Source organism: Mycolicibacterium frederiksbergense (genome assembly GCF_012223425.1).
In the GTDB taxonomy this organism is placed as follows: Bacteria; Actinomycetota; Actinomycetes; order Mycobacteriales; family Mycobacteriaceae; genus Mycobacterium; species Mycobacterium frederiksbergense.
The window spans coordinates 1,658,909-1,714,977 of record NZ_CP038799.1; the positions used below are offsets into that span (position 1 = coordinate 1,658,909).

Sequence of the window (56,069 nt, forward strand, 5' to 3'; positions counted from 1 at the left end):
ACCGCTCACGCCCCCGTGGAGCGAGGAGGACACCGCCGGCATCACCAGCTGGGGCCATCCCGACCGCACCTACGAACCGTTGCTGCTGGTGCGGGTGCTGCAGCGCCATCCGACGCTGGCGGCCAGGCTGCGCACGCTCGGAGAGGCGCTGTACGTCGACGCGTTGCTGCCGCCACGGGTGCGCACCATTGCGATCCTGCGGATCTGCGCGCTGGTCGGTTGCGGGTACGAGTGGGGCGGCCAGGCGGCGTTCTGGGGCCCGATTGCCGGGGTGTCCGACGCCGAGTGCGACGCATTGGTCACCGGGGCGGCCGTCGAATGGTCGTCGGATGAGCGGGTGCTGATCGCCGCCGTCGACGAGCTCGAAGGGTCCGGTTCGTGGTCGACGGCAACCTGGAACGCGTTGGGCGACAGCCTCTCCGACGAACAACGCCTCGAGCTGCTGATCGCGGTGGGCTGGTACCGGACCATCTGCACCCTGTGCAACGGGCTGGATCTACCCGTCGAGGGCTGGATGCGGCCCTGGCCGTCAGCCGGCTGAGGACGCCCGCTTCAGCGCGGGATGCTGCTTGGCCAGCACCGGCAGCAGCAGCCGCTTCGGGATCAGCTGGAAGAGCCGGGTGGACAGCTGGCTGGCCACTCCCGGGATGACGCTGCCACGGTCGCCGGCCAGGGCGTCGATGCCGGTCCTGGCGACGTCGCGCGCGGGCATCCACATGAATTTCGGGAAGGCGTCCGCGAATTCACGTTCGTCCATTCCGGCGGCCGCGATGAACTCGGTGCGCACCGGGCCGGGGTTCAGTGTCGCCACGGTGACACCAGTGCCGGCCAACTCGGCGCGCAGCCCGTCGGTGTAGGACCGGACGAACGCCTTGGTCGCCGCGTAGCCGGCCTGCCCGGGGAAGGGGTGGAAACCGGCGGTCGAGCCGACGTTGAGGATGGCACCGCGACCGCGCGGGACCATCCGCTGCACCGCACGCGTCGTCAGGTCGATGACGGCCTCCACGTTGACCCGGATCTGGGCGATCTCGTCGGCCACGTCCGCGTCCTTGACCGCGCCCATGGTGCCGATGCCGGCATTGTTGACCAGGATGTCGGCCTGCAGTCCGCGTCGCTCGACCTCGTCGAGCAGTCCGGCGCGAGCCCCGGGATCGGAGACGTCGCAGGCGATGACCTCCGCCCGGGCCGATCCGGACAGTTCGGCGGCCAGCTCGCGCAGCTTGTCCTCGCGCCGCGCGACCAGGGTGACCCCGTATCCGCGGGAAACGAGCTCACGGGCGATATCGGCCCCGATACCCGCCGACGCCCCTGTGATGACGGCTGTGGTGGTCGGAGACGGTGCGGGCAACGGCATGTCTCACGCTAACCGATCGTCAGGGGGCGCGACGGCGGCCGGAGCCCGGTATCCGGTCGACGAACTTGCCGAGGCGGACCACCGTGTTGTCGAGCGGATCGACGATCTCGGTGAGCCGGCGCAGCGTGGGCAGGATCGCCATGAGTTCGTCGATCCCGGTCGCCAGCTTCTCGGCGTGGGTGTCGATGCCCTGCGCCGCGGTACTGAGCCCAGCGATCTCGTCGGCGATCTTGCTCGCATTGCGGTCGATGCCCGCAGCACTGTCGCCGAGCTCGGACAAGCTACCGGCAATGATCTGCGCCGCGCGGCGGAGCTCGGCGATATCGTCGAGCGTCGAACCCGCCCGGTCGATCAGCGATGCCAACGCCGCGGCGCGGCGGGCGGTTCGCCGGGCGGTGACCTCGGTCCAGCGCAAGGCCTCCCCCAGCCCGGGCACCGACGCGACATCGATCTGCGGCGTTCCATAGCCGATCAGCTGCATGGACTTGATTGTGCACTGCACCGCCGCCCGCGACTCGCATAGTGTCGTTTCATGAGCGTGAAGGTGGATCTGGACAAGCTCGGGCAGACCCTGGCCGATTTCCCCCTGGGGTATCTGATCACCGTCGGCGACGATTTCCGGGCCCACACGGTGGCGGTGACTCCGATCTTCGAGGGTGGTGCGTTCACCATCGGCCCGGTCGGCAAGACCACCGCGCGCAACGCCGCCGCACACGATGCCGTCACGGTGCTGTGGCCGCCGCGGGAGCCGACCGGCTACTCGCTGATCGTCGACGGCACCGCCGAGCTCACCGATGGCGGCGTACGCCTGACCCCGAGTCGCGCGGTGCTGCACCGCAGCGCCATCGAACCGGGTGCGGGCACCGACCCCGCCGGCCTGCACGACTGCCTCCCGCTGAAGGGCTGACCGGACCTCGCGGAGTTATCCACAGGTTGGCGATCTGGTCTGTCGTCGGCCACTTCTCGTGGACTGCAATTGAGGGGTGTCCGGAATTGCGCACATGCTCGCGGCGAATGGCGGGGTGGTGTCCACCGCTCAGCTTCGTGCCGCCGGGATGTCGGCGCGGGGTTGGCTGCAGGTGCGGCGCGGCTGGTATGCCGCGCAATCGGCCGACCCACTGGTGGTCCGCGCGGTCTCAGCCGGCGGTGTGCTGAGTTGCGTCTCAGCGCTGCGCCTGCGCCGAGTCTGGGTTCCCGACTCCGCGCTGCACGTCCGGTACTCGTCGCGGGCACGCCGGTCGCGTGCGGGAATTCGATCCTGCCATCCGTATCGTCTGGATCCACCCATCGTCGGCGCCGTCGACCCGGTGGACATCGCGGTCGCGGCAGCGGCGAACTGCCTCGGCACCGAGGGCATCGTCATTGTTCTGGACTCGATGCTGAACAAGCAGATGATCGAGATGGCGGATGCGCGAGCGATTGTGGCCGCGTCCCGCTATGCGCACCTGAACCTCGCCGAGCGGTGCGACGCCAAGAGCGAGTCCGGTACCGAGACGATCATCCGGTTACGACTGCACGCCCAGGGAATCCGCTTGCGGTCCCAGGTGGACATTCAGGGAGTCGGGCGGGTCGACTTCCTCGTGGGCGATCGGCTCATCATCGAAGCCGACAGCCGCGAGCACCACCTCCCCAGGTACCAATCCGACCGGACGCGGGACAGAGTGGCTACCGGCCTGGGGTTCTTGGTGATTCGACTGACTTATGAGGACGTTGTCTATCGCTGGGACGTGGTCTGCGCCGACATTCTGGCGGTCATCCGCCGGCGCGCACATCGCGGGCCAATCGCAATGTCACTCTGACAGCCACGCCATGGATATATAGGCGCGGCGACGCTGTCAGGGTGACATTGCGTGGACACTGAACACGAAAAAGCCCGGCCTGCCGAAGCTGACCGGGCTCTTCCCGACAAACAGGACTTAGAAGTCCATACCGCCCATGCCACCGGTCGGGTCGCCCGCGGGTGCGGACGCCTTCTCCGGCTTGTCGGCGACGACGGCCTCGGTGGTGAGGAACAGCGCCGCGATGGACGCCGCATTCTGCAGCGCCGAGCGGGTGACCTTGACCGGGTCGGCAACGCCGGCGGCCAGCAGGTCTTCGTACACGTTGGTCGCGGCGTTCAGGCCGTGACCGTCGGGCAGGTTCGACACCTTCTCGGCGACGACACCGGGCTCCAGACCACCGTTGAAGGCGATCTGCTTGAGCGGAGCCGACAGCGCGACGCGCACGATGTTGGCACCGGTGGCCTCGTCACCCTCGAGCTTCAGCTCGTCGAGCGCCGGAGCCGACTGCAGCAGAGCCACGCCACCACCGGCGACGATGCCCTCTTCGACGGCAGCCTTCGCGTTGCGGACGGCGTCCTCGATGCGGTGCTTGCGCTCCTTGAGCTCCACCTCGGTGGCAGCTCCGGCCTTGATGACTGCAACGCCGCCGGCCAGCTTGGCCAGGCGCTCCTGCAGCTTCTCGCGGTCGTAGTCGGAGTCGCTGTTCTCGATCTCGGCGCGGATCTGGGCCACCCGACCGGCGATGGCGTCGGAGTCGCCCGCGCCCTCGACGATGGTGGTCTCATCCTTGGTGATGACGACCTTGCGGGCGGTACCCAGCAGGGCGATGTCCGCGGTCTCCAGCGAGAGGCCGACCTCTTCGCTGACAACCTGGCCACCGGTCAGGATCGCGATGTCCTGCAGCATGGCCTTGCGGCGGTCACCGAAGCCCGGTGCCTTGACGGCGACGGACTTGAAGGTGCCACGGATCTTGTTGACCACCAGGGTCGACAGGGCTTCGCCCTCGACGTCCTCGGCGATGATCAGCAACGGCTTGCCGGACTGGATGACCTTCTCCAGCAGGGGCAGCAGGTCCTTGACGGTCGAGACCTTGGAGCTGACCAGCAGGATGTAGGGATCCTCCAGGACGGCTTCCTGGCGCTCGGCGTCGGTCACGAAGTAACCCGAGATGTAGCCCTTGTCGAAGCGCATGCCCTCGGTGAGCTCGAGCTGCAGGCCGAAGGTGTTGGACTCCTCGACGGTGATGACACCCTCGTTGCCGACCTTGTCCAGCGCCTCGGCGATCAGGTCACCGATGGACTGGTCACCGGCGGAGATGCCGGCGGTGGCAGCGATCTGCTCCTTGGTCTCGACCTCTTTGGCGGTCGAGAGCAGGCGCTCGGTGACGGCCGCGACGGCCTTTTCGATGCCGCGCTTCAGGCCGAGTGGGTTGGCGCCGGCCGCGACGTTACGCAGACCTTCGCGAACCAGTGCCTGGGCCAGCACGGTGGCGGTGGTGGTGCCGTCGCCTGCGACGTCATCGGTCTTCTTGGCGACCTCTTTGACCAGCTCAGCGCCGATCTTCTCGTACGGGTCCTCCAGCTCGATCTCCTTGGCGATGGACACACCATCGTTGGTGATCGTGGGGGCGCCCCACTTCTTCTCCAGGACGACGTTGCGGCCCTTGGGGCCGAGCGTCACCTTTACGGCGTCAGCGAGGGCATTGAGGCCCCGCTCGAGGCCGCGGCGGGCCTCTTCGTCATACGCAATTGTCTTGGCCATTGCGAAGTGTTCCTCCGGATTGGGGATAGCACGTGTCTTTGTGGTCGGGTTCAGTGCCCGCGACGGACGGCGTGGGTGTGCTCCCTGCCTCACCGGCCCGACCTAGCACTCACAGATCGAGAGTGCCAACGTCATTTTTAGCACTCGCCCTTGGCGAGTGCAAGGTTGGTCAGCGCCTGTTCACTTGGCGCGTAGCCCGTCGAACACCACGGCCAATCCCGTTTCGGCGACCGTGGAGTTGTAGGCCTGCATCGCTTGCAACCCCACGACGAGCCCTTTGACCGCCGGCACCGTGACATCGGCACGCACGGTTCCGGCGGCCTGGCCGGCGGCCAGCAGGTCTGCGACCATGCCGAGAAACTCGGCCTCGGCGTCGGGCACCGCACGGTTGATGTCGACGCCGGCACCGGCGAATGCCTCGACCAGTCCGCGGTCGGTGGCGCCCCACTCAAGCACCATCGCCCTCATCAAGGTGAAGATCCCACCGGCCGGATCCGCATCGAGCAGCGCGCGTCCCTCGTCGACGATGTTGCGCATCCGGTCCTCGATCACCGCCCGGAACAGATCTTCCTTTGCCGGAAAGTGCCGGTAGACGGTGCCCGCGCCGACGCCGGCACGCCGGGCGATCTCGTCGATGGGCACGCCGAGGCCGTCGGTGGCGAAGGTGTCGTAGGCCACCTCGAGGACCCGTGCGCGGTTCCGTGCCGCATCGGCGCGCATCTTTTTCGGCCTCCCGGGAACTAAACGAAGCGGGGCGCGCGTTCCGCATATACGGAACGACTCCTCCACTTCTGACAGGATATCTCTCATGACCGCATGGACCACCGCCGACATTCCGGACCAGACCGGCCGTACGGCCGTCATCACCGGCGCCAACACCGGACTGGGCTTCGAGACCGCCAGGGCGCTGGCCGCCGCCGGCGCCCACGTCGTCATCGCGGTGCGTGACACCGCCAAGGGCAAGCAGGCCGCCGCGCAGCTGCCCGGCACGGTGACCGTCCAGGAACTCGACCTGACCTCACTGGCGTCGGTCCGCGAGGCCGCCGAGGCCCTGAAGGGAGGTCACGACAAGATCGACCTGTTGATCAACAACGCCGGTGTCATGACCACGCCCAAGGGCACCACCAAGGACGGCTTCGAGCTGCAGTTCGGCACCAACCACCTCGGCCACTTCGCGCTGACCGGTTTATTGCTCGACGCCATCCTCGATGTTGAAGGCGCCCGCATCGTGACGGTCAGCAGCAACGGCCACAAGATGGGTGGCGCCATCCACTTCGACGATCTGCAGTGGGAGCGCTCGTACAGCCGGATGGGCGCCTACACGCAGTCCAAGCTGGCCAACCTGCTGTTCACCTACGAGCTCCAGCGCCGGCTGGCACCGCGGGGCAAGACCATCGCCCTGGCCGCGCACCCGGGTACGTCCACCACCGAGCTGGCCCGCAACGTGCCGACTGCCCTGCAGCGGGCCTTCCAGGCGGTCAGCCCGTTGATCGCGCAGAGCCCGGCGGGCGGGGCGCTCCCGTCGCTGCGGGCGGCCACCGACCCCGGTGCCCTGGGCGGCCAGTACTACGGCCCTGACGGCATAGCCCAACAGAAGGGCAACCCGGTCGTGGTGGCCAGCAGCGCGCAGTCCTACGATCTGGGCCTGCAGCGCCGGCTGTGGGCGGTCTCCGAGGAGCTCACCGGCGTCAATTTCGCCGTCTGACCACCCGGATGAGCGACACGTCTCCTGCGGATATGCGAACACGGAACCCCTTGCCCTAGACTGCCCTTCGACCAGATAGGAGTCCGGGTGCGGGCATTCGAAGCGCCCAGCACCCAGGCATTGCGGGGCTGGCAACGCCGGGCGTTGGTGAAGTATCTCGCCGCCAGGCCGAAGGACTTCCTGGCTGTCGCGACGCCAGGTGCCGGCAAGACCACCTTTGCGCTGCGCATCGCCGCGGAGCTACTGGGTGACGGCACGGTGGCGCAGGTTGTGGTGGTGGTGCCCACCGAGCATCTCAAGACCCAGTGGGCGCAGGCGGCCGCCCGGTTCGGGATGGCACTGGATCCCAAGTTCAGCAACTCGGCGGCGCAGACCTCCAGTGACTATCACGGGATCGTCGTCACCTACGCCCAGGTGGCCAGCCACCCGACCCGGCACCGGGTGCGCACCGAGAACTACAAGACGCTGGTCATCTTCGACGAGATCCACCACGGCGGCGACGCCAAGACGTGGGGTGACGCCATCCGGGAGGCCTACGACGATGCGACGCGGCGCCTCGCGCTGACCGGGACGCCGTTCCGCTCCGATGACAGCCCCATCCCGTTCGTCACCTACGAGACCGACGGCGCGGGTTTCCAGCGCTCCAAGGCCGATCACGTCTACGGCTACGCCGACGCACTGGCCGACAGCGTGGTGCGCCCCGTGGTGTTCATGGCCTACTCCGGTGAGGCGCGCTGGCGCGACAGTGCCGGCGAGGAACACGCCGCACGTCTCGGTGAACCGCTGAATGCCGAACAGACCGCACGGGCCTGGCGCACGGCGCTCAACCCCGAGGGCCAGTGGATGCCCGCGGTCATCGCCGCCGCCCACAAGCGGCTGATGCAGAAGCGTGAGCATGTGCCCGACGCGGGCGGCATGATCATCGCCACCGACCAGACCACTGCACGTGCCTACGCGAAGTTGCTGACCACCATCACCGGCACCACCCCGACCGTGGTGCTCTCCGACGATCCGACGGCGTCGAGGCGCATCTCGGAGTTCTCCGAGTCCTCGGAGCCCTGGATGGTCGCGGTGCGCATGGTGTCCGAGGGTGTGGACGTGCCCCGGCTGGCGGTCGGTGTCTACGCCACCAGCGCGTCGACCCCGCTGTTCTTCGCCCAGGCCATCGGGCGCTTCGTGCGCAGCAGGCAGCCCGGCGAGACCGCCAGCATCTTCCTGCCCTCGGTGCCCAACCTGCTGCAGCTGGCCAGCGAGCTGGAAGCCCAACGCAACCACGTACTCGGCAAGCCGCACCGCGAATCCGACGGCCTCGACGATGAGCTGATCGAGGACGCCAACAAGACCAAGGACGAGAACACCGACCAGGACCGGGGTTACGAATCTCTGGGCGCAGACGCCGAACTCGACCAGGTCATCTTCGACGGATCATCGTTCGGCACCGCGGCCGCGGCCGGCAGTGACGAGGAGGCCGACTATCTCGGTATCCCCGGGCTGCTCGACGCCGGTCAGATGCGCGATCTGCTGAGCCGCCGCCAGGACGAGCAGTTGCAGAAGCGGACCGCCGCGGCCGGCGCGGCCGGGCTGCCTGCGCCGCGGACCACGCACGGCCAGCTCCAGGAGCTCCGACGCGAGCTGAATACCCTGGTGTCGATAGCTCATCACCGCACCGGCAAGACGCACGGGCAGATCCACAACGAGCTGCGCCAGATCTGCGGTGGCCCACCGCTGGCGGCGGCCAGCGGTGAGCAGATCAAGGCCCGTATCGATGCGGTGCGCAGCCTGAGCGCCTCGCAGCGTTAAAGCCCCAACAACTCCGGCAGATCGGCCACCGACTCGATGACATGACTGGGTTGCATGGCGAATTCGTCTGCGGCCCAACGGTCCAACGTGTCCTGCCGGAACTTTCCGGTGCGCACCAGCACACCCGTCATGCCGACCACCTGCCCGGCCAGCACATCGTTGTTCAGGTCGTCACCGACCATGTACATCTCGTCGGCATCCACCCCGAGCCGTCCGGCGGCGGACAGGAATCCCTCGGGTGCGGGCTTGCCGACGGCGGTCGCCTTGCGCCCCGAGCACTCCTCCATGCCGTGCAGGTACATCCCGGTATCGATGCGCAGCCCGTCGGTGGTGGTCCACGACATGCTGCGGTGCATGGCGACCACTGGCACGCCCTGGGCCATCCAGTCGTACACCCACGACAGGGTGAGGTGACTGTATTCGGGGCCGGCGCCACCGAGGAGCACCACGTCGGGCGTCTCCGGCGCGCCCGGCCCGCTGCACTCGCTGGAGTACACGATGTCGATGCCCGGCATGTCTTCGGCGATCTGCCCGCTGTTGACCAGGAAACATCGCGCCCCCGGGTACCGGTCACGGACGTAGTCGGCCGTCAGGGCGGCGGCGGTGATCACCTCGTCGGGGTTCACCGACATCCCCGCCTTGGTCAGCAGATCGGCGATCTGGGTGCGGGTGCGGGTGGTGGTGTTCGTCAGATAGGACCGGGCAATCTGGTTGTCCGCCAGCACCTGCAGCGTTCGGGCAGCACCGTCGATCGGCTGCCACGAGGTCACCAGCACCCCGTCGATATCGAAAAGCACTCCACCGATTGCCATGCAGCGAGACTAGGCGCACCACACGCTGTCTGCGACCCACGGGGAGGCCGTCGCCGCCACCGTCCACGCCAGCTCGGCGGGCACATCGATCAGGACATAGCGCTTGGTGCCCGCGGCGGTGGCCGCCACCAGGGTCGCCACCCCGGCGCGACGCTGAAACCAGGTCTGGCGCACGGTCCACCCGATGATGCCCGCCGTCTGCACACAATCGCGCCGGCGTTCGACGCTGCCGGCGCGGGTCACCAGCCACCGTCCGTCCACCCGGTGCCCCAGCGCACGCACCCGATCGAGAGCCAGCAGCACACAGCACACGACCAGGACGACCCAGAACCCCCACGCCCAACCCGGAACCGGCGCAAGCACAAGCATCGCGGCCATCACCACCGGGAACACCAACGCCCGCACCCACCGCCGCCGCGCCGCGACCGGCCCGTGGGCCACCAGCGCTGCGTCCACGACACCGGGTTCCCCCACCAGCTCGGTCAGTACCCGCCGCGCGGTACCGGCAGGGCAGGCCGGCAACAGCAGCGAGGACTCCCCCGCGCCCGCCACCCCGGTCATCACGGCGTCCAGGCGGGCCCCGCCCAGGGCGCGCACCAGCAGCGGCTCGCGCAGGGTGCCCCCACGTAACCGGCGCAGGTCATAGGTGTGCTCCCGAATCTTCAGCAGGCCGTGCACCAGGTTGAGCGTGTCGGCACGGCGGGTGAGGACCAGATTCCCGTAGGTGAGCAGCGACCGCCCGACCGCCAACACCACCCCGGCAGTCACCGCGGCGAGGATCAGCCAGGCACCGCCGAACATCAGCACCCACTGTTGCAGCAGATCACCGAAGCCGGCCTGGTAGGCCACGCCCAGGGCGGCACCGATCATCAGCAGACCCGACCAGCTCAACGCGCTGTACCGCAACCAGGACGGTTCCCAGGACGCCAACGGCTCGGCCTCGGGGGCATCATCACGGTGCTCACCGAGCAATATCGCACGCAACCCGACGACCTGATCGGAGCGCACGGCGTCGAGCTCGAAGGCATTGTCGCCCTTGGCCTCCTGCCCGGTACTGACCCGCAGCACGGTCAGTCCGAGCAACCGGTGCAGCAGCCGCGCCTCGGTCTGCACCGAACGGATCCGGTTGCGCGGCACCGACAGTTCGTTGCGCTGCAGCAGGCCGGTGCGCAGTGCGACGTCCCGGTCATCGATGCGGTAGCTGGTGGTGAACCACCTGGCCAGGCCCAGCACCACGATCACGCCCACGCCGACCAGCGACCACACCGGATTCTGGGTGGCCGAACCCAGCACGATCGCGCCGATCAGCAGTGGCAACTGGTTGAGCACCTCGTGAACCGGGTGAACCAGCAACATACGGGGTGAAAGACGCTGCCAATCCTGCATATTGGGGAGCGAGGCAGTATCACTCATGTCGCATCGTGGCCGCCGAGGGCGGCGATGTCGGTCAGCTGGGCGACCACCTGATCGGCGACCGCGGTGTCGAGGGCGACGATGCGCACCGCACCCGCCGAGGACGCCGTCGTCACCGTCACGTTGGCCAGACCGAACAACCGGTCCAGCGGCCCCCGGTAGGTGTCGACGGTCTGCACCCGCGATATCGGGGCGATACGGCGTTCCTGCACCAGCCATCCGCTGCGGGTGAACACCGCCTGCGGGCTGATCTCCCATCGGTGCACCCGGTACCGCCAGATCGGCGCGACCACCACCGACACCAGCGCACCCACCACGGTGGCGCCCGCCGCGCCCGCATGCAGCCACGGCATCCGGCCGTCCAGGACGAACCATACGACCTGGCCGAACGCAATGGCCAGCCACGGAATCGCCGCCCCCAGCGCCCACACCAACGGTGCGCTGCGACTGGGTGGATAGGCGGGTTCGGCCATCAGCACAGGTGCACCCATCACTCGAGCATGGCGGTCCGGGACCGTATGTTCTAGGCATGAGCCAGAAATGGACCGAAGCACATGTCCCTGACCAGTCCGGACGGGTCGCGATCGTCACGGGCTCCAATACCGGCCTCGGCTACGAAACGGCCCGGGTGCTCGCCGAACGCGGCGCCCACGTCGTCATCGCGGTACGCGACACCGCCAAGGGCGACCAGGCGGCGGCCAAGATCCGCGCCGCCGTGCCCGATGCCGATCTCAAGGTGGCGGCCCTCGACCTGGGCTCGCTGCAGTCGGTCCGCACCGCGGCCGCCCAGCTCACGACCGACTACCCGCGTATCGATCTGCTGATCAACAACGCCGGCGTCATGTACCCGCCCAAGCAGACCACCGCCGACGGTTTCGAACTGCAGTTCGGCACCAACCATCTCGGACACTTCGCCCTGACCGGCCTGCTGCTGGAAAACATTCTGCCCGTAGAGAATTCGCGGGTGGTCACGGTCGCCAGCATCGCCCACCGCAATCAGGCCAAGATCGACTTCGACGATCTGCAGTGGGAACGCAAGAAGTACAACCGGGTCGCCGCCTACGGGCAGGCCAAGCTGGCCAACCTGATGTTCAGCTACGACCTCAACCGCCGCCTCGCCGGCAAGAACACCCTGTCGGTGGCCGCCCACCCCGGTGTCTCCAACACCGAACTGATGCGGCACACCCCCGGAAACACCCTGCCCGGGTTCGACACCCTGGCCGGCCTGGTCACCAACTCGCCGTTGGTCGGCGCGCTGGCGACCCTGCGCGCCGCCACCGCCAAGGATGTCCGCGGCGGGCAGTACTACGGGCCGGCCTTCCCGGTCGCCGCCATGGGATTGGTCGGCCATCCGCAGCTGGTGACCTCCAGCGCGCAGTCCCACGACACCGCCATCCAGCAGCGGCTGTGGACGGTGTCCGAGGAACTGACCGGCGTCACGTTCCCGCTCTGATGCGTTCGGTCGAGGAACACCAGCAGGTCGTCGCCGGCCTGGTGCGGGCCCGGGCGGCCGTGACGATGGCTCCGGGCGACGCTCTCGGGCTGGTGCTGGCCGGCGATGTCGTCGCCGGACTGTCGCTGCCCGGTTTCGACAATTCGGCGATGGACGGTTTCGCGGTGCTGGCCACCGATATCGCCGCGGCCAGCGCCGAGAACCCGGTCACCCTGCCGGTCACCGATGACATCCCGGCCGGGCGCACCGATACCCAGCCGCTGAAACCCGGCACCGCACAACGCATCATGACCGGGGCGCCGCTGCCGCCCGGGGCCACCACCGTGGTCCCCGTCGAGTCCACGGACGCGGACTTCTCCGCCAGTGCCGCGCAGGTGCAGATCCGCGCCGCCACCAAGGACGGCCAGCACATCCGGCGGGCCGGTGAGGACGTCGCCGCCGGGACCACGGTGCTGCGGGCCGGTCAGCGGCTCACCCCGGCCGCACTGGGCCTGGTCGCCGCGCTGGGCCTGGCCGAGGTGAGCGTGCTGCCGCGGCCCCGGGTGCTGGTGATGTCGACGGGAACGGAGCTGGTCGCGCCCGGCACACCGCTGTTGCCCGGCCAGATCTACGAGTCCAATGCGGTGATGCTGGCCGCCGCCGTGCGTGATGTGGGCGCCGAGGTGATCGCCTCGACGATGGTCGGTGACGACGTCGATACCTTCCTGGCCGCGCTGGCGGCCCACGCCGGGCAGGCCGACCTGATCATCACGACCGGCGGGGTGAGCGCGGGCGCCTACGAAGTGGTCAAGGATGCCCTCGGTGGACAGGTCGAATTCGTGAAGGTGGCCATGCAGCCGGGGATGCCGCAGGGTTGCGGGCGGGTGGCCGGCGTCCCCATCGTCACCCTGCCCGGCAACCCGGTCAGCGCCCTGGTGTCCTTCGAGGTGTTCCTGCGTCCGCCGCTGCGCGCCGCGATGGGCCTGCCCGCCGATCGCCCCCGCATCACCGCCACACTCGCCGAGGACCTGACCTCCCCGGCCGGCAAACGGCAGTTCCGCCGCGGTGTACTCGGCTTCGAGAAGGGGCAGGCCGTCGTCACCAGCTACGGTCCGCCCGCCTCGCATCACCTGCGCTGGCTGGCATCGTCGAACTGCCTGCTGGACATCCCCCGCGGTGTCGACAAGGTGGCCGCCGGGTCACAGGTCGATGTGTGGGACCTGTCGACTTCCTGACCCCACGTAGAATCGGGAGCCAATATGGCCAGACCTGCGCGTTCACCCGATGACGACCGCTCAGAAGCGCAACGCTTCATCGAACTCGTCCGCTCCACCGTCCCTCCCGTCCACCCTGCCGGCCTGCCGTTCATCGCGGGTGGGCTGGGTCTGGCGGCGGCCGGCCGCAACCGCCGCTGGCTGCGCAACGCCGGTCTCGGCGCCGCGAGCTTCAGCGCACTGTTCTTCCGGCATCCGCCCCGAGTGCCACCGAGCAGGCCCGGGGTCGTGGTGGCACCCGCCGACGGACTCGTCACCCTGCTGGACACCGCCGTCCCGCCTGCCGAACTCGGCCTCGGCGACACCCCGATGAAGCGGATCAGCATCTTCCTGTCCGTGTTCGACGCCCATGTGCAGCGCGCGCCGGTGGCCGGTGAGGTCATCGCGGTGCAACACCGGCCGGGCAAGTTCCTGTCCGCCGACAAGGACACCGCCAGCGCGGACAACGAGCGCAACAGCCTGTGGCTGCGCACCCCCGAGGGTGTCGACATCGTCGCCGTACAGATCGCCGGGCTCGTCGCGCGGCGCATCGTGTGCAGCGCGCACACCGGCGACAAGCTCGCCCTCGGCGAGACCTACGGTCTGATCCGGTTCGGCTCCCGGCTGGACACCTATTTCCCGGCCGGTGCCCGCGTGCTCGTGGAGGGCGGTCAACGTGCCATCGGTGGGGAAACCGTGCTAGCCGAGCTGCCCTGATGCAGCGGACAAAGCCTCGTCCGGCGGCGATGCGCATCCTGCCCAGCGCCACCACAGTGCTGGCGATCTGCGCGGGGCTGACGTCGATCAAGTTCGCGCTCGACAGCCGGCCGGACATCGCGCTCGCGCTGATCGGTGCCGCCGCGATCCTGGACGGTATCGACGGCGGTATCGCGCGGGCGCTGGATGCCCAGTCGCGGATGGGCGCCGAGATCGACTCACTCGCCGACGCGGTGAACTTCGGGGTGGCACCCGCGTTGGTGGTCTACGTGACGTTGTTGCCGACGTCCCCGGTGGGCTGGATCTTCGCGCTGCTGTACTGCGTGTGCATCGTGCTGCGGTTGGCGCGCTTCAACGCGCTGCTCGATGACGACACCAAACCCGCCTACACCCGGCAGTATTTCACCGGGATGCCCGCGCCGTGCGGTGCCGTCGGCGTCATCGGCCCGCTCGCCGCGATGCTGCAGTTCGGGCAGGGTTGGTGGACCGCACCGTGGTTCGTCTGCCTGTGGTTCGCCGCGAACGCCTCCCTGCTGGTCAGCCGGGTCCCCACGCTGGCGCTGAAATCGGTCTCGATGCCGCCCAACGCGGCGCCGTTCCTGCTGATCGCCATCGCCGCCGCGGCCGCCGCGCTGTTGCTGTTCCCCTACGTCCTGGTGCTGCTCATCATCGTCGGCTACGTCTGCATCATCCCGTTCACCGTGCGCAGCGAACGCTGGGCGAAGGCCCGGCCCGAGACGTGGAACGACAAACCCGGCCAACGCCGCCAGGCCCGCCGCGCGATCCGCCGTGCGCAGCCGCACCGCCGCTCGGTGTCACGTCTGGGCCTGCGCAAGCCGCAGGGCCGCAAATGACCCAGACCGAGCACACCGAAGAGACACCGCTGAACCACCTGCGGCTGACGGCCCGGCTCAACACCTCCGCGCTGGACAGCCGCCGCGGCGTGGTGCGCCTGCATCCGGAGGCCATTGCCGCACTCGGTCTCCGCGAATGGGATGCGGTGTCGCTGCTGGGAGCGCGCACCACCGCCGCAGTCGTCGGGATTGCGCCCGCGGGCACCCCCGCCGGGGTGGCGCTGCTCGACGACGTCACGCTGTCCAACGCCGGCCTGCGGGAGAACACCGCCGTGGTGGTGGCCCCGGTAACCGTCAATGGCGCCCGCTCGGTCACCCTGACCGGTTCCCGGCTGGCCACCCAGTCGGTATCGCCATCGACCCTGCGCATGGCGCTGCTCGGCAAGGTGCTGTCCGTCGGTGACACCGTCTCGTTGCTGCCCCGCGATCTCGGTCCGGGCACCTCGACATCGGCGGCGACCACCGCCCTGACCACGTCGGTGGGTATCACCTGGACCTCGGAGCTGCTGACGGTGACCGACGTTGACCCGGCCGGAACCGTGAGCGTGCAACCCAATTCGAATGTCTGCTGGGGTGACGGCACCACGGCCGCGACCCCGGCCGCCCCCAGTCAGGCGCCGGCCGCACCGGCGATCCCGCTCGACGATCTGAAGGGCGCCCACGTCCAGGCCGGCAAATTGGCGGAGTGGCTCAAGCTGGCGCTCGACGAGCCGCAACTGCTGGAGAGCCTGGGCGCCACAGCACATCTCGGCGTCCTGGTCAGCGGTCCCGCCGGTGTCGGCAAGTCCACACTGGTGCGGGCCGTGTGCGCCGAACGCCGCCTGATCGAGCTGGACGGCCCCGAGGTCGGATCGTTGCGCGCCGAGGACCGGCTGTCCAGCGTGGCGTCCGCGGTCGCCTCGGTCCGCGACGGTGGCGTGCTGCTCATCACCGATATCGACGCGCTGCTGCCCTCGACCGCCGAACCGGTGGCCACGTTGATCCTCGCCGAACTGCGTGATGCGGTGTCCACCAAGGGTTCCGCGTTCATCGCCACCTCGGCGCTGCCCGACAACGTCGATGCCCGGTTGCGGGCACCGGACCTGTGTGACCGCGAACTCGGACTGAGCCTGCCCGACGGGGCCACCCGCGAGGCCCTGCTGGAGGTACTGCTGCGCGGGGTACCCGCACACGACCTCAACCTCGACGAGATCGGGGAACGCACACCGGGTTTCGTGGTCGCCGACCTGGCCGCCCTGGTCCGGGAGGCCGCCCTGCGGGCGGCGGCACGCGCCAGCGCCGACGGACAGCCGCCGGCGCTGACCCAGGAGGACTTCAGCGGGGCGCTGTCGGTCATCCGCCCGCTGTCCCGCTCGGCCACCGAGGAGGTGGCCGTCGGTTCGGTCACCCTCGAGGACGTCGGCGATATGGTGCAGACCAAGCAGGCACTGACCGAAGCGGTGCTGTGGCCGCTGCAGCACCCGGACACCTTCGCCCGCCTCGGCGTGCAACCCCCGCGTGGTGTGCTGCTCTACGGACCCCCGGGTTGCGGCAAGACGTTCGTGGTGCGCGCACTGGCGAGTTCGGGGCGCCTGTCCGTGCACGCCGTCAAGGGCGCCGAACTGATGGACAAGTGGGTCGGTTCCTCGGAGAAGGCAGTGCGCGAATTGTTCCGCCGCGCACGCGATTCGGCGCCGTCGCTGGTGTTCCTCGACGAGATCGACGCACTCGCACCCCGTCGCGGGCAGAGTCACGATTCCGGGGTGACCGACCGGGTGGTGGCCGCGCTGCTGACCGAACTGGACGGCATCGACCCGCTGCGCGATGTGGTGGTGCTGGGTGCCACCAACCGCCCCGACCTGATAGATCCGGCCCTGCTGCGGCCGGGCCGGCTGGAGAAGCTGGTGTTCGTCGAACCACCGGATGCGCAGGCGCGCAAGGACATTCTGCGCACCGCGGGTAAGTCCATCCCACTCGCCGGGGATGTCGATCTCGATGCGCTCGCCGAGGATCTGGACGGGTACAGCGCCGCTGATTGCGTGGCGCTGCTGCGCGAGGCCGCGCTCACGGCGATGCGGCGCTCCATCGACGCCGCCGATGTCACCGCAGAGGACGTCGCCAAGGCCCGCGAGAATGTGCGCCCGTCACTGGACCCCGCACAGGTCGAGTCGCTACGCGCCTTCGCCGAGGGTCGCTAACCGCTCGATCGAGGCGGCCAGGTTTTCCGCGGTGGTGCACATCGCCCACCGCCCGCACGCGCTGCCCGGGGCGACCTCGGTGAGGTTGCCATTGCCGTCCCAGCGCGGCTGCTGGGCGGGGTCGGCGATCAGTTCGAAGATGACGTCGGGGGCTGCGGCGATCTCGCGCCTGGCGCTCACAATCCGGCTCACCACAGCAGGCTACCGATCTTGACGATGACTAGATCACCGGGGATAGTTGAACTAGTCACTGACAAGATTTGGGAGGCCGCCATGTCCGATATCCGCGCCGGGGACCGCGAGCGAAACCGGACCGCCACCGATCTGGGCCAGGCCCTGGCCCAGGGCTACCTGCCCATGGCGGAGTACGAGGACCGGTTGGGCCGGGCGTTCGCCGCGCACAGCGCAGGCGAACTGGACGCCCTGGTCACCGATCTCCCGGTCGCGCGATTGCGCCACAACGACCCCCGCCGGCGCGCCGCACAGCTGCGGGCGGCCCGACTCGGCGTGCGCATCCACGTCGCCGCCTACCTCGCCGGCGCGCTGCTCATGCTCGGCATCTGGCTGGCCGTCGGCCTCGGTGGAGGGGGCTGGTACTTCTGGCCGGTATGGCCGATCTTGGGCTGGGGGATCGGCGTCGTTTCGCACGTCGTTCCGATCATGGCTCACGTCAGGTCATAAAACGGCCCAGGTAGAATGGCATTAGCCCCAGCGGCTGACACCCCGACCCCAATCCGATCGGAGTGCCATGCTCACCGTTCTCCTCGCCCATGCGGTCGCCACCGCGTTGGCGCCCCTTCTGGTAGCCAGATGGGGCCGACTGGCGTTCTACCCCTTGGCCCTGGTGCCGCTGGGATCGCTGATCTGGGTGGGGACGAACTGGCCCAGCGGGGGTCACAGCCCGACGGTTCACATCCCCTGGGTGCCGGAACTGTCCATGGACATCACGCTGCGCTTCGATTCGCTGGCCGCGATCATGAGCGTGCTGGTGCTGGCCATCGGCGCACTCGTCCTCTTCTATTGCGCCGAGTACTTCCACCACCACGAGGGGCGCATCGAAAAGCGGCTGCCCAGCTTCGCCGCCGAGCTCGTCGCCTTCTCCGGCGCGATGTTCGGCCTGGTGGTCAGCGACAACATGCTGTTGCTCTACATCTTCTGGGAAACCACCACGGTGCTGTCGTTCCTGCTGGTGGGTCACTACGCCGAACGCGCCACCAGCCGCCGCGCCGCCACCCAGGCGCTGCTGGTGACGACCTTCGGCGGGCTCGCCATGCTGGTCGGCATCATCGTCCTCGGCAACCTGTCGGGCACCTATCTGCTCTCCGAGCTCATCGCCGCACCACCGACCGGGACGGCCGCCACCATCGGTATCGCGCTCATCCTGGTCGGCGCGCTGTCCAAATCCGCCATCGTGCCCCTGCATTTCTGGCTGCCCGGCGCGATGGCCGCACCCACCCCCGTCAGCGCCTACCTGCACGCCGCCGCGATGGTGAAGGCCGGCGTCTACCTGGTCGCCCGCATGACCCCAGGGTTCGCCGACACCCCGCTGTGGAGACCCATGGTGGTGGGGCTGGGCCTACTCACCATGCTGATGGCGGGCTGGCGTGCGGTCCGCGAGTACGACCTCAAACTCATCCTGGCGTTCGGCACGGTCAGCCAGCTCGGTCTGATCACCATCATGGTCGGCGCCGGCGGGCCCGACATGATGCTGGCCGGCCTGGCCATGCTCTGCGCGCACGCCATGTTCAAGGCCGCACTGTTCATGGTGGTCGGGGTGATCGACCACGCCACCGGCACCCGCGACATCCGCAAACTCGCCGGGCTCGGCAGGCAGCACCGGCCGCTGCTGATCATCGCCGTCGGCGCCACGGCAAGCATGGCCGCGCTGCCGCCCTTCTTCGGATTCGTCGCCAAGGAAGCCGATCTGGAAACCGTGCTGCACAGCCCGGCCCTGGCCGCCGCGGCCCCGTTCGTGCTCGCCGGCATCGTCATCGGGTCGGTCTTCACCACCATCTACAGCCTGCGGTTCCTGTGGGGCGCCTTCGCCGACAAGGGACTCGACGCACCCAGCGTCCGCGTCACCCAGATGCACCGCCCGCCGGTGACCTTCCTGCTGCCGCCGGCCGTCCTCGCCGCCGCCGGTCTGGCGTTCGGGCTGTGGCCGGCCGGGCTGGACTCGGTGCTCGACGACTACGCCCGGACCATCCCCGGCCCGTCGGACTATCACCTCGCGCTGTGGCACGGGTTCGGCGTGCCACTGCTGCTGTCGGTGTTGATCCTCGCGGTCGGCACACTGGTGTTCTTCGGCCGTAACCGGTTGCCCCGGGGCAAGTCCGGATTCACCCCGCTGGGCAACGCCGACCGGATCTATGACGAGGTGATGCGGGGCCTGGACGTGCTGGCGGTGCGGTTGACGGCGCAGACCCAACGCGGTTCGCTGCCGGCCACCCAGTCGGTGATCCTCTGCACGCTGGTGCTGCTGCCGGTCGCCGCACTCCTGCTGGGTGCCCGCAACCGGCCGGAACTGGCCCTGTGGGATTCACCGCTGCAGGTGATCGTCGGTCTGGTGATCCTGGCCGCCGCCGTGGGCGCCACGGTGATGCGCAACCGGCTGGCCGCCGTCCTGCTGGTCGGCGTCACCGGCTACGGCTGCGGCGCCATCTTCGCCTTCCACGGTGCCCCCGACCTCGCGCTCACCCAGTTCCTGGTCGAGACCCTGCTACTGGTGATTTTCGTGCTGGTGCTGCGCACCCTGCCCGCCGAGGCCGATCGCTCCAACATCAACCGCAGCCGGCTCCCCCGAGCCGTGTTGTCGCTGGCGGTCGGCGCGGCCGTCACCACCCTGGCGGTCTTCGCGATGGCCGCCCGCAACACCCGCCCGATCGCCGAGTTGCTGCCCGAGGCCGCCTACTACCGCGGGCACGGCGCCAACACCGTCAACGTCCTGTTGGTCGATATCCGCGCCTGGGACACCATGGGCGAGATCTCGGTACTGGTGGTCGCCGCGACGGGTGTGGCCTCGATGGTGTTCCGTAACAGGCGTTTCGGCTCGGCTCCCCGAGTGCCCGAGGCCAAACGGAGTGCGATCGGCCAGCCCGACATCGGCCTCGCGGGCGCCTACAGCCCGGCGGCCGGCGATGTCACCTGGCTGCGCGGCAGTGAACTGCGCGACCCGCGGCACCGCTCGCTGGTGCTCGAGGTGGCCACCCGCATCATCTTCCCGCTCATCATGGTGCTCTCGGCGTACCTGTTCTTCACCGGCCACAACACGCCCGGTGGCGGTTTCGCCGGCGGGCTGACCGCCGGGCTCGCACTGGTGCTGAGGTATCTCGCCGGTGGCCGCTACGAACTCGGCGAGACGCTGCCGCTGGACGCCGGAAAGGTGCTGGGCGCCGGTCTGGCGCTCGCCGCAGGAACCGCGGTGACCTCGCTGCTGCTCGGTGCTCCGGTGCTGTCCTCGGCGGTACTGCACATCGACATACCGGTGCTCGGCCCGATCAAGCTCGTCACCGCACTGTTCTTCGACCTCGGCGTGTATCTGATCGTGGTCGGTCTTGTTCTCGACATCCTGCGCAGCCTGGGTGCCCGCGTCGATGTGGAGATGGCTCGATGATCACGTACATCGTTCCCCTCGTCCTGATCGGTGGCCTCACCAGCGCCGGGGTCTACCTGTTGCTGGAACGCACCCTGACCCGGATGTTGTTGGGGCTGTTGCTCATCGGCAACGCCGTCAACCTGCTGCTGCTCAATGTCGGTGGCCCGGCCGGCAACCCGCCGGTATACGGCCGCACCAGCAACGGCGCGCAGACCGATGCCGACCCGTTGGCCCAGGGCATGATCCTGACCGCCATCGTGATCGCGATGGGCATCGCCTCCTTCGTGCTGGCGCTGGCCTACCGGTCCTATCAGCTGACCACTCTCGAAGAGGTCGGCAACGATCCCGAGGACACCAGGGTGGCCGAGCGCGCCGACGACGATGTCGTCGACCGCGACATCCCGGATGTGGTGCCCTCACGCGATACCGACGCACCCGACGAACTCGACGCGCTGCCGGGTGCGGAGGGCTCACGCTGATGACCCTCGCCTCGATCCTCACTCCCCTGCCCGTGCTCATCCCGACCATCGCGGCGGCCATCACCATGGTCGCCGGCCGCAGTCCACGTTTGCAGCAACTGATCTCGCTGACCGCGCTGACCGCCGTGGTGGCGGTATGCGCGGCGCTGCTCTACCTGGTGGACCGCGACGGCACGGTCGCCGTCCAGGTCGGTGGTTGGGGCCAGAGTGAACCCGGGATGGGCCCGCTCGGCATCACGCTGGTGGCCGACCGGCTGTCGGTGATGATGCTGGTCGTCTCCTCGATCGTGCTGTTGGCCGTGGTCTTCTACGCCATCGGCCAGGGCATCAGCGATGGCGATGAGCGCCAACCGGTCTCGATCTTCCAACCCACCTACCTCATCCTGTCCGCGGGTGTGTGCACCGCGTTCCTGGCGGGCGACCTGTTCAACCTGTTCGTCGGTTTCGAGGTGCTGCTCGCCGCCAGCTTCGTCCTGCTGACCATCGGCGGCAGTGCCGAACGGGTCCGGGCCGGCATCTCCTACGTGATGGTATCGATGGTGTCGTCACTGATCTTCCTGATCGGTATCGCCATGGTGTACGCGGCGACCGGGACCCTCAACATGGCCGAGGTGGCAGTGCGCCTCGCTGACGTACCCGACGGCACCCGCACGGCGTTGTTCGCGGTGCTGCTGGTCGCGTTCGGCATCAAGGCCGCGGTATTCCCGCTGTCCGCCTGGCTGCCGGACTCCTACCCGACCGCGCCCGCGCCGGTGACGGCGGTGTTCGCCGGCCTGTTGACCAAGGTCGGTGTGTACGCGATCATCCGCACCCACTCACTGCTGTTCCCGGGGGGCCGACTCGATGACGTGCTGATGGTGGCGGCACTGCTGACCATGGTGGTCGGCATCCTGGGCGCCATCGCACAGAACGACATCAAACGGCTGCTGTCCTTCACCCTGGTCAGCCACATCGGCTACATGATCTTCGGTATCGCGCTGGGAAACAGTCTCGGCATGTCCGGCGCCGTCTACTACGTGGCGCACCACATCGTCGTGCAGACCACCCTGTTCCTGGTGGTGGGTCTGATCGAACGGCAGGCCGGGGCGTCGACGTTGCAACGCCTCGGCGGACTGGCCGCCGCCAGCCCGATACTGGCGTTCGTGTTCGTCATCCCGGCGCTGAATCTGGGCGGCATACCGCCGTTCTCAGGTTTCATCGGCAAGGTCGCGCTCCTCGAAGCCGGCTCCGAGGTCGGGTCCGCGCTCGCCTGGGTGCTGGTCGGTGGCGCCGTCGTCACCAGTCTGCTCACCCTGTACGCGGTGACCCGGGTATGGACTAAGGCGTTCTGGCGGGCCCGCGCGGACGCCCCGGAGGGCGATCTGTCCAACACCGTGCCCGCGGCACTGATCGACGATGACGACGACATCGCCTTCGCGGATCGCAACGATGTCGGCCGGATGCCGGTCGGGATGCTGCTGCCCACCGGGGCGCTCATTGCGGTGGGTCTGGCGCTGACGGTGTTCGCCGGGCCGATCTACCACTACAGCGAGCGGACGGCCGCGGAGATACTCGATCGCGGTCAGTACATCTCGGCGGTGTTGCAGCCATGAGGAAAGCCACGCTACGAATCTGGACACTGTGCTGGCTGACGCTGGTGTGGATCCTGTTGTGGGGCACGTTTTCAGCCGCCAACATCGCTTCCGGTCTGATGGTCGCGTTGGTGATCACGCTGCTGCTGCCGCTGCCCCGGGTGCCGGTCGAGGGCAGGGTCCGTCCGTTGGCGCTGGTGTGGCTGATCCTCTATGTCTCGGCCCAGCTGGTGGTGTCGTCGTTCCAGGTGGCCTGGCTGGCCATCAGGCCGGGGCCGCCGCCGGCCACCGCGGTGCTGCGCGCGCACCTTTCGGTCAAGTCCGATCTGGTGCTGGCGCTGGCGGCCGGCGTGTTGACCCTGATTCCGGGATCGGTGGTGTTGGAGATCGACCAGAAGCGCCGACTCCTCTACCTGCACGTGCTCGACGTGGGATCCGACGAGAACGTCGAGCGGTTCTACCGCCAGGTCAAAACGGTGGAACGACTGATGGTGGCCGCGTTCGAGCGCGACGCCGACTGGCGACCATCGGCCGAGAAGGAGGACGTCTGATGCATGTGGTGTGGATCACCGCGGCGGTGATGCTGTCGGCCGCCGCCGCGATCACGATGTACCGGCTGCTGGCCGGGCCCAGCACCCTCGACCGGCTGGTGGCCCTCGATGCCTTTGTGGCGGTGTCGATGTGCGGGATCGGGACCTGGGCGGCGTTCAGCCTGGACAGCACCGTCACCTATACGCTGACCGCGCTGGCGCTGATCAGTTTCGTCGGTTCGGTGAGCGTGGCCCGGTTCCGGGTGCCCGACCGTGAGAACAACGATCGGAGTGCCCGATGACCGCCGTCGACATCATCACCGCGGTACTCGTGCTGAGCGGTTCTACGTTGGCACTGACCGCGGCCATCGGGGTGGTGCGCTTCCCGGACACGTTGTCCCGCATGCACGCTGCGAGCAAGCCTCAGGTGCTGGGACTGCTGCTCGTGCTGGCCGGGGCCGCGGTCCGGCTCAGCGGTCATCCCGATGTCGGCATGATCATCCTGGCCGGGCTGTTCACCATCTTCACGGCGCCCGTGGTGGCCAACCGCGTCGGCCAGCTGGCCTATAGGGAACAAAATGTCCGCGAGAACATCGTCGCCGACGACCTGGCCAACAACCCGTTCCCCGATCCGAAGTAGTCACTCCGAGAGCTGGAACTCCACCATCGCCGCGACGGTCTCCACGGCCTCACTCAGCGCATCCAGCCGTGCGCGCGCACCCGGCGCGGCCAGCACGGCGTAGCGGTCGGCCTGGCCGATCGGGATGCGAGCGGCCAACGCGTACAGCCGATCTCCGGCCTCCTGGCCGGGTTCGGGTCCGCCCAGCAGGTACTCTCGCGGCGGCAGCGTCGCATTGCGGGACTCGGCGATCCGCTCGAACAGCTCCATCACGGTGTCCTCGATGGTGGCGATATCCGCCCCGGTCACCGACGGACCCGCCTCATCCGGCCACGGCACCGTCATCGCCCGCGGATAGGGCGCATCGTCGAGCCACTCGGTCACCCTGATCCGCTCGCCGAGCATGCAGCGCAACCGATACAGTCCGTCCCCCAGTTCGGCATGCTCGACGATCCGGGCCAGCACCCCGACGTCGCTGCGCACATCACCGCCACCGACTTCGCGGCCCGCCGCGATCATCACCACGCCGAACACCGGATCGCCGGCCAGGCAGTCGGAAATCATTGCGGTGTAGCGCGGCTCGAAGATCCGCAACGGCAGCTCCTCACCGGGAAGCATCGCCATCTCCAGCGGAAACATCGGTGTCATAGTTCCAGCTCCCCGACCAGCGCGTCGACGACGGCGCGCAGATCACCGTCGTGTTCCTCGGCCACCCGGCGCTGCCGCTGATAAGACCCACCGCCCCGGTAGATCCCGGACACCCGCGCCAATTCGTCCGCGCAACCCAGGCTCACCGCCACCGACTCGAGCCGGTTCAGCAGGTCGTCGAGATCATCGGTGACCAGACGCTCGTTGCTGTCGGCATCCAGAATGATCTCCGCGTCCAGTCCGTAACGCGCTGCGCGCCATTTGTTCTCCTGTACATGCCAGGGCGGCATGGTCGGCAGCTGCTCGCCGGCGTCGAGCCGGCGGTCCAGGTCGACGATCAGGCAATGAGTCAGCGCGACCAGAGCGCCGAGTTCGGCGATATTGGACACCCCGTCGAAGATCCGCACCTCGATGGTTCCCAGATGAGGCGAAGGCCGGATATCCCAGCGGATTTCGTTCATGTGGTCGATGATGCCGGTCTTCTTCTGGTCGTGAACGAAGCCTTCGAACTGCGACCACTCCTGGAACTGGAACGGCAGTCCGGCAGTGGGCAGCTGCTGGAACATCATCGCCCGGTTGCTGGCGTAGCCGGTGTCGCCGCCGTCCCAGTACGGCGACGACGCCGACAGCGCGAGCAGATGCGGATACTGGTTGAGCAGTGAGGTGATGATGGGCATCACCTTGTGCGCCGAGGAGATTCCGACGTGCACGTGCACGCCCCAGATCAGCATCTGACGGCCCCACCACTGGGTGCGCTTGATCAGCTCCGCGTAACGCGGTCCCTCGGTGAGCTGCTGGGTGGACCACTCCGCGAACGGGTGGGTGCCCGCGCAGAACAGCTCCATCCCGCGTTCCCGCGCAATGCGGCGCACCGGGACCAGGGTGTCGTGCAGGTCGGTCATCGCCTCCGGGACGGTCTCGCAGATCCCGGTGACGATCTCGACGGTATTGCGCAGCAATTCCTTGTGCACATGCGGGGTTTCGCCGATCTCGGCGATCACCGCGGCGGCCTCGTTGGTCAGGTCACGGGTGTGCGCATCGACCAGCGCGAACTCCCATTCGACACCGACCGTCGGCCGGGGTGACCCGGCGAAATCGATTCGGCTGGGACTACTCCGCGGAGATGACACCGCAGGCCACCCGGCCGCCGGCGTCACCCGTTGACAGCGTCTGCTGGTCAGGACCGGGGGTGCCGTTGACCTGCTGGTACTTCTCGGCAGGGATGTTCCCGAAGTTGTCGGCCTTCTCGTGGATGACGATCGCGGTCTTGGTCCCCGTGAGCAGTTCCTCGGCGGTGAAGGCGTCGGTCGTGGTCACCAGTTTCGCCGAGCCGTCGCCGCGGACCTGCAACGAGCTGAGGTCGCCGCTGGAGGGATGCCCGGAGTGTCCCTCGGCCTGGAAGTGCCCACCGGCACTGGTGAAATCGCCCTCACAGGAGCCGACCTGATGGATGTGCAGGCCGTGGAAGCCCGGCGTCAGTTCGCCGGCAGTGGTGGTCTCGACGGTGACGGTCGCGAAACCGTCGGTGAATTCGATCGTGGCGGTGGCCACCTCGGTGCCGTCCGCTGCCGCCAGGTTCGCGGTCAGCGTCTCGCCACTGGTCGCGCCGGAACCGTGGGCACCGCCATGGGCGGCCTCGCCGGACGGCGTCGGTGATGGCGATCCGGTCCACACCGGCGGAGTGGTGCCCGGCTCAGTGGCGACCGGCTCGTTGGGCGCGCACGCAGCGGCGATCGGGACGATGACGGCGGCAGCGGCGAGAAGGCGAATCGTGGCTGAGATCGGCATGTCCGAGAGCCTAGCCGGTGACCACCACGATGACGCCCGGTGGTTGCTCGACGAGTTCGGGGCGTCTCGGCTCGACCGGCGCTTCCAACAGCCTGCCGACGTCCTCGGCGGCCTCACGCTCGCCCGGTGCCTCCCCGAAGTACACCGTCGTCACCGGTACGCCCTCCAGCACGAGGTTCCCGGTCTCGGTGACATTCCACTCGGCATCGCGCAGGCGGGTGGCCGTCCCTTCGGCCGCGCCGGGCACCTCGGAGATGTTGAACACCCGGACATCGGTCCTGGCCTGCTCGGGATCCGGGGAGGGTTCCGCGCTGGTGGTGGCGCTGCTGGTGGTGGTGCTCACCACGGCGGCATCGCCGTCGTCATCGTCGTCGGGACCCATGTACTGGAGGGCAACCAGCAGGAACACCACGCCGAGAAAGAGCAGCACCATGACCATGGCGCGCAGAGGCAGCCCGGAAGAGTCTCGCTGGTTCATCGGGGGCAAGCCTAACGGCTCAGGTGATGTCGAAGCCGAGCCGCCGGGCCGCCTTCGCCTTCTGCCGGCTCGCCCGCACCCGTCGCAACCGCTTGACCAGCATCGGGTCGGCGGCCAGGGCCTCGGGACGGTCCACCAAAGCGTTGAGCACCTGGTAGTAACGAGTCGCCGACATCGAGAAGAGCTCTTTGATGGCGTCTTCCTTGGACCCCGCGTACTTCCACCACTGGCGTTCGAACGCCAGGATGTCGTGTTCGCGGCGGGTCAGCCCGTCCGCAGGTTCGGAGTCGTCCCCGGATTGGCCGGTCCGCGCGATGGCGCCATCCATATCGCTCTCAGGACCCTTCCGATAACTCGCAAATGACATTCATGTGGTTCGGCGATCATTCAATCACGGCCCCGGTAGTTGAGGCGTGATCGTTACCCGCGCGTCGGCTGACTTAAGCTAACCAACCGTGGCTGTCGTACCAATCCGCATTGTGGGAGATCCCGTCCTGCACACCCCGACCACTCCCGTGCCTGTCGCCGCCGACGGTTCGGTTCCGGCCGAACTGGCCGAGCTGATCGCCGACATGTACGACACCATGGACGCAGCAAACGGTGTCGGCCTGGCCGCCAACCAGATCGGGCGCACCGAGCGGGTGTTCGTCTACGACTGCGCCGAGGACCGTGGCAAGACCGCGCGCCGGCGCGGCGTGATCATCAACCCGGTGCTGGAGACCTCCGAGGTCCCCGAGACGATGCCCGACCCCGACGACGATGACGAGGGCTGCCTGTCGGTGCCCGGCGAGTCGTTCCCGACGGGCCGCGCGGACTGGGCCAGGGTGACCGGCCTGGACGCCGACGGCACCGAGATCACGCTGGAGGGCACCGGCCTGTTCGCCCGGATGCTGCAGCACGAGACCGGCCACCTGGACGGGTTCACCTATCTGGACCGCCTGATCGGCAGGCACGCGCGCGCCGCCAAGCGGATGGTGAAATCGAACCAGTGGGGGGTACCGGGGCTCAGTTGGCTGCCCGGCGAGGATCCCGACCCGTTCGGCCACTAGCTTGATCCACGACGCCGCCATGCCGTCCGTCGGCAGCCGGGTGTCCCTGCGCTACCGGACCCCCAGCGCTCTGAACGACGCCGCCCTGACCGACGTGGTCGGGCACCTGGAGGCACTCGAGCCCGTCGTGGTGGTGCGCACCAAGTCCGGTGACGCCGTCGAGATCCACCCGGCCGACGTGGTGTCGGTGCGCGAACTCTCGCACGCACCCGTGCGCAATTCCGAGATCCGCACCCTGGAACATGCCGCCGCGCTGGCCTGGCCCGGTACCGACCAGCACTGGCGCGACGGCTGGCTGCTGCGTGCCGGCGGCGGACACACCAGCCGGGCCAACTCGGCTGTCCCGCTGCTTTTCTCGTCGAACACCGAGGCGCTGCCCGACATCATTGCCTGGTACGCCCAGCGCGACCTGGAGCCTTGGCTGGCCCTGCCGGAGCGGCTGTTGCCCGTCAAGGCCGCGGGCATCAAACCGACCCGCATGCTGGTCCGCGATATCCCCCAGGTCCCCTTCCCCGTCGCTGCGCTCGCCCAGGTCCCCTCCCCCGACGTCACGCTGACTCCCGAGCCGGGCACCGACTGGCTGCAGACCTACCAGCGCGATGTCCCCATCGACATCCTGACCGCCGTCGTCGACGGCTCCGTCACGTTCGCCTCGGTGGGGGACGGGGCGAGCGCAGCGACGGGAAGAATCCACGCGGTCGGCCGGGGCGCGGTCACCACCGCGCCGGACGGCACCTGCTGGCTCGGCGTGTCGTGCGTGCGTGTCGCGGAAGCGTCGCGGCGCACCGGACTGGCCCGCGCAATCTGCTCGGCGCTGCAGGCCTGGGGCGCCGAACAGGGCGCGACCCGCGCCTATGTCCAGGTCCTCGACGACAACCGGCCGGCGCTGACGCTCTACGAGTCCGCCGGATTCCGGCTCCATCACCGTCACCGCTATGTGCGCGCAGATAGCCTCGTGCCCCATGCGTGAGTTACTCGATGCCAACCGCGAGGTGCAGGGCTCGCGCGCGCTGCGGCTGCTGGCCACCTCGAACCTCGCGGTGTACGCCACGCTGATGGAACGCCACCTGTTCGAGGGTCTGGTCGGCGAGACCGAGCTGGTGGTCCGGCTGGAACGCGACCTGGACGCGCTCCACGAGACCGGCGAACAGTCCGGTCTCGCGCTGATCAAGACGTGGGCCAGTCAGGGCTGGCTGCACCGTGTCGCGAGCGGGGAGCGCAACATCTGCTACCTCACCCAGGATGCGCGCCGCGCCCTGGACTTCGTGCGCGGGATGCGCCGCAACGACACCATCGCCACCGGCGGCTCCATCAACGGCATCGCCTCCCGGCTCAAGCAGGTCGCGATCCGCGTCGGTGACGACCCGGACCGGATCCGGCAGGGCATCGAGGCCGAGATCGCGGTGCTGCACGCCGAGCTCGACGAGCTCGACGCCGGCCTGCGGCCCGAACCCGACGTCACCGCCATGCACGACGAGGCCCGCGCCATTGCGATGCAGATGGAACGCCTGATCACCGATATCGGGCTGTACGGCACCATGATCGAGCAGGCCACCGCGGCGCTGGACGACCCGATAGACACCAATGTCGAATACCGCGACCGGCAGCGCCAGATGTATGCCGACTACCAGGCGGCCTGGGATTCCGCGGGCCGCGATTCGCATCGGGCGTTCCTGCGAATGATCAACGACCCCGATCAGCGGGCCGAGCTCGAGGCAGACATCGCCACCGTGGCCGCCACCCTCCCCGAACTCGATCCAGCGCTGCGCAAGGTGATGGCCGGATTCTTCGAGCTGGTCGGCCACCAGATCGACGAGGTCGAGCGCATCCAGCAGCGCTGCGCCCAGCGGGTCAAGCGGTTCACCGCGTTCGGCACACTGGAGCAGACACGTGGGGTGGCCCGTCAGCTCAACGAGGCCATCGGCACCGCGCGGGCCCTGCTCAAGGAGTCGTTCACCGACTCCCGTCTTCCCATCGAGGTGCCGTTGGCCCGGCATACGATCAGTTCGGTCGGAGCACTGAGCTTCCGGATCAACGACCTGTCCGCGCCCAAGCCCGCCGAAGCAGCCGACGGCGAGGTGGACCTGACCACCTTCTCGTCGCTGACCACCCAGGTCGATGCACCCGCGCTGTCGCAGATGCTGAATTCGTCACTGCCGGTGTCACTTCCGGATGCACTGGCCATGCTGGACACACCGTACCTCGGGCACGTGATCGTGCTCTGGTCGTGGGCGCTCAAGCAACCGTCCACCACTGTCCCTTCTTCCTTCGAGTCACCCGCCCGTGTCCGGTTCCACTCGCTGGACGGCCATGACCGCGAGATGGAGATTCCGCACCTGATGTTCACCGAACCCGTCCTGGATGGCGCCTCATGACCGACGCTGCGCCAGCAAAACCAGAAATCGATTTCGCGTCCCTGCCCGACGTGGACACGACGGGCCGCGCGCCCCAGCAACGGCGTCCACGTTTCGACGGCGATGTCAGCGCCATGCCCGACCGCGCCTGCTGGGCGCTGCAGCACCTGCTGACCCGGCGCTATGTCAGCAGCGAGTCCGATCCGGACATCTACAGCTGGATCCTGGAGTACCGCAATGATCTGTCGATCCGGTTGTCGGAGTTGGATCTTGCGCTCCGGATCGCCGAGCAGGTCGACATCGCCTTCATCGAGCAGGCCCGCTACGAACCGACCAGGGGCGCCAAGCTGCTACGCCGCGAGCCGCTGGGCACCTACGACTCCATCCTGGCGTTGCACCTGGCCCAGATGATGCGCGCCGGTGGGGATTCCAGCTTCCTGATCACCCGCGATGAGGTGCACGGGCTGTTTTCCGGTGTACTCAACGACACCGACCGCGACACCGTCACCTTCACCGCGCGTGTCGACGCGGCCATCGCCCGCCTCGCCGGGTTGGACATCCTGCGCAAGACCCGCGATGACGAGGACAGCTACACCGTCAGCCCGGTGATCACCGCGATCATGACGGCCTCGGTCATCACCGAACTGCAGCAGCAGTTCGAGCAGTTGCTGAAGGGCGGTTCGGAATGAGTGAGCAGTTCCACCTGTCCCGGCTGCAGGTCATCAACTGGGGTGTCTTCGACGGCTACCACTCGGTGCCCATCAGCGCCGGCGGATCGCTGATCGCCGGGGCCTCCGGCAGCGGCAAATCCTCCCTGCTGGACGCCATCTCGCTCGGGTTCCTGCCGTTCAACCGGCGCAACTTCAACGCCTCGGGTGACAACACCGCCGCCGGTTCCAGCGCCGGGCGACGCACCGTGGACAAGTACGTGCGCGGCGCCTGGGGGCAGCGCAGCGACGCCGGGGTGAGCCAGGTCATCTATCTGCGTGGCGACGGCACCACCTGGTCGGCGGTCGCGGTGACCTACACCAGCAACACCGGCCGCTCGATCACCGGACTCGTGCTCAAATGGCTCACCGGCGAGTCGCGTTCGGACTCGTCGAGCAGGTTCGTGCTCGGCGACGGCGATATCGACATCGAAGAGGTCTGCAACCGTTGGGCGGCCGGCCGTTTCGACAGTAGCGCCTTCAAAGATGGCGGCTGGCGGTTCTCCACCAAGGTGGAATCCCAGTACCTGGCCCAGCTGTACGCCTCCATCGGGATCCGCGCCTCCGAGGCCGCCCAGCAGCTGCTCGGAAAGGCCAAGTCGCTCAAGAGCGTCGGCGGTCTGGAACAGTTCGTCCGCGATTTCATGCTCGACGAACCCGACAGCCTGGCCCGGCTGCCCGAAGCCCTCAAGCAGATCGACCCGCTGGTGGAGGCCCGCGAGTTGCTGGCGGTCGCTCAGCGCAAGCGCAAGATCCTCGGCGATATCGAGACCATCCAGATCCGCTACGCGTCGGAGTCCTCCGATCTCGGCATCATCGACCTCGTCGACACGCAGATGGTGCGTGCCCACACCGATCATGTCCGGCTGCAGCAGTGCCCCGCCCAGGTCGAGAACCTCGACGGCACCATCGACCAACTGGAGAACGAGTACGGCGACCTGACCCGGCAGCTCAATCTGGCCAAGGCCGAGGGTGACTCGCTCAACGCCCAGATCAGCGGTGCCAGCACCAACGTCGGCCCGCTGCAATCGCAGGTGGCCGCCGCCGAGGCGCAGGCCGAGGAGATCACCCGGCGCTACGCCGCCTACGAGGAGATGGTCACCGCTCAGGGCCTGCCGGTCCCCGAGACCGCGGACGAATTCTGGAATCTGCGTGAGGATCTCAGCAAGCAGGCGGCCGGGCTCGCGGTGAAGCTGGAACGCGGCCGGGAAGCCTCCACCGACGCCGAATACGCCCAGAAGGCGGCACGGATCGCGCGCGATCACGCCGCCAAGGAGCTCAAACGCGTCGAACAGGTAGGTTCGGCGCTGCCGGAGTTCGCGGTCACCATGCGCGAACACATCTGCACGGCAGTGGGTATCGACCCCTCGGCGCTGCCCTATGTCGCCGAGCTGATGGATCTTCGTCCCGAGGAGAACCGCTGGCGCGCCGCGGTCGAGAAGGTGCTGCGCTCGGTCGGGCTGCGACTGCTCGTGCCCGATGAGCACTACGCCAAGGTGCTGCGCTTCGTCAACGAGACCAACATGCGTGGGCGGCTCGCGCTGCACCATGTGCGGATCAACGCCCCCGACCGCGCCCCCGAGCAGAACACGCTGGCGGGCAAGCTGTTTGTCGTCAAACCCGACCATCCTTGCGCGGCCGAGGCGCTCGACGTCCTCAGCGCCGCAGGTGATCACATCTGTGTGGACACCCCGGACCTGTTCACCCGGTTCCGCCGCGCGGTTACCGATGCCGGCCTGTACAAGGACTCCGATCGGTTGGCCATCAAGGACGACCGCCGGGCCCTCAAACCGTCCGAATACATCTACCAGGGCGATATCACCGCCAAGCTGGACGCACTGACCGCCGAATTGGCGGAAGCCGAAGAGACTTTCACGCAGGCACGTCAGGCCGCCGACGATATCGCTGCCGGACGCCAGCAGTGGCGGGACCGCGCCGCGGCCTGCAAGGCGATCTGCGAGCAGTTCCCGCAGTGGAGCCAGATCGACACCGAGACCGCCGACGGGCATGCCGACCGGTTGCGCGAGCAGTACGACCTGCTGATGGCCGACAATCCCGACGTGGAGGCGCTCAGCGTCCGCGCCGAGGAGTGCTGGAACGACATCCAGACCCTGATGACGCGACGCGGGGCCGTCCAGACCCGGCGCGACGATCTCGACGGGCGCCGCACCCGGCTGATGGATCTGCAGGACCGGTTGGCCCCGGCGGCGATCTCGGATGCCGCCACCGACCTGCTGCGGCGCTATTCCGCCGAGGTACCGGTCGCCCTGGAGCTGCTGAACCCGGAACCGCACCGCGAGGCTCTCCTGGGCGCGATCCGCCGCGAGCGTGATCAGCTCACCGAAAGCCGCAGGCGGTCCCATGACGAACTGGCGCGCATCATCGCCACCTTCGACACGTCGTTCCCCGATGCCATTCCCAATGACTCTGCGGATTTCGACGAGCGGGTCCACGATTACGTCGCCGTCTGCCGCCACATCGATGAACGCGAGCTTCCGGACGCCTATGACCGGATGATGCGCCTGATCACCGAGCAGGCCCCCGATGCCATCCTGACCCTGCACCGGGTGGCCGAGCAGGAGACCCGGCGGATCAGCGACCAGATCGACAGGGTCAACACCGGTTTGGGTTCGGTGGAGTTCAACCGCGGGACCCGGTTGACGCTGCGCGCCACCCCTCGCAGCCTGGTCGCGGTGGCCGAGCTCACCGATATCGTCAAGTCCATCTCGCGCCGCATCGCCGAGGTCGGCCTCGGCGACAAGAAGGCGATCCTGGATCAGTACGCAGACATTCTGCGGCTTCGCAATCGCCTGGCCGGCAACAGTCCTGAGGACCGAGCCTGGACCCGCGACGCTCTCGATGTGCGCAACCGGTTCACCTTCGACTGTGCCGAGTGGGATGTGCGCAGCGAGGAACTGATCCGGACGCACAGCAACGCCGGCGACAACTCCGGCGGCGAGCAGGAGAAGTTGATGGCGTTCTGTCTCGCGGGCGCGCTGAGCTTCAACCTGGCCAATCCCGAAAGCGGGGACAACAAACCGGTTTTTGCACAGCTGATGCTGGACGAGGCGTTCTCCAAGTCCGATCCGCAGTTCGCCCAGCAGGCCCTGCAGGCGTTCCGCAAGTTCGGGTTCCAGCTCGTCATCGTCGCGACCGTGCAGAACGCCACCACCATCCAGCCCTATATCGATGGGGTGGTCATGGTGTCCAAGACCGAGGCGACCGGCCGGAATGCCCGCCCCGTCGCGTCGGTCGCGACCAAGACGATCAGCGATTTCACCGCGCTGCGTAAAGAACTCAAGATCCCGGAGCCCGTCTGATGCGTATTGCCACCTGGAACGTCAACTCCATTCGCACCCGGGTGGACCGGGTGACCGACTGGTTGTCGCGCGCCGATGTCGACGTGCTGGCGATGCAGGAGACCAAGTGCACCGATGCGCAGTTCCCGGCGATGCCGTTCGCCGCGCTCGGTTACGAGATCGCCCATGTGGGGCTCAACCAGTGGAACGGGGTGGCGATCGCCTCCCGGGTCGGACTGGACAACGTGGAGATCGGCTTCGACGGCCAGCCCGAATGGCAGGCGCTGGCCGAGGCCAGGGCCATCGGCGCGACGTGCGGCGGAGTGCGGGTCTGGAGCCTCTACATCCCCAACGGCCGCACTCTGGCCGACCCGCACTACCCGTACAAGCTGGAATGGCTTGCCGCCCTGCGTGACAGCGCATCCAAGTGGATCGCCGACGATCCGTCGCTGCCGGTGGCGCTGACGGGTGACTGGAACATCGCCCCCACCGACGAGGACGTCTGGGATCCGGCGTTCTTCGAGGGCTCAACCCATGTCTCGGCACCTGAGCGCGCGGCCTTCCAGGCCATGGTCGACGCCGGATTCACCGATGTGGTGCGACCGTACACGCCGGGGCCGGGGGTCTACACCTACTGGGACTACACCCAGCTGCGGTTCCCGAAGAAGCAGGGCATGCGCATCGACTTCATCCTCGGATCCGCCGCACTCAGCGAGCGGGTGACCCACGCCGAGATCGTCCGCGAGGAACGAAAAGGCAAGTCGCCCAGTGATCATGCCCCCGTACTGATCGAGGTGTCGTGATGGATCTGCTGCCGAAGGCCACCCTGTCGGACAACGATGTCGCCGACGCGCTCGCCCGTGCCGCGGTGCTGTCCGAGCTGATCCTGGATGTGCTCGCAGAGTTCGACCCGCTCGGAGTCCGGCAACATCTCGAATTTCTCGAGGTGCCCGGTACCGAGGCGTGGGAGGCCAAGAGCCGCGGCGAACGGGTCAGCTGGTGGATCTGGCGGGTGGGTCTGCTGGACACCGTCGCGGTGGCCTGGCCCGGCGCCCTCGGTGCACTGGCCAGCCGGTTGCCGATCCAGGATCTGCTGGGCTTCGCCGGCCAGACGCTCATTCTGTGCGCGGTGGCACGCGAGTATGAGCTGACCGACCGGAAAGACCAGGTGCGGATGCTGGCGTCGGTGCTGTGTGGGCGCGAGATCCCCGACCCACCGCTGCCGGACACCGACGAGCCGTGGCCGGACAATATCGTGCAGAAACTGTGGCACCTGGCCGGCATCCTCAACGCCGTCGGCGATGAGCTCGGCAAGCGGCCGCACCCGCGGCAGATCTTCCGCTATATCGGCATGCTCCCGGTGATCGGGGCGGTCGCCGCCTACCTCGGCGAGTACGGCGCCCTGCACCGCGCCGCCAAGGCCGCCGAATCGTGGATCACGAAGGCTTGACGCCGACGGTGATCAGATCGGAGACCGGCGTCCACACCGGCCGGCGTACCCGATGCTGTTCCTCGACCCGGAACCCGGCCTCCACGAACAGCTTTCGCATCGCGTCCGGAGTCGGCGCGTGCGCCGGAGCGCCCAGGCCCGCCGACAGTGCGTGCAGCGGTGGGAACGCCTGACGCGGGCTCATGGTGGTGACGGCGACGATGCCGCCCGGCGTCAGCACCCGGTGGAACTCGCTGAGCGCCGCGGGCTGATCAAAGAAGTGGAAGGCCGAGGTGGTCACCACCGCGTCCAGGAAGCCGTCCTCGAAGGGCAGCTGCTCGGCCGGCGACGACATCCAGCGCACCCGATCAGAGCGCTGACGGGCCTGGGCGAGCATGCCGTCGGACATGTCGAGGCCGTACACCTCGTCGGGGCGCAGGTCCCGCTGGATGCGGGCGGCCAGGATGCCGGTGCCGCACGCGACATCGGCGATCTGCCGGGATCCGTGGCTGCGGAGCTGTTCGATGACTTCGTCCTGGGCGGGCTTGTAGACAAAGCGCTGTAGGCACGCCGTGTCATAGGCCGGGGCGGCGAAACTCCAGAACCGGGTGATCGCGTCGTTGAGGGCCCTGCGCTGAATGGTCGTCACCGAGCCGAGTGTAGGCGCTGGCGTCCCACCGATTGGTCGAGCTGAGGTCCCTAGCCGGAGGGATTGCCGTGGCTGCGTGGGCCGGTCGTGTCCGCTCCGCGGGGACCCTTGACGCCCTGGTAACCCGGGCCGAAGACATTGCCGTTGCCGATGAACGTGACTTCACCGAAAAACGGCAGTTCAATCGTGTCTCCGGTGAAGTCGAACGGGCTGGGGTTGGTATCGAGCACCGTGCCGTCGGGCAGCGTCACGGTAAAAGGGCTCGGGTTGTCCGTGTAGTCGAATGGAGCAGCCTGCGCTGGCGCAGCTACCCCGATGGCCGCCGCAGCAAACGCCGCCCCCAGTGCCCCCACGATGATCCTGTTCATTTGCTATTCCCCCTGGAATGCGATGAGTGGTTGCCTCGACTGTACAAGCCCCAGTCCCGAGAGTCACCCATGAAATTGCAGGTAGTTCGATTTTCTAGCGTTTCTTCCACACCTTCAAGATCGCATACTTGCATCCGCAAGGACGCGATCTTGAAGGTCGCTGGAATTTGCCATGACGCTTTTTCCTTTCGCAACTATCAGCACATCTACCCATATCGAATGACGTGGCACTTTTCGCGCCGAACAGCCAAGTAGTTCACACCCACGAGCGGACTGGTACATCCGCTGTCAGCAAATACTTGGCGAGATCAGACATCTCGAACGGCACACACCCACGTTGCTGAGACGAACTAGGTGGATTGCCAGAACCGTCCTGGTGGTGCCGTCGCCGAACCTTCAGCGCCCCGCAACCAGAGTCGAGTCCGACGAACCCGCATCCTGCTAGGCGTCTGCCCCGTAGCGTCCCGCGCTGAACATGGACGCCGCCGCGCCGATGAGCATCATCACCGCCGCGGCCAGGAACACCACGGTCAGCCCGGAGTGGAATGGCTCGGTGATCAACTCGGGGAAGAATGTCTTGCCGGTCAGCACTTCGGCGTTGACCCCCGGCGCGTCCAGCGCGCCTGAGGGCTCCAGCAATTCACCGATCGGGTTGTATCCCAGGAACGCCGCGAACAAACTCCCCACCGGGGGCGTATTGGCCACTTCGTGCGCGACGGAGGCCGAAACCCCTTGCGCTTGAAGCCCGCTGCTCAATGCCGACGGCAGCGAGTTGGCCAGTCCGACGATCATCAGCGAGAAGAAGATGCCGATCGACAGCGACGACCCCGCATTGAAGAAGGTGGCCCGCACCCCCGAGGCGGCACCACGCTGGGCGGCGGGGACGCTGGACATGATGGCGGCCGTGTTGGGCGCGGTGAAGATACCGCCGCCCAGACCGTTCAGAAAGACCAGCAGCGCGAACACCCAGTAGTCGAAGTTCACCGGGATCATCAGCAGGGCAACAAAGGATGCCGCCATCAGCAGCATCCCCCCGACCGTCAGCGGCCGCGCCCCGAACCGATCGGCGAGCGTGCCTGCCACCGGCGCGGCCACCAGGAATCCCACGGTGACGGGCAGCAGGTAGATGCCCGCCCACAGCGGCGTGGATTCGAAGCTGTAGCCGTGCAACGGAAGCCAGATTCCCTGCAGCCAGATGATCAGCATGAACTGCAGACCACCACGGCCCACCGAGGACATCAGCCCGGCCAGGTTCCCCATTCCGAATGCGGCAGAGCGGAACAGCCGGATGTCGACCATCGGCTGATCGACCCGCAACTCGATGAAGCAGAACGCTGCAAGCGTCCCCACCCCGGCGATGATCGATCCGAGCACCCAGGGGTTGGTCCACCCGGTGCTGGCGCCGCCGTAGGGCTGGATGCCGTAGGTGATCCCGACGAGCAGCACGGTGAGTCCGACACCGAAGGTCAACGTGCCGGCCCAGTCCAGCCGACCCGGGGTGCGTACGCCCAGTTCGCGCAGCGATCGCACGCTCCAGATCGTGCCCAGCACGCCGATCGGCACCCCGACCCAGAAGATGGCCTGCCAATGCCATTCGGAGAGCACTCCACCGATCAGCAGGCCGAGGAACGACCCGGCCACCGCTGCCACCATGTTCACCCCGAGCGCCATGCCGCGCTGATTGGCGGGGAACGCGTCGGTGAGGATCGCCGACGACGAGGCCATCAGCATGGCGCCGCCGATGCCCTGGATGACGCGCCAGGCGATCAGCCACACCGCGCCGCCGTCGAGGTGGAACGGGTCGAAGGACAGTGCGACGGCCGCCACGGTGAAGACCACGAAGCCCAGGTTGTAGATGCGTACCCGGCCGAACATGTCCCCGAGCCGGCCGAACGGGACGACCAGCACGGCCGTCACCACCAGGTAGCCCATGATCATCCAGAGCAGGTAGCTGACATTGCCCGGCGCCAGCGGGTTCAGCCCGATGCCCCGGAAGATCGCGGGCAGCGAGATCAGCACGATGGAAGCGTTGATCGCGGCCAGCAGGATGCCCAACGTGGTGTTGGACAGCACGATCCACTTGTAGAGCGGATGGTCGTGATCCAGCCGGGCGCGCGTCTGTTCAAGCTCAGTTGTCATCAGATCTCGATCTACGAATCGACAAAAAACATATATTAGCTATACAAACGATCTCTCGGCAATCCGGTCGCCGATGCGCTACGTTGGACCCGTCCACACGGGAGCACGCACCAGCGTGCTGAGAGGACGGCTAGGGCCGTCGACCGTACGAACCTGACCGGGTAATGCCGGCGTAGGGAGATGTGTAGATGAGCGTTGCTGTCAACCCCACCGTCACGACGGGCCCGATCGCGGGCAGCTCCAAGTTCTACTCGCCGGCGGGTGTGCCGTCCCGGCGCGTGCACCTGAGTACCGGCGAACATTTCGACCTGTACGACACGTCCGGGCCGTACACCGATGAGCACGCCACGATCGACCTGGACAAGGGCCTGCCGCCGCGCACCGGCATCGTCTCCGACAGAGGCACCCAGCTGCAACGGGCCCGCAACGGCGAAATCACCGCCGAGATGGCGTTCATCGCCGAACGCGAAGGGGTCTCCCCCGAGTTGGTGCGCGACGAGGTGGCGATAGGCCGGGCCGTCATCCCGGCCAACCACAACCATCCCGAGAGCGAGCCGATGATCATCGGCAAGGCCTTCGGGGTGAAAGTCAATGCCAATATCGGCAATTCGGCCGTGACGAGCTCGATTGCCGAAGAGGTCGACAAGATGGTGTGGGCGACCCGGTGGGGTGCGGACACCATCATGGATCTGTCCACCGGCAAGGACATCCACCTCACCAGGGAGTGGATCCTGCGCAACTCCCCGGTCCCGGTCGGCACCGTGCCGATGTATCAGGCGCTGGAGAAGGTCAATGGCGACCCCACCAAGATGACGTGGGAGTCATACCGCGACACCGTGATCGAGCAGTGCGAGCAGGGTGTCGACTACATGACGGTGCACGCCGGGGTCAAGCTCGCATATATCCCGCTGACCGTCAAGCGGGTCACCGGGATCGTGTCACGCGGCGGTTCGATCATGGCCGCCTGGATGCTCGCCCATCACCGGGAATCGTTCCTGTACGAGAACTTCGAGGAACTCTGCGACATCCTCGCCCGCTACGACGTGACGTTCTCCCTCGGCGACGGACTGCGCCCGGGATCGATCGCCGACGCGAACGACGAGGCCCAGTTCGCCGAACTGCGCACCCTCGGCGAACTCACCACAATCGCCAAATCCCATGGTGTGCAGGTGATGATCGAAGGCCCGGGCCATGTCCCGATGCACAAGATCGTGGAGAACGTGCGCCTGGAGGAGGAATGGTGCGAAGAGGCGCCGTTCTACACCCTCGGTCCGCTGGCCACCGACATCGCACCGGCGTATGACCACATCACCAGCGCGATCGGCGCGGCGATCATCGCCCAGGCCGGCACCGCGATGCTCTGCTACGTCACGCCCAAGGAGCACCTCGGCCTGCCCGACCGCAAGGACGTCAAGGACGGGGTGATCGCCTACCGGATCGCCGCGCATGCCGCCGATCTGGCCAAGGGCCATCCCCGGGCGCAGTTGCGTGATGACGCATTATCGCTGGCCCGCTTCGAGTTCCGCTGGCACGACCAGTTCGCGCTGTCGCTGGACCCGGACACCGCCCGCGAGTACCACGATGAGACGCTGCCCGCCGAGCCCGCGAAGACCGCGCACTTTTGCTCGATGTGCGGCCCGAAGTTCTGCTCGATGCGCATCACACAGGACATCCGGGACGCCATGGCGGAGAAATCACTGGAGTTCGCGGAACAGGGCAACCGGGTGTATCTACCCTTGACCTCATGACCGAGTTCCTACCGCTGCCCGCGTTCGGGCAGACCCCCACCCGGGTGATGACCATCGCCGGCTCCGATTCCGGCGGCGGCGCGGGCATCCAAGCCGATATGCGCACGTTCGCCATGCTGGGCGTGCACGGCTGCGTCGCGGTCACCGCCGTCACGGTGCAGAACTCGGTGGGTGTCAAGGGGTTCCACGAAATACCGCTCGACGTGGTGGCCGGCCAGATCACCGCCGTCGTCGACGATATCGGCATCCAGGCCGCCAAGACGGGCATGCTGGCCTCGTCCGAGATCATCGCGACGATCGCCGAGACCTGGCGCGGCCTCGACACCGGGGTGCCCCTGGTAGTGGATCCGGTGTGCGCCTCCATGCACGGGGATCCGCTGCTGCATCCGTCGGCGCTGAACTCGATTCGGACCGAACTGTTTCCGCTCGCCACCCTGGTCACCCCGAACCTCGATGAGGTGCGACTGCTCGTCGACGTCGAAGTCGTCGACGCCGCCAGCCAGCGAGAGGCGGCCCGCGCGCTGCACGCACTGGGCCCGCAATGGGTACTGGTCAAGGGCGGACACCTGCGGTCCTCGGGTGCCAGCCCCGACCTGCTGTTCGACGGCACCGAGTTCCACGAGTTCGACGGGCCGCGCATCGACACCGGCCACGACCACGGTGCCGGCGACACTTTGGCCGCCGCCACCGCCGCCGCGCTGGCGCACGGGCACACCGTCCCCGAGGCAGTGGCCTTCGGCAAGCGCTGGGTGACCGAATGTCTGCGCGCCGCATACCCGTTGGGGCACGGACACGGACCGGTCAACGCGTTGTTCAGGCTTCTGCAGTGACGCTTGACGAGCTGGCCGGGGTGGCGCACGAGCCGGACGGGAAACCCAAAGGCACCGTCGTACTCACCCACGGCGCGGGCGGCAACCGTGATTCCCCGATGCTGGTCCGGATCTGTGACGAATGGGCCCGCCACGGCTACCTGGCGGTCCGCTACAACCTGCCCTACCGCCGCCGCCGCCCGAAGGGGCCTCCGTCGAACTCGGCGAACTCCGATCAGGAAGGCATCATCGAGGCCATCTCCTGGGCCCGTGGACTCGGCCACGGGCCGGTGATCGCCGGCGGGCATTCCTACGGGGGCCGGATGACGTCGATGGTGGCGGCCGAAACGGAACCACCCGATGTGCTGACCCTGTTCTCCTATCCATTGCACCCGCCGGGCAAGCCCGAACGCGCACGCACCGAACACCTGCCCGGCATCACCGCACCGACGGTGTTCACCCACGGCACCGCCGATCCGTTCGGCACCATCGACGAGATCCGCGCCGCGGCCGCACTCGTGACCGGGCCGGTCGAGGTTGTCGAGGTCACCGGGGCACGCCACGATCTGGGCTCCAAGACTTTGGACGTCCCCCTGCTCGCGGTGACCGCCGCGGCTATCTTTCTTTCATGAGCCTGCCGCCGCCCCCCGGTTATGGACCTCCGCCCGGCAGCTTCCCGCCGCCGCCCGGGAGTTACCCACCGCCCCCGGCGGGAAACTTCCCGCCACCCCCGGCGGGAAACTTCCCGCCACCCCCGCCCCTCCCCTATTCCGACCCCTACGGGCAGGCCTATCCCCCGCCGCGACCACCGGGCACCAATTGGTGGGCCATCGTCTCGCTGATCTTCGGTCTTCTGGGCGGTGTCCTTGTCAGCGTGATCTGCGGGTTCGTCGGGCTCAAGAAGGCCAAGCAGGGCCAGGGCGGGCGTGGCATGGCGATCGCCGGCCTGGTGCTGTCTGGGCTGTGGGTGCTGGTCGGAATCGCGGTGGTCGCGGTGCTCGTCGCCAACAAGGACGAGATCTCGAACAGTGAGTTCGCCGACATCTTCGATCCGAATTCCGTCAACGCCGCCGATGTCGGACTCGGCGACTGCCTGTCGGAGATCCCGTCGGATGCCAGCCTGGTGGCCTCGGTGAAAACGGTCGCGTGCACCGAACCACACAAGGGCGAGGTCTACCACGTCGTCACGGTCCCGGACGGTGACTTCCCGGGTGAGACGGCGATCATCGACTACCAGGACCAGTGCCAGCCCGCGCTGGAGGATTTCTCGCCGGCGGCGATGGCGGACCCCGAGGTGGGGATGTTCGTGCTGTACCCGACCGCGGACTCGTGGAAGCGCGGCGACCGCGCGGTGACGTGCATCGCCACCACCGACGTGCCGCGCACCGGTTCGCTTCAGGAGTAGCCCGATACCTGAGGTACCGTTTCCCCCATGTTTGACGCCGTCATCGTGGGTGCTGGATTCGCCGGTATCGGCGCTGCCATCCAGCTCAAACGGTCGGGGATCGAGAACTTCGTGATCCTGGACCGCGAGGACGATCTCGGCGGCACCTGGTATGTGAACCACTACCCCGGGCTTGCCGTCGACGTCCCCACCACCACCTACTCCTACTTCTTCGAGCCGAACCCGAACTGGTCGCGCCTGTTCTCCACCGGCGACGAGATCAAGCAGTACGCCGACGATGTCGCCGACAAGTACGATGTGCGTCGCCACATCCGGTTTCGCACCGCGGTCGACGGCGCCCGCTGGGACGAGGAGTCCGACCTGTGGCAGGTGAGCCTGGCCGACGGTGAGGTGCTCAGTGCCCGGTACCTGATCACCGCGACCGGCTTCCTGTCCCAGCCGAAGATCCCCGACATCCCCGGCATCGAGAACTTCGACGGGCGGGTCATCCACACCACCGAGTGGCAGGACGACTACGACCCCACCGGGAAACGGATCGCCGTCATCGGCACCGGCGCCACCGCGGTGCAGCTCATCCCCGAACTGGCCAAGTCCGCGGCGGATCTGACCGTCTACCAGCGCACCCCGATCTGGGTGGTACCCAAGATCGACCTGCGCTTCGGACCGCTGGCCAAGAAGATGTTCGCCCGTATCCCCGCGACGCAGCGGGTGCTGCGCTGGTTCACCGACTCGGTCTACGAGGTCATGGTGTCGATCGGCGTGGTGCACTTCAAGACGTTCCGCGGTCGCGGCAACGTCTCGGCCGCCGATCTGTCCAAGCTGCACCGCTTCATCACGATCCGCGACAAGGAGCTGCGGCGCCGGCTCACCCCGGACTACGACTTCGGTTGCAAGCGTCCAACATTCAGCAACGGCTACTACCGGGCCTTCACCCGCGACAATGTTCATCTGCAGGATGCCGGCATCGATCACGTGCAGTCCGACGGCATCGTCGGCAAGGACGGCGCCAAGACCGAGATCGACACCCTGGTGCTGGCCACCGGTTTCGACCTGTGGGAAGCGAACTTCCCCGCCATCGAGGTGATCGGGCGTGACGGCCGCAACCTCGGAAAGTGGTGGCGCGAAACGCGTTTCCAGGCATACCAGGGCGTCTCGATGCCGTACTTCCCGAACTACCTCAGCCTGGCCAGCCCCTATGCCTTCCTGGGTCTGAACTTCTTCAACACCATGGAGTACCAGATGCGGCTGATGGACCGGCTGTTCGGCGAGGTGCGGCGTCGCGGCGCCACCACGTTCGAGGTCTCCGAGGAAGCCAACACCCGCTACCTGGACCGGATGACCGAGCTGCTCGGCGATTCGCTGTTCACCCAGGGCAATTGCGCAAGCGCGCGGTCCTACTACTACAACCCCGCCGGTGAGCCGACGCTGCTGCGCCCCACCACCACCGAGACCGCGATCAGGGAAGCCGCCGAGTTCCCCCTGAGCGATTACATCCTGAACTGAGAGGCATTTCCTTGAGCGAGAAGAAGAGTTCGAAGGCCACCACCCTGGCAGGTCTGTCGCTGGTCGGCGCGGGCCTCGGGCACTTCGCCGCCCCGCAGGTGTTCGAGTCGTTCACCAAGCCCGCCTTCCCGAACGACACCGCGCGGTACATCAAGATCAACGGCACCATCGAGACCGCCCTGGGCGTGGCTCTGCTGGTTCCCAAGACGCGCAAGCTGGCCGCGATCGGCGGACTGGGCTACATCGCGTATCTGGGCGCCAACGCCATACGCAACAGCTGAACCAAATCCGCGTCATGGCCGACCTCGACGAGCTTGCACTGCCGGCACCCGGGCAGACGCCGAGGCGGATCCTGACGATCGCCGGATCCGACTCCGGTGGCAGCGCCGGACTGCAGGCCGATATGCGCGCCTTCGCCATGCTCGGCGTGCACGGATGCGCCGCGGTGACAGCCGTGACGGTGCAAAACTCGTTGGGCGTCAAAGCATTTCACGAGATCCCTGTCGATGTGGTGGCCGGTCAGATCAGCGCGGTCGCCTCCGATATCGGCATCGAGGCGGCCAAGACCGGCATGCTGGCCTCCACCGCCATCATCGAGACCATCGTGGCGACCTGGCGCGCCGAACGGCTCGACGGCGCCGTCCCGCTGGTGGTCGACCCGGTCTGCGCCTCCAACGTCGGGGAACCGCTGCTGCATCCCAGCGCGCTCGACGCGATGCGCGATGCTTTGATCCCGCTGGCCACGCTGGTGACACCGAATCTCGACGAGGTGCGTCTGCTCGTCGGCATCGACGTCGTCGACGACGAGACGCAACACGACGCCGCCCGGGCCCTGCACGCGCTGGGCCCGCGCTGGGCACTGGTCAAGGGTGGTCACCTGCGCAACTCCCCGGTCAGCTCCGATCTGTTGTTCGACGGCGCGGACTTCTATCGGTTCGCCGCCGCCCGGGTCGACACCCGCCACGACCACGGTGCCGGTGATACCCTCGCCGCGGCGATCGCCGCGGCGCTGGCGCACGGCCACACCGTTCCTGAAGCCGTCAGCTTCGCCAAGGTGTGGGTCACCGAGTGCATCCGGGCGGCGTACCCGATCGGCCGGGGCCACGGACCGGTCAACGGCATGGCCCGACTGAGCGCGACGAAAGGCGACCGCTGAAGCGCACTCTCGGCGTCTTCGACGCCGTCGTCATCGGATTGGGCTCGATGATCGGGGCGGGCATCTTCGTGGCTCTCGGGCCTGCCGCGGCCGCCGCGGGCTCCGGGTTGCTCATCGGTCTGGCACTGGCGGCCGCGGTCGCCTATTGCAACGCGACCTCCTCGGCCCGGCTCGCGGCACTGTATCCGCAGTCCGGCGGTACCTATGTCTACGGCCGGGAACGGCTCGGCGCGTTCTGGGGCCACATGGCCGGCTGGAGCTTCATCGTCGGCAAGACAGCCTCGTGCGCGGCGATGGCACTCACCATCGGCGTCTACGCCTGGCCGGAGGCCGCGCACGCCGTCGCGGTCGGCGCGGTCATCGCCCTCACCGCGGTCAACTATGCCGGCGTGCAGAAGTCGGCGCTGCTCACCAGGATCATCGTCGCGACGGTGCTCGCGGTACTGGCCGCCGTGGTGGTCGCGCTGGCCGGCGCGGGCGAAGCGGCCCGGCTGAGCGTCGCCGCCGACATCGACGGGTGGGGTGTGCTGCAGGCCGCGGGCCTGCTGTTCTTCGCCTTCGCCGGCTACGCACGGATCGCCACCCTCGGCGAGGAGGTTCGCGACCCGGCACGAACCATAGTCCGGGCCATTCCCATCGCGCTCGGCATCACCCTGCTCGTCTACGCGACCGTCGCCATTGCGGTGCTGTCGGTACTGGGCAGCACCGGACTGGCCTCGGCCACCGCACCACTGGCCGACGCGGTGACGGCGGCCGGGCATCCCGAACTCGGCCCGGTTGTCCGGGTCGGGGCCGCCGTGGCCGCGCTGGGCTCGCTGCTGGCACTGATCCTCGGAGTCTCGCGCACCACCCTGGCGATGGCCCGCGACCGGTACCTGCCCGCCACCCTGGCGGTGGTGCATCCGCGCTTCGGCGGCCCGCACCGCGCGGAGGTGGCCGTGGGGGTGGTCGTCGCCGTATTGGTGGCCGTCGTCGACATCCGCGGGGCGATCGGTTTCTCGTCGTTCGCGGTGCTGATCTACTACGCAATCGCCAATGCCAGTGCCTGGACGCTGCAACCACGACGGCGGGTCATCCCCGCGCTGGGGCTGGCCGGCTGCCTGCTGCTCGCCTTCACGCTGCCGGCGACCTCGGTGCTGATCGGTCTCGCTGTGATTGCGGTGGGCGCGATGCTGGTGTGTAGTCGACACTCGTGACCATGCTGCGCTGGAAATACGTGGGACCCGATGCCGATGTCGTCGCCCCCGATGAACGTCTGAGCTGGCCGCGCACCCTCGGAATCGGCGCCCAGCACGTCGTCGCGATGTTCGGGGCGACGTTCCTGGTGCCGGTGCTGACCGGCTTCCCGCCCGCCACCACCCTGCTTTTCTCTGGTATCGGCACCATCGGATTCCTGCTGATCACCGGCAACCGGCTACCGAGCTATCTGGGGTCGAGCTTCGCGGTCATCGCCCCGGTCACCGCCGCGGTCACCGCGCAGGGCACTGGTTCCGCGCTGGGCGGCCTGATCGCGGTGGGGCTGCTGCTCATTCTGATCGGCGGGGTCGTGCACGTGATCGGCACCCGCTGGCTGGATCTGGTTCTGCCACCAGTGGTCACCGGCGCGATCGTCGCGTTGATCGGGTTCAACCTGGCGCCGGCGGCGAAGACGAACTTCGAGCAGGGCCCGCTGGTCGGTCTGGTGACGCTGGTGCTGCTGGTCGGCGCGCTGGCCTTCTTCAAGGGCCTCATCGGGCGGCTCGCGATCTTCTTGGCGGTGGTGATCGGCTATCTGCTGGCCCTGGCGCTCGGTGACGTCGACACGTCAGGCATCGCGCAGGCGGCCTGGATCGGGCTGCCCGAGTTTCAGACACCGACGTTCAGCCTCGCCGTGCTGCCGCTGTTCCTGCCCGCGGTCATCGCACTGGTCGCCGAGAACATCGGGCACGTGAAATCCGTGGGCCAGATGACGGGCACCGATCTGGACCCGCTGATGGGCAAGGCGCTGGCCGCCGACGGGGTGGCCACCGTGCTCGCCGGCGCCGGCGGTGGCTCGGCCACCACCACCTACGCCGAGAACATCGGCGTCATGGCCGCCACCCGTATCTATTCGACGGCCGCCTACTGGGTGGCCGCCCTGGTCGCCATCGTGTTGTCGTTGTGCCCCAAGGTGGGTGCGACGATCTCGGCCATTCCGCCGGGCGTGCTCGGCGGGGCGACCATCGTGCTCTACGGCCTGGTCGGGGTGCTCGGCATCCGGATCTGGCTGACCAATCAGGTGGACTTCTCCAAGCCGGTCAACCAGATGACCGCCGCCATCCCGTTGATCATCGGCATCGCCGACTTCACCTGGCAGGCAGGGTCGTTGACGTTCACCGGCATCTCGCTCGGCGCCATCGCGGCGCTGGTCGTCTACCACGGGATGACCGGGCTGGGCGCTATTCGCCCAGAGCGTTCACCACAGTCGAGAACACCGAAGGAAGCGCCGCCGCCACCGGAGTGATGGCGGCCCGCACCGGGGGGATTCCGGTGGCGTGCAGCAGGCCCGCGGTCAGGAGTCGGTACCTGCGGGTGAGCGTGCGCCACCGACGGTCGTAATCCGCGGTGCGCTCGTCCACGATGCAATTCACCAGCAGTTCCGCCGCGCCGAATGCCAACCCCATGCCCTCACCGGTCAGGGCATCCACATAGCCGGCGGCATCACCGACCAGCAGCACCCGCCCGGCCGTGCGGTGCCGAACCTTCTGGCGCAGCGGCCCGGCCGCCCGGTCCTGCCCGTGCGGCAGGCCGTGCAGCCGATCCATCAGGGCCGGGAACTGCCGGAGATGTTCCTCGAAGCCGCCGCGGGTGGACTTCAGGATCGCCACGCCCACGCAGCCATCGCCGACCGGGGTCACATACACTTCCCCGGCCTCCGGGCACTGGCCCCAGTGCACCTCCACGCAGTCCGACCACGGCGCGATCTCGACGTGCCGGCGGATGCCCCACCGACGGCGCTTCGGCTCCTCCCCCGACAGCCCCAGCGCGCGGCGGATCGGTGAGTGCAGACCGTCCGCCGCGGCCAGGTAGCGGGCCCGGAATCCCGCGGCGCTCACCGAGGTTGCATCCTGGGTCACCGCCCCGATCTCACCGTGCACCACCTGTACCCCGGCGTCGGCGACGGCCTTGGACAGCGCGTCGTGCAGCACGGTACGACGCACCCCGCGGCCTGGACCGTTGGCGAACCGGGCCTCGGCGGTGCGGCGGCCGTCGAGGTAGCGGATGCCGTAAAACGCCCGGCCTTCGAGTTCCACCCCGAGCCGGTCCAGATGGGCCAGGGAGTGCGGCATCAGACCCTCACCGCACGCCTTGTCGATGGGCCCGCGCCGGTGCTCGACGACGACGACCTGCAGGCCCGCGCGCGCGGCGTGCGCGGCGGTGACCAGGCCCGCGGGCCCGCCTCCGGCCACCAGCAGATCGATCACGTCAACGCGCTCACGTCAGACCCCGCAGTGCTTCGTTCTCCACCCGGATCCGGGTACGCAACAGCAGTGCGTTGGCCGCCGAGAACACTCCCGCGGTGATCCAGGCCCCACCCACCAGCGGCAGCGCGGCTCCCTCGAGGATCACGGCCACGTAATTAGGATGTGGCACAAGGCGATACGGCCCGCCGACGATGCGCGGCGCGCCCGGCACCACGACCACCCTGGTGTTCCACTGCTTACCTAGGGTGGTGATGCACCACCAGCGCAGCGCCTGGGCGACCACCACCACCCAGAACGCCGGCCAGATCCAGCGCCTGCGCGTGCGCGCCTCCAGCACCGCCCCGGCCAGCAGGCCGGTGTGCAGCGCCACCATCACCGGGTAGTGCCCGGCCCCGAATTCGCGGCCGCCGTTGGCCCTGCTCCATTCGAGGTTGCGCTTGGACACCACCAGTTCGGCCACCCGCTCCACCGCGACCAGCAGGATCAGTGCGACGAATGCCCTCATCGGATCAACGCCACCGCAGCAGCACGAGTTCGGAGCAGAAGCCCGGCCCCATCGCCATCAGCACGCCGGGGGTACCCGCGGTCGGTCGTTTGCGGATGGTGTCGCGCAGCACGTGCAGCACCGACGAGGAAGACAGGTTGCCGATCTCGGCGAGCGACTGCCAGGTCAGGTCCAGGGCGTCCGACGGCAGCGACAGCGTGTCGATGATGGCCTCGATCACCTTCGGCCCACCCGGATGGCTGACCCAGGTACCGATATCGGGGACGGTGAGGTCATGTGCACCAAGGAATCCGGTGACATCGTCACCGAGGTAACGCCCGACGAAGGACGGCACCTCGGCGCTGAGCACGATCTCGAAACCCTTGGTGCCGATGTCCCAGCCCATCGCGTGCAGCGAGTCCGGGTACAAGTGGCTGCGCGAGTCCAGCACATCCGGCCCGGTCGGGTTCAGTTCCTCGGCCCGCTGCGCGCCGACGGCCACCACCGCCGAGGCGCCGTCGCCGAACAGCGCACCGGCCACCAGCGTCGGCATGGACGGATGATGTTTGCGCGTCAGCGAACACAGCTCCACCGATACCAGCACCGCCACCTTGTCGGGCGCACCGCGCAGGTAGTCGTGCAGCCGCGCGATCCCGGCCGCGCCGGCCACACAGCCGAGCCCGAAGATCGGGATCCGGCGCACATCGGCGCGCAACCCGAGCCGGCCGGCGATCCGGGCGTCCAGCGAGGGCACCACCGCGCCGGTCACCGTGGTGGTGATGATCAGGTCGACGTCCTCGGGCCGCAGGCCCGCCTCGTCGAGCGCGCCGGCCAGCGCAGCAGACCCGAGTTCGGTTGCGTGCTCTATGAAAAGATTGTTCGCCTCGCCGAAGTCGGTCAGTGCCGCATACTCTTCCAACGGCCGGACCAGATACCTGCTGTTCACCTTGGCGCTCTTGTGCAGTCCGCGAACGGCGTCTTCGAGACCCTCGTATCCGGGCAGGGCAAGCAGCGCCTCGGTGATCTCGTCCTGGGTGTAACGGTGCGGGGGCAACACCCCGTGCACACCGGCGATCGTGCTGTAACTGGGCATTCCGGCGAGATTAGTGGCCATACCGTGATTACGGGGTGCTACGCCGTTGGGTTCAATCCGTCAGTGATTCAGTCCGATCCGGTCATGCAGCCGGGCCAATGGCTTGGGCGACCACCAGTTCCACCGCCCCATCAACTGCATGAACGCCGGTACCAGGACCATTCGCACCAGCGTGGCGTCCATCAGCACCGCCAGCGTCAGCCCCAGGCCGAACATCCGCATGAATGACACATTTGCCGCAATCAGGGCGGCAAACGAGATCGACATCACAAGTGCGGCAGCGGTAACCACGCGACCGGTACGTGCCAGCCCGAGCGCCACGCTCTCCCCGACGTCGGCCGAGGTGCGCCCCGAGGCCAGCCAGTACTCGCGGATCCGGGCGAGCAGGAACACCTCGTAGTCCATCGACAACCCGAAGGCGATACAGAACAGCAGCACCGGGATGTTGGCTACCAGCGTGCCGGTGGGCGTGGTGCCCAGCGCGCCGAGGTGCCCGTCCTGGAAGATCCACACCATCGCTCCGAAAGTGGCAGTCAGCGACAAGATGTTCAGCACAACCGCTTTCAGCGGGAGCACCACACTGCCGGTGAGCAGGAACAGCAGACAGAACGTGATGGCCGCGATCAGCCCGAGCACCAGCGGCAGCTTCGCGCCGATCGCGTCCACACTGTCCCGGTCGGTCTGCGCGACCCCGCCCAGCAACACCTGACGGCCGGCCGGGCCGGCCACCTCGTGCAACCGGTCCAGCTGCGCCGCCGAGTCCTCGGAGAACAACGGTGCCGAACTGGACACCCGCAGGAACATGCTGCCGTCGCGTTCCACCGGCGGTGAGACCGCTGAAACCTCGGGCACCGCGGACAATTCAGCCGTGTAGCGGTCCAGGTCGGTGCGTGTCAGGCCGGCCGCTTCGGGGATGACGACGCTGACATCGGTCGCCGAGTTGTGCGCGAAATCCTGTCTGAGCCGGTCACCGACCTGATGCGCCGACGCGCCGGCCGGCAGCACCCGGTCATCGGGGAAACCCCATTTGACCCCGGTGAACGGCAGCCCCAGCAAAACCAGCAACACCACCACCGCCACGCCGATGGGGACGGCGCGGCGCAGCACGAATTTGGTTGAGCGGTACCAGAACTGTGCCTCGACGGGTTTGGGCTCCCGCGCGCGCCGGCCTTTGACCCGGTCTCCGAGCAGCACGACGGCCGCCGGGGTGAGCACCAACGCCGCGATCGCCGCGAACACCACGGTGGCCACCCCGGCGTAGGCGAAAGACTTCAGGAAGTACATCGGGAACAGCACCAGCGTGGACATCGGCAACGCCACCGTCGTCGCCGAGAACACCACGGTGCGCCCCGCCGTCACCATCATCCGCACCAGGGCGTCCTCACGGCCGGCTCCGTCGGCAAGTTCGTCGCGGTAGCGGCTGATCATCAGCAACGTGTAATCGATGGCCAGCGCCAGACCCATTGCCATGCAGAGATTCAGAGCGAACACCGACACATCGGTGGCCATCGTGATCAGCCGCAGCACCGCCAGCGAACCGAGGATCGCCATCACGCCGACCACCACCGGCACCGCGGCGGCGAGCAACCCACCGAACACCCACACCAGGACCAGGAAGCTGAACGGGATGGCAATCGACTCCATCACCAGCAGGTCGCGCTGTGACTGCTCGGTGATCTGGGTGTTCACCATGGCCAGGCCACCGGCCTGCACGCGCACGCCGTCCCGGTCGTGGACCAGGGTGTCGACGAGCTCCTTGGCATGATTCTGGGCGTACTTCTCGCCCCCGGTGATACCGGCGACGATCAGTCCCGCGGTGCCGTCCCGGCTGAGCAGTTCGGCGGCGGCGGGTTGCGGCACGGTCCACGCCGAACTCACCTCGGCCACCTGCTCGGAGTCCCGCAGCGCCGACACGATCTCGGTCCCCACCCGGCGGGCGTCGGGGCTCATGGCGCCCGACGGGTCCGACACCACGATCAGCAACTGCATATCACCCTGGTTGAACCTGCCGGTCAGCAGTTCGGCCGCCTGGCTGGATTCCGCGCCGGGATCCTGGAATCCGCCGGCGGTCAGCTTCTGGGTGACCGGGACACCGAAGATCGCCGCCGCGACCGCGAGCAGTGCGGCGACGACGAGGATCCGTCGGGGCGCGGCGATGGCAAGACGCGCGAGGCGTTCGAGAACGCCGGGTTTTTCCACCGGCTCATGGTGCCCGATGGCTACCCGTCCTGGGTCTCCACGTGGGCGCGGATGCGGCCCTCGTCGTCGAGCCAGCCCTTGGACTCGGCGTAGGAGACCATCCCCGCCAGCTTCTGCTGCCAGTCGGGGTCGCCGGCGCGCCCGGCGAGTGCGGTCAGGTCAGCGGGATCCACCCAGGAGTGCGCCGCGGTGACCACCACGACCTTGAAGGAGGTGAAATCCTCGGGTTCGACGACCTCGACGTGCGGCGGGGTGGTGCGGGGATCGATGCGCAGATACATGTGTCCTCATCCTTGGCGGTGTCGGCGGTCCCGGGCCGGGACACCGTTGACGCCCTCGATCGAATGCGCGTAGGTGCCGATGGCGAAAGCCAGCGCCGGTCCGGTGATCGACAGCGCACGGTGGTCGACGTTCTCGATGTCATCGCGGGCGGTGCCGTGGTTGGGGTCGAAGGCGGCCCCGGCGCGCCCACCCCAGAGTCGGGCCTGCACGGCGCTCTTGCGCTGGTTCGATCCGGTGGTCAGTCCACCGACGGGCACGCCCGCGGTCAGGAACGGGCCGGAGTCGCCGGCGCCGTCCAGCGGGATGTCGGCCGGCCGGACGCCGGCAAGGTTGAGGTAACCGGCCAGGGTGCGCTCGATCCCGGCCGAACCCTCGGGTGCCTCGTTGGTCGCGGCGGACTGGTCACCGTCATATGTGAAGAAGCCGGCGTTCTGCGAGCCGAGCATGTCCGCATCCAAGTAGACGGCGATGTCGTCGAGCTGGCCCGCGTCCAGACCGGAGACATATTTTCCTGCCGCGCCCAGACTCTCGGACCCCCAGAAGGCGAATCGCACGGCGTTGCCATCCGCGGGCGCCGGCCCCAGCGCGGCGGCGATGCTCAGCAACGCCGCCACCCCGGTGCCGTTGTCGTTGATCCCGGGGCTGCGGGACGCGCTGTCCAGGTTGGCGCCGGCCATCACCACATTGGTGGTGTCGCCGGTGGTGGTCTGGGCGAGGACATTGCGTGATTTCGCCACGGAGGCCTGCGCGTCGAGGGTCAGCCGGACCGGTGCGGTGGTGCGGCGCAACGCAGCATCGGTCGTGCGGTCGATGACGGCGACCGGCAGCGTGAGCTTCTGGTAGTAGCCGGGCTCGAACAGCCCCTTGGTACCGCCGGCGCTCACCACCAGCAGGCCCACCGCGCCCTTGGCGACGGCGGCGTTCTGTTTGACGACCACCGAACACCCGGTGTCGTCGACGATCGCCAGCGCTCCGCGCACATCGCCGTAGTCCGCGGCGGCGCACCCGGCGGGTTTGCGGGGCCGCAGGGACTGGCCGCTGACTCCGCCGCGCGGGGTGCCCGCGAGTGGGGATGCCTGCGTGACGGGGTAGCTGCGGCCGCCGATCTGCAGGGTCGGCTTCCCCGGGTCGCCCATCTTGAGCCATTCGAATTCCGGTGTGCTGACCTCGAATCCGCCGTCGCGCAGCACACCGGCGACATACTCGACCGTGGCCTCGTACCCGGGTGTGCCGACCGCCCGGTTGCCCCGGTTGGCGGCGGCGATACCGTTGAGCTCCTCGAGGTGGCCGAAGATGGCGTCGGCGTTCACCTTGCCCGCGAGGTCACGGGCCGGGTCGGCGGGCGCGGGTTCCGGTGCCGCCGCACACGATGTCAGCATCAGCGCAGCGGCCGCCACCGCCAGCGCTCGTCTCATGAGTCGGACTGTGCGTGCCGGGTGCGGTCCTCGCGCACCGGCACTCCGTTGCGGCCGCTGATGTCCTGTGCGTAGAAGGCCGTCGAGTAGCCGACTCCACGGCCCAGGATCTCAAGTGCCGTGCGGTCGATGTGGTCGAGGGTGTCGGTGGCCTTGTGATAGTTGGGATCGAACGGCTGGTCGGCGTTCCCGCCCCAGAGCTCGGCCTGCTCGGCGGTCATGTTCTCCTCGGCGCCGGAGAACAGTCCACCGGAGGGGATTCCGGCCTGGGTGAAGGCGTCGTAATCGGAGCGCCCGTCAAAGCTGGTGTCCCTGCCCGGCTTACCCGCACCGTCGAGGTACCCGATCAGTAGGCGTTCGATCCCGGCGGAGCCCTCCGGTACCCGGGGGACGCTGCCGTCGGCCGCCGGTGGCGCGGACTGGTTTCCGTCATAGGTGAAGTAGCCCGGATTCGGCGAACCCACCATGTCGAAGTTCAGGTAGAGCGCGATGTCCTTGAGCGCCTCGGCATCCAGCCTGCCGACGTAGTCCGCCGAGCCCCGCAGGCCGAGTTCCTCGGCGCCCCAGAATCCGAAGCGGACCGCGTTCTGGACGTCCGGCGAGCTGCCCATCTGCAGCGCGGTCTCCAACACCGCGGCCACCCCCGAGCCGTTGTCGTTGATCCCCGGCCCCTCGGGCACGCTGTCCAGGTGGGCACCCACCATGACGACGTTCTCGGTGGATCCGGTCGTGGTCTGGGCGATCACGTTGCTGGTCTTCTTGACGTCGACACCGGCCGTGAGTTTGACGGTGGCCTCGCCGGGGTTGGCGCGCAAGCGGGCGCCCTCGGCCTCGGTGATCGCCAGGACCGGGATCTTGACCGTGGTCTTACTGCCGAGGGTGCCGCCGAATTCCTCGAGCGGGCGGTCCTCGTTGTCGGCGATGAGCAGTGCGACCGCTCCCCGTTTGGCGGCGATGCCGGCCTTCTCGCCGAACTGACAGGTCCCGCGGTCCACCAGCACCACCGCCCCCTGTACCGGCAGGCCCTCGTAGTCGGCGTCGGCGCAGCCCGGGCTCTCGTCGGCGGGCGCGGCGACCAGAGGGCCGGACACACCATGCGGATCGGTGCCGACCGTGAAGGACATGCCCTTGGCGCTGACCTTGCTGCCCGCCACCGTCACATCCGGTTCCTCGGCGAATGGCAGCCGCACCTCGAACTCTTCGGTCTTCGCATCGAAACCCTTGGCACGCAACAGGTTTACGACGTAGTCGACGCTGGCCTGATAGCCGGGGGTGCCCATCGCCCGGTTACCGTCGTGCTGGTCGGCGATCTCCTGCAGTCGGGTCAGGTGCCCCATCATGGCGTCGGTGCTGAGGCTCTGGCCGATCTCGTCGGCGTATGCCGTCGCGTCCACGCGCGACTCCGACGGTGCATCCTTACCGCAGCCGCTGACACCCATGGCGAGGGCGGCCACGGACAGCATGGCCACCAGGGACCGTGATCTGAACTGCATGAGCCCCACGGTAGCCGACAGTCGCGGACCGCCTAGAGCAGAATCACCAAGGCGATGAGCAGCGGGATACTCGAGAGTCCTCCACTATCGGTGGCGAGCACGGTGAACGTCCTGGCGCCCAACAGTAAGACCTGCGGTGTAAAGAACTTCACGGCGCGCAACGCCTCCTCATACTGGGCCGGAGTCCCGGCTCCGGTAAGCGTGAGGACACCGGTGGCCGAGTTGAAGTTGGCCGTGACCGGGTTGTTGGCCGGCTGGGTGTAGCTGAGCACATCGTC

The 56,069-nt window shown here is 68.0% G+C and carries 57 protein-coding genes and 1 riboswitch (2 of these 58 running past the window's edge); of the genes, 33 read left to right on the forward strand and 24 right to left on the reverse strand.

The window, feature by feature from the left end:
* Positions 1-541 carry the 3' portion of a carboxymuconolactone decarboxylase family protein gene (locus EXE63_RS11015; protein WP_168141984.1) on the forward strand. The gene continues 14 nt to the left of window position 1, outside the view, so the window shows 541 of its 555 coding nt (coding positions 15-555); its start codon lies beyond the left edge, outside the window; the stop codon is at positions 539-541.
* On the opposite strand, the gene EXE63_RS11020 is transcribed toward EXE63_RS11015, so the two are convergent.
* Together EXE63_RS11020 and EXE63_RS11025 are read right to left on the reverse strand one after the other, a co-directional pair.
* Positions 530-1,354, reverse strand: coding sequence for an SDR family NAD(P)-dependent oxidoreductase (locus tag EXE63_RS11020; RefSeq protein WP_168141985.1), 825 nt, complete (start codon positions 1,352-1,354; stop codon positions 530-532). The two genes, EXE63_RS11015 and EXE63_RS11020, sit on opposite strands and share 12 nt — an antisense overlap.
* Before the next feature lie 19 nt (positions 1,355-1,373).
* Positions 1,374-1,835: a hypothetical protein gene (locus tag EXE63_RS11025; RefSeq protein WP_234904445.1), complete on the reverse strand. Its 462-nt coding sequence runs from the start codon at positions 1,833-1,835 to the stop codon at positions 1,374-1,376.
* Positions 1,836-1,886: 51 nt separating this feature from the next.
* Between EXE63_RS11025 and EXE63_RS11030 the strand changes: the two genes are divergently transcribed.
* Together EXE63_RS11030 and EXE63_RS11035 are read left to right on the forward strand one after the other, a co-directional pair.
* Complete coding sequence (locus EXE63_RS11030) at positions 1,887-2,261, forward strand: pyridoxamine 5'-phosphate oxidase family protein (RefSeq protein WP_168141986.1); 375 nt, start codon at positions 1,887-1,889, stop codon at positions 2,259-2,261.
* 76 nt (positions 2,262-2,337) lie between these two features.
* Positions 2,338-3,153, forward strand: coding sequence for an endonuclease domain-containing protein (locus EXE63_RS11035; RefSeq protein WP_234904446.1), 816 nt, complete (start codon positions 2,338-2,340; stop codon positions 3,151-3,153).
* Positions 3,154-3,270: 117 nt separating this feature from the next.
* On the opposite strand, the gene groL is transcribed toward EXE63_RS11035, so the two are convergent.
* Complete coding sequence (gene groL / locus EXE63_RS11040; protein ID WP_105362973.1) at positions 3,271-4,896, reverse strand: chaperonin GroEL; 1,626 nt, start codon at positions 4,894-4,896, stop codon at positions 3,271-3,273.
* A 180-nt stretch (positions 4,897-5,076) separates the two neighbouring features.
* Positions 5,077-5,616, reverse strand: coding sequence for a TetR/AcrR family transcriptional regulator (locus EXE63_RS11045; protein ID WP_168141987.1), 540 nt, complete (start codon positions 5,614-5,616; stop codon positions 5,077-5,079).
* A gap of 88 nt (positions 5,617-5,704) precedes the next feature.
* On the opposite strand from EXE63_RS11045, the gene EXE63_RS11050 reads away from it, so the two are divergent.
* Positions 5,705-6,601, forward strand: coding sequence for an SDR family NAD(P)-dependent oxidoreductase (locus EXE63_RS11050; RefSeq protein WP_168141988.1), 897 nt, complete (start codon positions 5,705-5,707; stop codon positions 6,599-6,601).
* A gap of 87 nt (positions 6,602-6,688) precedes the next feature.
* On the forward strand, positions 6,689-8,401 hold the full coding sequence (locus EXE63_RS11055) for a DEAD/DEAH box helicase (protein ID WP_168141989.1): 1,713 nt from the start codon (positions 6,689-6,691) through the stop codon (positions 8,399-8,401).
* Here the strand turns inward: EXE63_RS11055 and EXE63_RS11060 are convergent.
* The 3 genes from EXE63_RS11060 to EXE63_RS11070 are packed head-to-tail and all read right to left on the reverse strand — an operon-like array spanning position 8,398 to position 11,117.
* Entirely contained in the window at positions 8,398-9,213 is an 816-nt protein-coding gene (locus EXE63_RS11060) for an HAD-IIA family hydrolase (protein WP_168141990.1), read from the reverse strand. The two genes, EXE63_RS11055 and EXE63_RS11060, sit on opposite strands and share 4 nt — an antisense overlap.
* A 9-nt stretch (positions 9,214-9,222) precedes the next feature.
* Positions 9,223-10,569: a PH domain-containing protein gene (locus tag EXE63_RS11065; protein ID WP_234904447.1), complete on the reverse strand. Its 1,347-nt coding sequence runs from the start codon at positions 10,567-10,569 to the stop codon at positions 9,223-9,225.
* Between the two features lie 53 nt (positions 10,570-10,622).
* Positions 10,623-11,117 carry a PH domain-containing protein gene (locus tag EXE63_RS11070; protein WP_234904448.1) on the reverse strand — a complete coding sequence of 165 codons (495 nt, stop codon included), beginning with the start codon at positions 11,115-11,117 and terminating at the stop codon, positions 10,623-10,625.
* A gap of 38 nt (positions 11,118-11,155) precedes the next feature.
* On the opposite strand from EXE63_RS11070, the gene EXE63_RS11075 reads away from it, so the two are divergent.
* Genes EXE63_RS11075 through EXE63_RS11095 form a run of 5 tightly spaced genes read left to right on the forward strand, consistent with a single transcriptional unit; the run spans position 11,156 to position 17,059 of the window.
* Complete coding sequence (locus EXE63_RS11075; protein WP_168141992.1) at positions 11,156-12,079, forward strand: SDR family NAD(P)-dependent oxidoreductase; 924 nt, start codon at positions 11,156-11,158, stop codon at positions 12,077-12,079.
* Entirely contained in the window at positions 12,079-13,293 is a 1,215-nt protein-coding gene (gene moeA, locus EXE63_RS11080; protein ID WP_168141993.1) for a molybdopterin molybdotransferase MoeA, read from the forward strand. The genes EXE63_RS11075 and moeA overlap by 1 nt, the downstream gene beginning before the upstream one ends.
* 24 nt (positions 13,294-13,317) lie before the next feature.
* Positions 13,318-14,028, forward strand: coding sequence for a phosphatidylserine decarboxylase (locus EXE63_RS11085; RefSeq protein WP_168141994.1), 711 nt, complete (start codon positions 13,318-13,320; stop codon positions 14,026-14,028).
* Positions 14,028-14,882 carry a CDP-alcohol phosphatidyltransferase family protein gene (locus tag EXE63_RS11090; RefSeq protein WP_168141995.1) on the forward strand — a complete coding sequence of 285 codons (855 nt, stop codon included), beginning with the start codon at positions 14,028-14,030 and terminating at the stop codon, positions 14,880-14,882. The genes EXE63_RS11085 and EXE63_RS11090 overlap by 1 nt, the downstream gene beginning before the upstream one ends.
* A complete protein-coding gene (locus tag EXE63_RS11095; RefSeq protein ID WP_168141996.1) occupies positions 14,879-17,059 on the forward strand; it encodes an AAA family ATPase in 2,181 nt (726 codons plus the stop codon). The genes EXE63_RS11090 and EXE63_RS11095 overlap by 4 nt, the downstream gene beginning before the upstream one ends.
* Here EXE63_RS11095 and EXE63_RS11100 read toward each other — a convergent pair.
* Positions 17,033-17,251: an SRPBCC family protein gene (locus tag EXE63_RS11100; RefSeq protein ID WP_436277746.1), complete on the reverse strand. Its 219-nt coding sequence runs from the start codon at positions 17,249-17,251 to the stop codon at positions 17,033-17,035. The two genes, EXE63_RS11095 and EXE63_RS11100, sit on opposite strands and share 27 nt — an antisense overlap.
* 81 nt (positions 17,252-17,332) lie before the next feature.
* On the opposite strand from EXE63_RS11100, the gene EXE63_RS11105 reads away from it, so the two are divergent.
* The 7 genes from EXE63_RS11105 (at position 17,333) to mnhG (ending at position 23,874) form a co-directional block, all read left to right on the forward strand.
* Entirely contained in the window at positions 17,333-17,740 is a 408-nt protein-coding gene (locus tag EXE63_RS11105; RefSeq protein WP_168141997.1) for a DUF1707 domain-containing protein, read from the forward strand.
* A gap of 67 nt (positions 17,741-17,807) precedes the next feature.
* On the forward strand, positions 17,808-20,672 hold the full coding sequence (locus EXE63_RS11110) for a Na+/H+ antiporter subunit A (RefSeq protein ID WP_168141998.1): 2,865 nt from the start codon (positions 17,808-17,810) through the stop codon (positions 20,670-20,672).
* The gene (locus EXE63_RS11115) at positions 20,669-21,133 is read left to right on the forward strand and encodes a Na(+)/H(+) antiporter subunit C (RefSeq protein ID WP_105364945.1); all 465 of its coding nucleotides are present in this window, start codon (positions 20,669-20,671) and stop codon (positions 21,131-21,133) included. The genes EXE63_RS11110 and EXE63_RS11115 overlap by 4 nt, the downstream gene beginning before the upstream one ends.
* A complete protein-coding gene (locus EXE63_RS11120; RefSeq protein WP_105364946.1) occupies positions 21,133-22,725 on the forward strand; it encodes a Na+/H+ antiporter subunit D in 1,593 nt (530 codons plus the stop codon). Before EXE63_RS11115 ends, EXE63_RS11120 begins: the two co-directional genes overlap by 1 nt.
* A complete protein-coding gene (locus tag EXE63_RS11125) occupies positions 22,722-23,255 on the forward strand; it encodes a Na+/H+ antiporter subunit E (protein ID WP_168141999.1) in 534 nt (177 codons plus the stop codon). Before EXE63_RS11120 ends, EXE63_RS11125 begins: the two co-directional genes overlap by 4 nt.
* A complete protein-coding gene (locus EXE63_RS11130) occupies positions 23,255-23,536 on the forward strand; it encodes a monovalent cation/H+ antiporter complex subunit F (protein WP_168142000.1) in 282 nt (93 codons plus the stop codon). The genes EXE63_RS11125 and EXE63_RS11130 overlap by 1 nt, the downstream gene beginning before the upstream one ends.
* On the forward strand, positions 23,533-23,874 hold the full coding sequence (gene mnhG / locus EXE63_RS11135) for a monovalent cation/H(+) antiporter subunit G (RefSeq protein WP_168142001.1): 342 nt from the start codon (positions 23,533-23,535) through the stop codon (positions 23,872-23,874). Before EXE63_RS11130 ends, mnhG begins: the two co-directional genes overlap by 4 nt.
* Here the strand turns inward: mnhG and EXE63_RS11140 are convergent, their stop codons facing one another.
* From EXE63_RS11140 to napA, 5 genes are read right to left on the reverse strand one after another with little or no spacing between them, the layout of a single operon-like run.
* Positions 23,875-24,492: an LON peptidase substrate-binding domain-containing protein gene (locus tag EXE63_RS11140; protein ID WP_210000693.1), complete on the reverse strand. Its 618-nt coding sequence runs from the start codon at positions 24,490-24,492 to the stop codon at positions 23,875-23,877.
* 5 nt (positions 24,493-24,497) lie between these two features.
* Positions 24,498-25,631, reverse strand: coding sequence for a glutamate--cysteine ligase (locus EXE63_RS11145; RefSeq protein ID WP_168142003.1), 1,134 nt, complete (start codon positions 25,629-25,631; stop codon positions 24,498-24,500).
* A complete protein-coding gene (gene sodC / locus EXE63_RS11150; protein ID WP_168142004.1) occupies positions 25,612-26,289 on the reverse strand; it encodes a superoxide dismutase[Cu-Zn] in 678 nt (225 codons plus the stop codon). Before sodC ends, EXE63_RS11145 begins: the two co-directional genes overlap by 20 nt.
* Before the next feature lie 10 nt (positions 26,290-26,299).
* Complete coding sequence (locus tag EXE63_RS11155; protein WP_168142005.1) at positions 26,300-26,767, reverse strand: LytR C-terminal domain-containing protein; 468 nt, start codon at positions 26,765-26,767, stop codon at positions 26,300-26,302.
* Between the two features lie 19 nt (positions 26,768-26,786).
* Positions 26,787-27,095: a nucleoid-associated protein NapA gene (napA, locus tag EXE63_RS11160; protein WP_019513723.1), complete on the reverse strand. Its 309-nt coding sequence runs from the start codon at positions 27,093-27,095 to the stop codon at positions 26,787-26,789.
* A gap of 127 nt (positions 27,096-27,222) precedes the next feature.
* On the opposite strand from napA, the gene EXE63_RS11165 reads away from it, so the two are divergent.
* Genes EXE63_RS11165 through EXE63_RS11195 form a run of 7 tightly spaced genes read left to right on the forward strand, consistent with a single transcriptional unit; the run spans position 27,223 to position 35,626 of the window.
* Positions 27,223-27,816: a peptide deformylase gene (locus EXE63_RS11165; protein WP_168142006.1), complete on the forward strand. Its 594-nt coding sequence runs from the start codon at positions 27,223-27,225 to the stop codon at positions 27,814-27,816.
* A 19-nt stretch (positions 27,817-27,835) separates the two neighbouring features.
* Complete coding sequence (locus EXE63_RS11170; RefSeq protein WP_168142007.1) at positions 27,836-28,786, forward strand: N-acetylglutamate synthase, CG3035 family; 951 nt, start codon at positions 27,836-27,838, stop codon at positions 28,784-28,786.
* Positions 28,779-30,191, forward strand: coding sequence for a DUF3375 domain-containing protein (locus tag EXE63_RS11175; protein WP_210000445.1), 1,413 nt, complete (start codon positions 28,779-28,781; stop codon positions 30,189-30,191). Before EXE63_RS11170 ends, EXE63_RS11175 begins: the two co-directional genes overlap by 8 nt.
* Positions 30,188-30,859, forward strand: a complete 672-nt coding sequence (locus tag EXE63_RS11180; RefSeq protein ID WP_168142009.1) for a DUF4194 domain-containing protein — start codon at positions 30,188-30,190, stop codon at positions 30,857-30,859. The genes EXE63_RS11175 and EXE63_RS11180 overlap by 4 nt, the downstream gene beginning before the upstream one ends.
* Positions 30,856-34,197, forward strand: a complete 3,342-nt coding sequence (locus EXE63_RS11185; RefSeq protein WP_168142010.1) for an ATP-binding protein — start codon at positions 30,856-30,858, stop codon at positions 34,195-34,197. The genes EXE63_RS11180 and EXE63_RS11185 overlap by 4 nt, the downstream gene beginning before the upstream one ends.
* On the forward strand, positions 34,197-34,979 hold the full coding sequence (locus tag EXE63_RS11190; protein WP_168142011.1) for an exodeoxyribonuclease III: 783 nt from the start codon (positions 34,197-34,199) through the stop codon (positions 34,977-34,979). The genes EXE63_RS11185 and EXE63_RS11190 overlap by 1 nt, the downstream gene beginning before the upstream one ends.
* Positions 34,979-35,626, forward strand: a complete 648-nt coding sequence (locus tag EXE63_RS11195) for a hypothetical protein (RefSeq protein WP_168142012.1) — start codon at positions 34,979-34,981, stop codon at positions 35,624-35,626. Before EXE63_RS11190 ends, EXE63_RS11195 begins: the two co-directional genes overlap by 1 nt.
* Here the strand turns inward: EXE63_RS11195 and EXE63_RS11200 are convergent.
* The 3 genes from EXE63_RS11200 to EXE63_RS11210 form a co-directional block, all read right to left on the reverse strand.
* Complete coding sequence (locus EXE63_RS11200; protein ID WP_168142013.1) at positions 35,613-36,254, reverse strand: class I SAM-dependent methyltransferase; 642 nt, start codon at positions 36,252-36,254, stop codon at positions 35,613-35,615. The two genes, EXE63_RS11195 and EXE63_RS11200, sit on opposite strands and share 14 nt — an antisense overlap.
* Positions 36,255-36,304: 50 nt before the next feature.
* A complete protein-coding gene (locus EXE63_RS11205) occupies positions 36,305-36,622 on the reverse strand; it encodes a hypothetical protein (RefSeq protein WP_168142014.1) in 318 nt (105 codons plus the stop codon).
* Between the two features lie 441 nt (positions 36,623-37,063).
* The gene (locus EXE63_RS11210; RefSeq protein ID WP_168142015.1) at positions 37,064-38,761 is read right to left on the reverse strand and encodes an MFS transporter; all 1,698 of its coding nucleotides are present in this window, start codon (positions 38,759-38,761) and stop codon (positions 37,064-37,066) included.
* An 87-nt stretch (positions 38,762-38,848) separates the two neighbouring features.
* A riboswitch (TPP riboswitch) is annotated at positions 38,849-38,957 on the forward strand.
* Here EXE63_RS11210 and thiC point away from each other — a divergent pair.
* The 9 genes from thiC (at position 38,950) to EXE63_RS11255 (ending at position 47,864) form a co-directional block, all read left to right on the forward strand.
* Positions 38,950-40,509 carry a phosphomethylpyrimidine synthase ThiC gene (thiC, locus tag EXE63_RS11215; protein WP_168142016.1) on the forward strand — a complete coding sequence of 520 codons (1,560 nt, stop codon included), beginning with the start codon at positions 38,950-38,952 and terminating at the stop codon, positions 40,507-40,509. It overlaps the preceding riboswitch by 8 nt.
* Positions 40,506-41,339, forward strand: a complete 834-nt coding sequence (thiD, locus tag EXE63_RS11220; protein ID WP_168142017.1) for a bifunctional hydroxymethylpyrimidine kinase/phosphomethylpyrimidine kinase — start codon at positions 40,506-40,508, stop codon at positions 41,337-41,339. Before thiC ends, thiD (EXE63_RS11220) begins: the two co-directional genes overlap by 4 nt.
* A complete protein-coding gene (locus tag EXE63_RS11225) occupies positions 41,336-41,950 on the forward strand; it encodes an alpha/beta hydrolase family protein (protein ID WP_168142018.1) in 615 nt (204 codons plus the stop codon). The genes thiD (EXE63_RS11220) and EXE63_RS11225 overlap by 4 nt, the downstream gene beginning before the upstream one ends.
* The gene (locus tag EXE63_RS11230) at positions 41,947-42,723 is read left to right on the forward strand and encodes a DUF4190 domain-containing protein (protein WP_168142019.1); all 777 of its coding nucleotides are present in this window, start codon (positions 41,947-41,949) and stop codon (positions 42,721-42,723) included. Before EXE63_RS11225 ends, EXE63_RS11230 begins: the two co-directional genes overlap by 4 nt.
* 27 nt (positions 42,724-42,750) lie before the next feature.
* Entirely contained in the window at positions 42,751-44,226 is a 1,476-nt protein-coding gene (locus EXE63_RS11235; protein ID WP_168142020.1) for a flavin-containing monooxygenase, read from the forward strand.
* An 11-nt stretch (positions 44,227-44,237) separates the two neighbouring features.
* Positions 44,238-44,507, forward strand: a complete 270-nt coding sequence (locus tag EXE63_RS11240) for a DoxX-related protein (protein WP_168142021.1) — start codon at positions 44,238-44,240, stop codon at positions 44,505-44,507.
* Between the two features lie 14 nt (positions 44,508-44,521).
* On the forward strand, positions 44,522-45,382 hold the full coding sequence (gene thiD, locus EXE63_RS11245; protein ID WP_168142022.1) for a bifunctional hydroxymethylpyrimidine kinase/phosphomethylpyrimidine kinase: 861 nt from the start codon (positions 44,522-44,524) through the stop codon (positions 45,380-45,382).
* 47 nt (positions 45,383-45,429) lie between these two features.
* Positions 45,430-46,578, forward strand: a complete 1,149-nt coding sequence (locus EXE63_RS11250) for an APC family permease (RefSeq protein WP_168142023.1) — start codon at positions 45,430-45,432, stop codon at positions 46,576-46,578.
* 2 nt (positions 46,579-46,580) lie between these two features.
* A complete protein-coding gene (locus EXE63_RS11255; RefSeq protein WP_168142024.1) occupies positions 46,581-47,864 on the forward strand; it encodes a uracil-xanthine permease family protein in 1,284 nt (427 codons plus the stop codon).
* Here EXE63_RS11255 and EXE63_RS11260 read toward each other — a convergent pair.
* The 8 genes in view from EXE63_RS11260 to EXE63_RS11295 are tightly spaced (at most 60 nt apart) and all read right to left on the reverse strand, a layout consistent with a single transcriptional unit that may run on beyond the window.
* Positions 47,800-48,825 carry an NAD(P)/FAD-dependent oxidoreductase gene (locus EXE63_RS11260; RefSeq protein WP_168142025.1) on the reverse strand — a complete coding sequence of 342 codons (1,026 nt, stop codon included), beginning with the start codon at positions 48,823-48,825 and terminating at the stop codon, positions 47,800-47,802. The genes EXE63_RS11255 and EXE63_RS11260 overlap by 65 nt on opposite strands.
* Positions 48,826-48,835: 10 nt before the next feature.
* A complete protein-coding gene (locus EXE63_RS11265; RefSeq protein WP_168142026.1) occupies positions 48,836-49,330 on the reverse strand; it encodes an isoprenylcysteine carboxyl methyltransferase family protein in 495 nt (164 codons plus the stop codon).
* A 4-nt stretch (positions 49,331-49,334) separates the two neighbouring features.
* Positions 49,335-50,402, reverse strand: coding sequence for a type III polyketide synthase (locus EXE63_RS11270; RefSeq protein WP_168142027.1), 1,068 nt, complete (start codon positions 50,400-50,402; stop codon positions 49,335-49,337).
* A gap of 60 nt (positions 50,403-50,462) precedes the next feature.
* Positions 50,463-52,601 (reverse strand): MMPL family transporter, encoded by a 2,139-nt coding sequence (locus EXE63_RS11275; protein ID WP_168142028.1) that lies wholly within the window; start codon positions 52,599-52,601, stop codon positions 50,463-50,465.
* Positions 52,602-52,621: 20 nt separating this feature from the next.
* The gene (locus tag EXE63_RS11280; protein ID WP_068001305.1) at positions 52,622-52,882 is read right to left on the reverse strand and encodes a hypothetical protein; all 261 of its coding nucleotides are present in this window, start codon (positions 52,880-52,882) and stop codon (positions 52,622-52,624) included.
* A gap of 6 nt (positions 52,883-52,888) precedes the next feature.
* Positions 52,889-54,298, reverse strand: a complete 1,410-nt coding sequence (locus EXE63_RS11285) for a M28 family peptidase (RefSeq protein WP_168142029.1) — start codon at positions 54,296-54,298, stop codon at positions 52,889-52,891.
* Positions 54,295-55,791, reverse strand: a complete 1,497-nt coding sequence (locus EXE63_RS11290) for a M28 family metallopeptidase (RefSeq protein WP_168142030.1) — start codon at positions 55,789-55,791, stop codon at positions 54,295-54,297. Before EXE63_RS11290 ends, EXE63_RS11285 begins: the two co-directional genes overlap by 4 nt.
* Positions 55,792-55,823: 32 nt before the next feature.
* Positions 55,824-56,069 carry the final stretch of a beta strand repeat-containing protein gene (locus tag EXE63_RS11295; RefSeq protein ID WP_168142031.1) on the reverse strand. Its footprint extends 3,210 nt past the window's final position, so the window shows 246 of its 3,456 coding nt (coding positions 3,211-3,456); the start codon falls outside the window, past its right edge — the gene reads right to left on this strand; it ends in the stop codon at positions 55,824-55,826.

Coding starts and splice junctions, on each gene's coding strand:
- EXE63_RS11020 (WP_168141985.1), bottom strand. CDS start 1,354: ATGCCGTTGCCCGCACCGTCTCCGACCACCACAGCCGTCATCACAGGG.
- EXE63_RS11025 (WP_234904445.1), bottom strand. CDS start 1,835: ATGCAGCTGATCGGCTATGGAACGCCGCAGATCGATGTCGCGTCGGTG.
- EXE63_RS11030 (WP_168141986.1), top strand. CDS start 1,887: ATGAGCGTGAAGGTGGATCTGGACAAGCTCGGGCAGACCCTGGCCGAT.
- groL (WP_105362973.1), bottom strand. CDS start 4,896: ATGGCCAAGACAATTGCGTATGACGAAGAGGCCCGCCGCGGCCTCGAG.
- EXE63_RS11045 (WP_168141987.1), bottom strand. CDS start 5,616: ATGCGCGCCGATGCGGCACGGAACCGCGCACGGGTCCTCGAGGTGGCC.
- EXE63_RS11050 (WP_168141988.1), top strand. CDS start 5,705: ATGACCGCATGGACCACCGCCGACATTCCGGACCAGACCGGCCGTACG.
- EXE63_RS11060 (WP_168141990.1), bottom strand. CDS start 9,213: ATGGCAATCGGTGGAGTGCTTTTCGATATCGACGGGGTGCTGGTGACC.
- EXE63_RS11065 (WP_234904447.1), bottom strand. CDS start 10,569: ATGTTGCTGGTTCACCCGGTTCACGAGGTGCTCAACCAGTTGCCACTG.
- EXE63_RS11070 (WP_234904448.1), bottom strand. CDS start 11,117: ATGGGTGCACCTGTGCTGATGGCCGAACCCGCCTATCCACCCAGTCGC.
- EXE63_RS11075 (WP_168141992.1), top strand. CDS start 11,156: ATGAGCCAGAAATGGACCGAAGCACATGTCCCTGACCAGTCCGGACGG.
- moeA (WP_168141993.1), top strand. CDS start 12,079: ATGCGTTCGGTCGAGGAACACCAGCAGGTCGTCGCCGGCCTGGTGCGG.
- EXE63_RS11085 (WP_168141994.1), top strand. CDS start 13,318: ATGGCCAGACCTGCGCGTTCACCCGATGACGACCGCTCAGAAGCGCAA.
- EXE63_RS11090 (WP_168141995.1), top strand. CDS start 14,028: ATGCAGCGGACAAAGCCTCGTCCGGCGGCGATGCGCATCCTGCCCAGC.
- EXE63_RS11095 (WP_168141996.1), top strand. CDS start 14,879: ATGACCCAGACCGAGCACACCGAAGAGACACCGCTGAACCACCTGCGG.
- EXE63_RS11105 (WP_168141997.1), top strand. CDS start 17,333: ATGTCCGATATCCGCGCCGGGGACCGCGAGCGAAACCGGACCGCCACC.
- EXE63_RS11110 (WP_168141998.1), top strand. CDS start 17,808: ATGCTCACCGTTCTCCTCGCCCATGCGGTCGCCACCGCGTTGGCGCCC.
- EXE63_RS11115 (WP_105364945.1), top strand. CDS start 20,669: ATGATCACGTACATCGTTCCCCTCGTCCTGATCGGTGGCCTCACCAGC.
- EXE63_RS11120 (WP_105364946.1), top strand. CDS start 21,133: ATGACCCTCGCCTCGATCCTCACTCCCCTGCCCGTGCTCATCCCGACC.
- EXE63_RS11125 (WP_168141999.1), top strand. CDS start 22,722: ATGAGGAAAGCCACGCTACGAATCTGGACACTGTGCTGGCTGACGCTG.
- EXE63_RS11130 (WP_168142000.1), top strand. CDS start 23,255: ATGCATGTGGTGTGGATCACCGCGGCGGTGATGCTGTCGGCCGCCGCC.
- mnhG (WP_168142001.1), top strand. CDS start 23,533: ATGACCGCCGTCGACATCATCACCGCGGTACTCGTGCTGAGCGGTTCT.
- EXE63_RS11140 (WP_210000693.1), bottom strand. CDS start 24,492: ATGTTTCCGCTGGAGATGGCGATGCTTCCCGGTGAGGAGCTGCCGTTG.
- sodC (WP_168142004.1), bottom strand. CDS start 26,289: ATGCCGATCTCAGCCACGATTCGCCTTCTCGCCGCTGCCGCCGTCATC.
- EXE63_RS11155 (WP_168142005.1), bottom strand. CDS start 26,767: ATGAACCAGCGAGACTCTTCCGGGCTGCCTCTGCGCGCCATGGTCATG.
- napA (WP_019513723.1), bottom strand. CDS start 27,095: ATGGATGGCGCCATCGCGCGGACCGGCCAATCCGGGGACGACTCCGAA.
- EXE63_RS11170 (WP_168142007.1), top strand. CDS start 27,836: ATGCCGTCCGTCGGCAGCCGGGTGTCCCTGCGCTACCGGACCCCCAGC.
- EXE63_RS11175 (WP_210000445.1), top strand. CDS start 28,779: ATGCGTGAGTTACTCGATGCCAACCGCGAGGTGCAGGGCTCGCGCGCG.
- EXE63_RS11180 (WP_168142009.1), top strand. CDS start 30,188: ATGACCGACGCTGCGCCAGCAAAACCAGAAATCGATTTCGCGTCCCTG.
- EXE63_RS11185 (WP_168142010.1), top strand. CDS start 30,856: ATGAGTGAGCAGTTCCACCTGTCCCGGCTGCAGGTCATCAACTGGGGT.
- EXE63_RS11190 (WP_168142011.1), top strand. CDS start 34,197: ATGCGTATTGCCACCTGGAACGTCAACTCCATTCGCACCCGGGTGGAC.
- EXE63_RS11195 (WP_168142012.1), top strand. CDS start 34,979: ATGGATCTGCTGCCGAAGGCCACCCTGTCGGACAACGATGTCGCCGAC.
- EXE63_RS11205 (WP_168142014.1), bottom strand. CDS start 36,622: ATGAACAGGATCATCGTGGGGGCACTGGGGGCGGCGTTTGCTGCGGCG.
- EXE63_RS11210 (WP_168142015.1), bottom strand. CDS start 38,761: ATGACAACTGAGCTTGAACAGACGCGCGCCCGGCTGGATCACGACCAT.
- thiC (WP_168142016.1), top strand. CDS start 38,950: ATGAGCGTTGCTGTCAACCCCACCGTCACGACGGGCCCGATCGCGGGC.
- thiD (WP_168142017.1), top strand. CDS start 40,506: ATGACCGAGTTCCTACCGCTGCCCGCGTTCGGGCAGACCCCCACCCGG.
- EXE63_RS11230 (WP_168142019.1), top strand. CDS start 41,947: ATGAGCCTGCCGCCGCCCCCCGGTTATGGACCTCCGCCCGGCAGCTTC.
- EXE63_RS11235 (WP_168142020.1), top strand. CDS start 42,751: ATGTTTGACGCCGTCATCGTGGGTGCTGGATTCGCCGGTATCGGCGCT.
- thiD (WP_168142022.1), top strand. CDS start 44,522: ATGGCCGACCTCGACGAGCTTGCACTGCCGGCACCCGGGCAGACGCCG.
- EXE63_RS11250 (WP_168142023.1), top strand. CDS start 45,430: ATGATCGGGGCGGGCATCTTCGTGGCTCTCGGGCCTGCCGCGGCCGCC.
- EXE63_RS11255 (WP_168142024.1), top strand. CDS start 46,581: ATGCTGCGCTGGAAATACGTGGGACCCGATGCCGATGTCGTCGCCCCC.
- EXE63_RS11265 (WP_168142026.1), bottom strand. CDS start 49,330: ATGAGGGCATTCGTCGCACTGATCCTGCTGGTCGCGGTGGAGCGGGTG.
- EXE63_RS11270 (WP_168142027.1), bottom strand. CDS start 50,402: ATGCCCAGTTACAGCACGATCGCCGGTGTGCACGGGGTGTTGCCCCCG.
- EXE63_RS11280 (WP_068001305.1), bottom strand. CDS start 52,882: ATGTATCTGCGCATCGATCCCCGCACCACCCCGCCGCACGTCGAGGTC.
- EXE63_RS11285 (WP_168142029.1), bottom strand. CDS start 54,298: ATGAGACGAGCGCTGGCGGTGGCGGCCGCTGCGCTGATGCTGACATCG.
- EXE63_RS11290 (WP_168142030.1), bottom strand. CDS start 55,791: ATGCAGTTCAGATCACGGTCCCTGGTGGCCATGCTGTCCGTGGCCGCC.